The 54496-nt window shown below is 68.5% G+C and carries 57 protein-coding genes and 1 pseudogene (2 of these 58 only partly in view); 19 read left to right on the top strand and 39 right to left on the bottom strand.

Features of this window, described 5'->3' with window-relative positions:
- Positions 1–338 carry the 5' portion of a universal stress protein gene (locus RQG82_RS15820; protein WP_311259947.1) on the bottom strand. Its footprint begins 205 nt before the window's first position, so 338 of the gene's 543 nt are visible here — the first part of the coding sequence; the start codon lies at positions 336–338; its stop codon lies beyond the left edge, outside the window.
- A gap of 149 nt (positions 339–487) precedes the next feature.
- Between RQG82_RS15820 and RQG82_RS15815 the strand changes: the two genes are divergently transcribed.
- A complete protein-coding gene (locus RQG82_RS15815) occupies positions 488–676 on the top strand; it encodes a DUF3073 domain-containing protein (RefSeq protein WP_042537993.1) in 189 nt (62 codons plus the stop codon).
- A gap of 133 nt (positions 677–809) precedes the next feature.
- A complete protein-coding gene (locus RQG82_RS15810) occupies positions 810–1631 on the top strand; it encodes an MOSC domain-containing protein (protein WP_311259946.1) in 822 nt (273 codons plus the stop codon).
- Positions 1632–1697: 66 nt separating this feature from the next.
- On the opposite strand, the gene RQG82_RS15805 is transcribed toward RQG82_RS15810, so the two are convergent.
- From RQG82_RS15805 to purM, 3 genes are read right to left on the bottom strand one after another with little or no spacing between them, the layout of a single operon-like run.
- On the bottom strand, positions 1698–3029 hold the full coding sequence (locus tag RQG82_RS15805; protein WP_311259945.1) for an MFS transporter: 1332 nt from the start codon (positions 3027–3029) through the stop codon (positions 1698–1700).
- Positions 3002–4474 (bottom strand): amidophosphoribosyltransferase, encoded by a 1473-nt coding sequence (purF, locus tag RQG82_RS15800; RefSeq protein ID WP_311259944.1) that lies wholly within the window; start codon positions 4472–4474, stop codon positions 3002–3004. Before purF ends, RQG82_RS15805 begins: the two co-directional genes overlap by 28 nt.
- A gap of 6 nt (positions 4475–4480) precedes the next feature.
- Complete coding sequence (gene purM, locus RQG82_RS15795) at positions 4481–5611, bottom strand: phosphoribosylformylglycinamidine cyclo-ligase (RefSeq protein WP_311259943.1); 1131 nt, start codon at positions 5609–5611, stop codon at positions 4481–4483.
- A 62-nt stretch (positions 5612–5673) separates the two neighbouring features.
- On the opposite strand from purM, the gene RQG82_RS15790 reads away from it, so the two are divergent.
- Positions 5674–6306 (top strand): zinc-binding alcohol dehydrogenase, encoded by a 633-nt coding sequence (locus tag RQG82_RS15790; protein ID WP_311259942.1) that lies wholly within the window; start codon positions 5674–5676, stop codon positions 6304–6306.
- An 18-nt stretch (positions 6307–6324) separates the two neighbouring features.
- On the opposite strand, the gene RQG82_RS15785 is transcribed toward RQG82_RS15790, so the two are convergent.
- Together RQG82_RS15785 and RQG82_RS15780 are read right to left on the bottom strand one after the other, a co-directional pair.
- On the bottom strand, positions 6325–6639 hold the full coding sequence (locus tag RQG82_RS15785) for a potassium transporter Trk (RefSeq protein WP_311259941.1): 315 nt from the start codon (positions 6637–6639) through the stop codon (positions 6325–6327).
- A gap of 105 nt (positions 6640–6744) precedes the next feature.
- Positions 6745–7116, bottom strand: a complete 372-nt coding sequence (locus tag RQG82_RS15780) for a sterol carrier family protein (protein WP_311259940.1) — start codon at positions 7114–7116, stop codon at positions 6745–6747.
- A gap of 173 nt (positions 7117–7289) precedes the next feature.
- On the opposite strand from RQG82_RS15780, the gene RQG82_RS15775 reads away from it, so the two are divergent.
- A complete protein-coding gene (locus RQG82_RS15775; RefSeq protein ID WP_311259939.1) occupies positions 7290–7970 on the top strand; it encodes a CoA pyrophosphatase in 681 nt (226 codons plus the stop codon).
- A gap of 48 nt (positions 7971–8018) precedes the next feature.
- A complete protein-coding gene (gene purD, locus RQG82_RS15770) occupies positions 8019–9296 on the top strand; it encodes a phosphoribosylamine--glycine ligase (protein ID WP_311259938.1) in 1278 nt (425 codons plus the stop codon).
- Positions 9297–9586: 290 nt separating this feature from the next.
- On the opposite strand, the gene RQG82_RS15765 is transcribed toward purD, so the two are convergent.
- The 8 genes from RQG82_RS15765 to RQG82_RS15730 form a co-directional block, all read right to left on the bottom strand.
- Complete coding sequence (locus tag RQG82_RS15765) at positions 9587–10315, bottom strand: amino acid ABC transporter ATP-binding protein (RefSeq protein WP_311259937.1); 729 nt, start codon at positions 10313–10315, stop codon at positions 9587–9589.
- On the bottom strand, positions 10312–11790 hold the full coding sequence (locus tag RQG82_RS15760; protein ID WP_311259936.1) for an amino acid ABC transporter substrate-binding protein/permease: 1479 nt from the start codon (positions 11788–11790) through the stop codon (positions 10312–10314). Before RQG82_RS15760 ends, RQG82_RS15765 begins: the two co-directional genes overlap by 4 nt.
- Positions 11791–11910: 120 nt before the next feature.
- Positions 11911–12441 carry a GNAT family N-acetyltransferase gene (locus RQG82_RS15755; protein ID WP_311259935.1) on the bottom strand — a complete coding sequence of 177 codons (531 nt, stop codon included), beginning with the start codon at positions 12439–12441 and terminating at the stop codon, positions 11911–11913.
- A gap of 40 nt (positions 12442–12481) precedes the next feature.
- Positions 12482–12718 carry a DUF2442 domain-containing protein gene (locus tag RQG82_RS15750; RefSeq protein ID WP_311259934.1) on the bottom strand — a complete coding sequence of 79 codons (237 nt, stop codon included), beginning with the start codon at positions 12716–12718 and terminating at the stop codon, positions 12482–12484.
- Positions 12699–12923, bottom strand: a complete 225-nt coding sequence (locus tag RQG82_RS15745) for a DUF4160 domain-containing protein (protein WP_311259978.1) — start codon at positions 12921–12923, stop codon at positions 12699–12701. Before RQG82_RS15745 ends, RQG82_RS15750 begins: the two co-directional genes overlap by 20 nt.
- Positions 12924–13059: 136 nt before the next feature.
- A complete protein-coding gene (locus tag RQG82_RS15740; RefSeq protein WP_311259933.1) occupies positions 13060–14622 on the bottom strand; it encodes a DHA2 family efflux MFS transporter permease subunit in 1563 nt (520 codons plus the stop codon).
- A complete protein-coding gene (locus tag RQG82_RS15735) occupies positions 14619–15230 on the bottom strand; it encodes a PadR family transcriptional regulator (RefSeq protein WP_311259932.1) in 612 nt (203 codons plus the stop codon). Before RQG82_RS15735 ends, RQG82_RS15740 begins: the two co-directional genes overlap by 4 nt.
- 94 nt (positions 15231–15324) lie before the next feature.
- Positions 15325–15873, bottom strand: a complete 549-nt coding sequence (locus RQG82_RS15730; protein ID WP_311259931.1) for a GNAT family N-acetyltransferase — start codon at positions 15871–15873, stop codon at positions 15325–15327.
- A gap of 58 nt (positions 15874–15931) precedes the next feature.
- Here RQG82_RS15730 and RQG82_RS15725 point away from each other — a divergent pair, with 58 nt between their 5' ends.
- Together RQG82_RS15725 and RQG82_RS15720 are read left to right on the top strand one after the other, a co-directional pair.
- Entirely contained in the window at positions 15932–16810 is an 879-nt protein-coding gene (locus RQG82_RS15725) for a phosphoribosylaminoimidazolesuccinocarboxamide synthase (RefSeq protein WP_311259930.1), read from the top strand.
- A gap of 78 nt (positions 16811–16888) precedes the next feature.
- Positions 16889–18244: a solute carrier family 23 protein gene (locus RQG82_RS15720; RefSeq protein ID WP_311259929.1), complete on the top strand. Its 1356-nt coding sequence runs from the start codon at positions 16889–16891 to the stop codon at positions 18242–18244.
- Positions 18245–18325: 81 nt separating this feature from the next.
- On the opposite strand, the gene RQG82_RS15715 is transcribed toward RQG82_RS15720, so the two are convergent.
- The 5 genes from RQG82_RS15715 to RQG82_RS15695 are packed head-to-tail and all read right to left on the bottom strand — an operon-like array spanning position 18326 to position 24472.
- Positions 18326–20038, bottom strand: coding sequence for a biotin carboxylase N-terminal domain-containing protein (locus tag RQG82_RS15715; RefSeq protein WP_311259928.1), 1713 nt, complete (start codon positions 20036–20038; stop codon positions 18326–18328).
- A complete protein-coding gene (locus RQG82_RS15710) occupies positions 20035–21624 on the bottom strand; it encodes an urea amidolyase family protein (RefSeq protein WP_311259927.1) in 1590 nt (529 codons plus the stop codon). The genes RQG82_RS15715 and RQG82_RS15710 overlap by 4 nt, the downstream gene beginning before the upstream one ends.
- The gene (locus RQG82_RS15705; RefSeq protein ID WP_311259926.1) at positions 21624–22424 is read right to left on the bottom strand and encodes a putative hydro-lyase; all 801 of its coding nucleotides are present in this window, start codon (positions 22422–22424) and stop codon (positions 21624–21626) included. Before RQG82_RS15705 ends, RQG82_RS15710 begins: the two co-directional genes overlap by 1 nt.
- Before the next feature lies 1 nt (position 22425).
- Positions 22426–23190, bottom strand: a complete 765-nt coding sequence (locus tag RQG82_RS15700; RefSeq protein WP_311259925.1) for a 5-oxoprolinase subunit PxpA — start codon at positions 23188–23190, stop codon at positions 22426–22428.
- A gap of 4 nt (positions 23191–23194) precedes the next feature.
- A complete protein-coding gene (locus tag RQG82_RS15695) occupies positions 23195–24472 on the bottom strand; it encodes a divalent metal cation transporter (protein ID WP_311259924.1) in 1278 nt (425 codons plus the stop codon).
- Between the two features lie 173 nt (positions 24473–24645).
- On the opposite strand from RQG82_RS15695, the gene RQG82_RS15690 reads away from it, so the two are divergent.
- Positions 24646–25302, top strand: coding sequence for a GntR family transcriptional regulator (locus RQG82_RS15690; RefSeq protein ID WP_311259923.1), 657 nt, complete (start codon positions 24646–24648; stop codon positions 25300–25302).
- Between the two features lie 34 nt (positions 25303–25336).
- Here the strand turns inward: RQG82_RS15690 and RQG82_RS15685 are convergent, their stop codons facing one another.
- A complete protein-coding gene (locus tag RQG82_RS15685; RefSeq protein WP_311259922.1) occupies positions 25337–26002 on the bottom strand; it encodes a TetR/AcrR family transcriptional regulator in 666 nt (221 codons plus the stop codon).
- 205 nt (positions 26003–26207) lie between these two features.
- Between RQG82_RS15685 and RQG82_RS15680 the strand changes: the two are divergent.
- Positions 26208–26804: pseudogene (locus tag RQG82_RS15680) on the top strand (DUF1266 domain-containing protein); the annotation flags it as partial.
- A 99-nt stretch (positions 26805–26903) separates the two neighbouring features.
- On the opposite strand, the gene RQG82_RS15675 reads toward RQG82_RS15680, so the two are convergent.
- The 5 genes from RQG82_RS15675 to RQG82_RS15655 form a co-directional block, all read right to left on the bottom strand.
- Positions 26904–27899, bottom strand: coding sequence for a LacI family DNA-binding transcriptional regulator (locus tag RQG82_RS15675; RefSeq protein WP_311259921.1), 996 nt, complete (start codon positions 27897–27899; stop codon positions 26904–26906).
- A 56-nt stretch (positions 27900–27955) separates the two neighbouring features.
- On the bottom strand, positions 27956–29386 hold the full coding sequence (locus RQG82_RS15670) for a GH1 family beta-glucosidase (protein WP_311259920.1): 1431 nt from the start codon (positions 29384–29386) through the stop codon (positions 27956–27958).
- 5 nt (positions 29387–29391) lie between these two features.
- Entirely contained in the window at positions 29392–30282 is an 891-nt protein-coding gene (locus RQG82_RS15665) for a carbohydrate ABC transporter permease (protein WP_311259919.1), read from the bottom strand.
- Positions 30279–31385, bottom strand: coding sequence for a sugar ABC transporter permease (locus RQG82_RS15660; RefSeq protein ID WP_311259918.1), 1107 nt, complete (start codon positions 31383–31385; stop codon positions 30279–30281). Before RQG82_RS15660 ends, RQG82_RS15665 begins: the two co-directional genes overlap by 4 nt.
- 111 nt (positions 31386–31496) lie before the next feature.
- Positions 31497–32804, bottom strand: a complete 1308-nt coding sequence (locus RQG82_RS15655) for an ABC transporter substrate-binding protein (RefSeq protein ID WP_311259917.1) — start codon at positions 32802–32804, stop codon at positions 31497–31499.
- 157 nt (positions 32805–32961) lie between these two features.
- Between RQG82_RS15655 and RQG82_RS15650 the strand changes: the two genes are divergently transcribed.
- The 3 genes from RQG82_RS15650 (at position 32962) to purQ (ending at position 34526) form a co-directional block, all read left to right on the top strand.
- Positions 32962–33492, top strand: coding sequence for an adenine phosphoribosyltransferase (locus RQG82_RS15650; protein ID WP_311259916.1), 531 nt, complete (start codon positions 32962–32964; stop codon positions 33490–33492).
- An 81-nt stretch (positions 33493–33573) separates the two neighbouring features.
- Entirely contained in the window at positions 33574–33822 is a 249-nt protein-coding gene (gene purS / locus RQG82_RS15645) for a phosphoribosylformylglycinamidine synthase subunit PurS (RefSeq protein ID WP_311259915.1), read from the top strand.
- The gene (purQ, locus tag RQG82_RS15640) at positions 33819–34526 is read left to right on the top strand and encodes a phosphoribosylformylglycinamidine synthase subunit PurQ (protein WP_056375443.1); all 708 of its coding nucleotides are present in this window, start codon (positions 33819–33821) and stop codon (positions 34524–34526) included. Before purS ends, purQ begins: the two co-directional genes overlap by 4 nt.
- A gap of 306 nt (positions 34527–34832) precedes the next feature.
- On the opposite strand, the gene RQG82_RS15635 is transcribed toward purQ, so the two are convergent.
- Together RQG82_RS15635 and RQG82_RS15630 are read right to left on the bottom strand one after the other, a co-directional pair.
- The gene (locus RQG82_RS15635) at positions 34833–36086 is read right to left on the bottom strand and encodes a hypothetical protein (RefSeq protein WP_311259914.1); all 1254 of its coding nucleotides are present in this window, start codon (positions 36084–36086) and stop codon (positions 34833–34835) included.
- A gap of 159 nt (positions 36087–36245) precedes the next feature.
- Complete coding sequence (locus RQG82_RS15630) at positions 36246–36674, bottom strand: DUF1761 domain-containing protein (RefSeq protein WP_311259913.1); 429 nt, start codon at positions 36672–36674, stop codon at positions 36246–36248.
- Between the two features lie 138 nt (positions 36675–36812).
- Between RQG82_RS15630 and RQG82_RS15625 the strand changes: the two genes are divergently transcribed.
- Positions 36813–38480, top strand: coding sequence for an alpha-amylase family glycosyl hydrolase (locus tag RQG82_RS15625; RefSeq protein WP_311259912.1), 1668 nt, complete (start codon positions 36813–36815; stop codon positions 38478–38480).
- Positions 38481–38548: 68 nt separating this feature from the next.
- Positions 38549–39556 (top strand): LacI family DNA-binding transcriptional regulator, encoded by a 1008-nt coding sequence (locus tag RQG82_RS15620; RefSeq protein WP_311259911.1) that lies wholly within the window; start codon positions 38549–38551, stop codon positions 39554–39556.
- Positions 39557–39590: 34 nt separating this feature from the next.
- On the opposite strand, the gene nhaA is transcribed toward RQG82_RS15620, so the two are convergent.
- From nhaA to RQG82_RS15605, 3 genes are all read right to left on the bottom strand, one after another.
- Positions 39591–40853, bottom strand: a complete 1263-nt coding sequence (gene nhaA, locus RQG82_RS15615) for a Na+/H+ antiporter NhaA (protein ID WP_311259910.1) — start codon at positions 40851–40853, stop codon at positions 39591–39593.
- 64 nt (positions 40854–40917) lie between these two features.
- The gene (locus RQG82_RS15610; RefSeq protein ID WP_164481681.1) at positions 40918–41091 is read right to left on the bottom strand and encodes a hypothetical protein; all 174 of its coding nucleotides are present in this window, start codon (positions 41089–41091) and stop codon (positions 40918–40920) included.
- Between the two features lie 32 nt (positions 41092–41123).
- Positions 41124–41465, bottom strand: coding sequence for a metalloregulator ArsR/SmtB family transcription factor (locus tag RQG82_RS15605; RefSeq protein WP_311259909.1), 342 nt, complete (start codon positions 41463–41465; stop codon positions 41124–41126).
- Positions 41466–41548: 83 nt separating this feature from the next.
- Between RQG82_RS15605 and RQG82_RS15600 the strand changes: the two genes are divergently transcribed.
- The 4 genes from RQG82_RS15600 to RQG82_RS15585 all read left to right on the top strand — a co-directional run bounded on the left by RQG82_RS15600 (position 41549) and on the right by RQG82_RS15585 (position 45513).
- Positions 41549–42886, top strand: a complete 1338-nt coding sequence (locus tag RQG82_RS15600) for an FAD-dependent oxidoreductase (RefSeq protein ID WP_311259908.1) — start codon at positions 41549–41551, stop codon at positions 42884–42886.
- A complete protein-coding gene (locus RQG82_RS15595) occupies positions 42883–43290 on the top strand; it encodes an arsenate reductase ArsC (protein ID WP_311259907.1) in 408 nt (135 codons plus the stop codon). The genes RQG82_RS15600 and RQG82_RS15595 overlap by 4 nt, the downstream gene beginning before the upstream one ends.
- 139 nt (positions 43291–43429) lie before the next feature.
- Positions 43430–44785, top strand: coding sequence for a TrkH family potassium uptake protein (locus RQG82_RS15590; protein WP_311259906.1), 1356 nt, complete (start codon positions 43430–43432; stop codon positions 44783–44785).
- A 32-nt stretch (positions 44786–44817) separates the two neighbouring features.
- A complete protein-coding gene (locus RQG82_RS15585; RefSeq protein WP_311259905.1) occupies positions 44818–45513 on the top strand; it encodes a TrkA family potassium uptake protein in 696 nt (231 codons plus the stop codon).
- 121 nt (positions 45514–45634) lie between these two features.
- On the opposite strand, the gene RQG82_RS15580 is transcribed toward RQG82_RS15585, so the two are convergent.
- Genes RQG82_RS15580 through fdxA form a run of 3 tightly spaced genes read right to left on the bottom strand, consistent with a single transcriptional unit; the run spans position 45635 to position 47130 of the window.
- Positions 45635–46264 carry a superoxide dismutase gene (locus RQG82_RS15580; protein ID WP_311259904.1) on the bottom strand — a complete coding sequence of 210 codons (630 nt, stop codon included), beginning with the start codon at positions 46262–46264 and terminating at the stop codon, positions 45635–45637.
- Positions 46265–46285: 21 nt separating this feature from the next.
- On the bottom strand, positions 46286–46807 hold the full coding sequence (locus RQG82_RS15575) for a flavin reductase family protein (protein WP_311259903.1): 522 nt from the start codon (positions 46805–46807) through the stop codon (positions 46286–46288).
- A complete protein-coding gene (gene fdxA, locus RQG82_RS15570; protein ID WP_311259902.1) occupies positions 46804–47130 on the bottom strand; it encodes a ferredoxin in 327 nt (108 codons plus the stop codon). Before fdxA ends, RQG82_RS15575 begins: the two co-directional genes overlap by 4 nt.
- 79 nt (positions 47131–47209) lie before the next feature.
- Between fdxA and soxR the strand changes: the two genes are divergently transcribed.
- The gene (soxR, locus tag RQG82_RS15565) at positions 47210–47692 is read left to right on the top strand and encodes a redox-sensitive transcriptional activator SoxR (protein WP_311259901.1); all 483 of its coding nucleotides are present in this window, start codon (positions 47210–47212) and stop codon (positions 47690–47692) included.
- A 19-nt stretch (positions 47693–47711) separates the two neighbouring features.
- Here soxR and RQG82_RS15560 read toward each other — a convergent pair whose 3' ends face one another.
- From RQG82_RS15560 to RQG82_RS15535, 6 genes are all read right to left on the bottom strand, one after another.
- Positions 47712–49958 (bottom strand): glycoside hydrolase family 3 N-terminal domain-containing protein, encoded by a 2247-nt coding sequence (locus tag RQG82_RS15560; RefSeq protein ID WP_311259900.1) that lies wholly within the window; start codon positions 49956–49958, stop codon positions 47712–47714.
- The gene (locus tag RQG82_RS15555) at positions 49958–51085 is read right to left on the bottom strand and encodes an ABC transporter permease (RefSeq protein WP_311259899.1); all 1128 of its coding nucleotides are present in this window, start codon (positions 51083–51085) and stop codon (positions 49958–49960) included. Before RQG82_RS15555 ends, RQG82_RS15560 begins: the two co-directional genes overlap by 1 nt.
- A gap of 1 nt (position 51086) precedes the next feature.
- Entirely contained in the window at positions 51087–52175 is a 1089-nt protein-coding gene (locus RQG82_RS15550; RefSeq protein WP_311259898.1) for an ABC transporter permease, read from the bottom strand.
- Positions 52172–52978, bottom strand: coding sequence for an ATP-binding cassette domain-containing protein (locus tag RQG82_RS15545; protein ID WP_311259897.1), 807 nt, complete (start codon positions 52976–52978; stop codon positions 52172–52174). The genes RQG82_RS15550 and RQG82_RS15545 overlap by 4 nt, the downstream gene beginning before the upstream one ends.
- Positions 52975–53799: an ABC transporter ATP-binding protein gene (locus tag RQG82_RS15540; protein WP_140035920.1), complete on the bottom strand. Its 825-nt coding sequence runs from the start codon at positions 53797–53799 to the stop codon at positions 52975–52977. The genes RQG82_RS15545 and RQG82_RS15540 overlap by 4 nt, the downstream gene beginning before the upstream one ends.
- 71 nt (positions 53800–53870) lie before the next feature.
- Positions 53871–54496 carry the 3' end of an ABC transporter substrate-binding protein gene (locus RQG82_RS15535; protein ID WP_311259896.1) on the bottom strand. The gene runs 1042 nt beyond the window's last position, so 626 of the gene's 1668 nt are visible here — the last part of the coding sequence; its start codon lies off the right edge, out of view; the stop codon is at positions 53871–53873.

Here is a 54496-nt window from a genome sequence, read left to right as displayed (position 1 = left end):
GCCGGGTCGCCGACGAGCTGGCGGGCTGTCCACGTCAGGCCGGTTCCGTCGAGGGCCGCAGAGGCCTCGGCCTGCACGGCCTCGAACTCGGCTGCTCCGGCGTTGATGTTGATGTCGATCGGCGCCGAGTGCACGTAGCCGTCGGGATCTTCGTAGGTGACGAAGCGAGTGACGTCGACGTGCGCCACGACGAGGGGCACCCTGAGGAGCCGGGCGAACCGCGCCGCTTCTTCGATCACACGCGTGGGTTGACCCGGCTGCATCCCGACGATCACGGCCTTCTGCAATGTCGCGTTCTGCGCGGCCTCGTCGGTGGGCGTCGAGGTGTTGTCAGTCATGAGGATCGCTCCCTTCACCAGCTGCCAACGGGCCAGTACGGTCTGGCCGCGTGCTATTCTGAATGCTACTCTTACCGGCCCTCAGCCGGTGTCGTGAATGACTCGGGCAGATGATTGCCCGCAGCTTAACTCGTGAGGGGGTCTCAGGCATGGGCCGTGGCCGTCAAAAGGCGAAACACACCAAGATCGCCCGCGAACTGAAGTCATTCAGTCCGTCGGTGAACTACTCGGCGCTCGAGCGCGAACTCGCGCACCCGAGCGACGCTGAAGACGCATACGTCGACAAGTGGGCCGACGAGTATGCGGACGAAGACGAAGACGAACTCGAAAAGGCCTGATCGCCGATTCGTTCGTCGTCGACTCCCCCGTGCGATGCACGGGGGTTTCGTCATGCCCGGAATTCCGGAACCCATCGCCACCCCTGCCCTGTCGGTGACGGACGGACCCCGACCGGCCTGAGAGGATCTCCTCATGGCTCGCGTCGTCTCGCTCTTCCGTCACCCGATCAAGGGCTTCACTCCCGAATCGGTCGATTCGCTGACCGTGCAACCCGACGGCCGGATCGCGGGCGATCGCGTGCTGGCTTTCCGCTTCGCCGATGCGACCGCTCCGGAGCACCGCGACGGACTCGACCACTGGCCGAAGGCGAAGGGCCTCTCGCTGCAGGACTTCCCCGGGCTCGCGGCGCTGCGCACCGACTACGACGATGATCGGCAGCGCGTGCGGATCGAGCACGAGGGAGCAGTGCTCGTCGAGGCGGGGCTCGATGACGCCGGTCGTGTGGAGCTCGCGGATGCCGTGACCGAGTTCGTGCTCGCGAGTGCGGAGGGCCGGCGGATCCGACGCCCGGGCCGACTGCCGCTCGTGCTGGTGGGCGACGGCGTGACATCGAGGTTCCAGGACCGCGCTCGCGGTTACGTCTCGGTACACAGCCGCGGCAGCGTCGACGCGTTGAGCGACGCCCTCGGCTTCGGCATCGATGACCGCCGCTTCCGCTCGAACGTCGTCATCGATGACGTCGCTCCGTGGTCGGAGCTCGGCTGGACGGGCGATTTGAACATCGGTCACGTGGCGTTCCGCGCTGCGGGTCCGATCGTGCGGTGCCTGGCGACACACGCCAACCCCGACACCGGCGTCCGCGACGCGAAGCTGCTCAAGACCCTCACGAGCGACCTCGGACAGGACGAGCCGACGCTCGGCCGACTGCTGCTTCCGCCGCAGGCCCCGGCTGACGGATCGGCGGAATGGGCCGGCGGCACCATCAACGTCGGGGACGAGGTGCGGGCGCACTGAAGTGCGGGCGCACTGAGGGTTCACACGCGCTGAGGTCGCACCGGGCGCTGACCCTCGTGCCGAGAGTCACCAGCGACCGTGCCGGCGCTCCCAGTCCTCTTCGATCGTGCGGCGGCGACCCGCGACCCATCCTGCGGGGATCACGGCGACCAGCACGCCGACGAGGACCCACAGCGGGATCAGCCAGCTGTCGGTCGCGTCGTGCAGCAGACCGATCAGCAGCGGGAACACCGCGGCGACCGCATATCCGATGCTCTGCACGAACCCGCTGAGCGCCACCGCGCTCTCGGGCGTACGCGCGCGGATGCTGAGCAGCACGAGCGCGAGCGGGAAGAGCCCTGGCGCGAAGCCGAAGAACACGACCCAGAGCGGCAGTCCCACCGTCGGGAAGAAGATGAATCCGAGGAGCCCGATGAGTCCGGATGCGATCGAGATGAAGAACACGGGGCGCGTGGCCTGGAACCGAACGATGAGGATCGGCACGAGCAGAGAGCAGGGCAGACCCATCAGACCGAACAGCGAGAGCAGCAGCCCCGCGTTCGCCGGTGTCACGCCGCCCACGTCGATCATGATCGAGGGCAGCCACGCGAACGAGACGTAGGCCAGCGTCGACGATGCCGCGAACACGAGGGCGATGGACCAGGCCATCGGCAGGCGCCACAGTCGGCCGAAGACCCGGGGGTTCGCGGGCGTCGTCGCGATCGGGCCGGTCGCCATGGACGCTGCGTCGTACCCGTCGCGCTCGGCCTCGGTCGACGCGGGGTCGACGCGTGCAGGCGCGGCAGCGACGGCATCCGCTCGACTCGTGACCAGCATCGCCACCCACGGCACCAGCGCGATCGCGGCGAACACACCCCACAGTCCCAGCGACACCCGCCACCCAGCCGAATCGGCGAGCGGCACCGCGACCAGCGGCGGCACGAACGTCGACACGGCCATGGTGGTCGAGTACACGGTCATCATCAGACCGAGTCGATCGGGGAAGTACTTCTTCACCAGCGGCGGCAGCAGCACGTTGCCCGAACCGACACCCGCGAAGACCACGGCGGTCGCCGCGAGAAGCGAGGTCGAGTCGACGGCGAGACCGCGCAGCAGCAGACCTGCGGCGATCAGGGCGATCGCGACCACAGCCACGCGCTCGAGTCCGAACCGGCGCTCGAACAGCGGAGTGAGTAGGCCGAACACGGCGAAGCACACTGGCGGCGCGGCGCCGATCAGACCCACGACGACCGACGACACCGCGAAGTCCTCGGCGACATGGTCGAGCACGGGCGACAGCGACGCCACGGCCGAGCGCAACGAGAAGGCGACCAGCACGATGCCGATCAGCGCGAGGGCACGACCACGCCAGAGCGGCTGCGCACCCGAGGTCACGAGGTCTGCGACCCCTCCACCCACGCGAGGTACTCGTCGGAGACCGTGCCGGTGACATAACGACCGTCGAAGCAGCTCATGTCGAGATCGCTCAGCACGGATCCCTCGGTGATCGCGGCCTTGAGGTCTCCGACCTCCTGGTAGACCAGGTGGTCGCAGCCCAGCACGGCGGCGATCTCGGGGATCGTGCGCCCGTGGGCGATGAGCTCGTGACGCGACGGCATGTTGATGCCGTAGACGTGCGGGTACCGCACGGGCGGCGCTGCGGATGCGAACGTCACCGAGGTGGCACCGGCATCCCGAGCCATCTGGATGATCTCCTTCGACGTGGTGCCGCGCACGATCGAGTCGTCGATCAGCAGCACGTTCTTGCCCTGGAACTCGGTCGACATCGCGTTCAGCTTCTGACGCACGCTCTTCTTGCGCACGGCCTGGCCGGGCATGATGAAGGTGCGGCCGACGTAGCGGTTCTTGTAGAACCCCTCGCGGTACTCGATGCCCAGCTTGCGGGCGACCTCCATGGCCGCGGGCCGAGACGAGTCGGGGATCGGCATGACGACATCGATCTTGTCCATCGGCACGTGCTTGGCGATCGTGTCGGCCAGCTTGTCGCCCATGCGCAGGCGGGACTCGTAGACCGAGACGCCGTTCATGACCGAGTCGGGTCGAGCGAGGTAGACGTACTCGAACGCACACGGCGCGAGCGTCGCGTCCTTCGCGCACTGCCTGCTGTGCAGTTCGCCCTCGTTGGTGATGAAGATCGCCTCGCCTGGTTCGACCTCGCGCACCACCTCGTAGTCGGCGTTCTCGAGCACCAGCGACTCGCTCGTGACCACCCATTCGTCCCGGCCCTCTGCGCCGGGGACGGTCGAGGGACGACGACCGAGGATGAGCGGGCGGATGCCGAACGGGTCGCGGAACGCGAGCAGACCGTAGCCGGCGATGACCGCGATGACGGCATAGGCGCCCTCGATGCGCTCATGAGTGCGCTCGACCGCTTCGAACACCCGGTCTGCGTCGAGGTCGACCGTCGAGGTCGTGTTCTGCAGCTCGCCGGCGAGCACGTTGAGCAGCAGCTCGGTGTCGCTCGAGGAGTTGAGGTGACGGCGGTCGCGCTGGGCCATGTCGGCCGTGAGCTCACGCGTGTTCGTCAGGTTGCCGTTGTGGATGAGGATGATGCCGTACGGCGCGTTCACGTAGAACGGCTGCATCTCCTCTTCGTTCGACGCGGTGCCCTTGGTCGCGTAGCGAACGTGACCGAGTCCGACATTGCCGAGGAGTCCGCGCATGTCGCGGGTGCGGAACGCCTCGCGGACCATCCCCTGCGCCTTGGCGTTGTGCATCACACCGTTGCGCTCGGCGGTCGCGATGCCCGTCGCATCCTGGCCGCGGTGCTGCAGCAGCAGGAGTGCGTCGTAGATGTCCTGATTGACCGGGGCAGAGCCCACCATTCCGACGATGCCGCACATGGACTCTTACTTCGCTCCGTCCGCATAGGCGCCGACCAGGCGCACAGCTCCACCGTCGACGCCCTTGGCGCCCTGTTCGAACTCCCCTGCCGGACGCGCGCCGAAGCCCACGGTTCCGACCTGCCACGCGGGCATGCCGTCTGCCGCGAGCGCCGCGATGGCGGCATCCTTCTTGTCGGCCGCGACGATCGCGAGGAATCCGATGCCGAGGTTCCAGGTGCCCTCGGCGGATTCCAGCGTCGATCCTGCGATGTCGCTGAGCACGCGGAAGACCGGGCTCGGCGACCAGGTGCTGCGGTCGACCTCGGCCCAGCTGCCCTGCGGGAGCACACGGGCGAGGTTCGCCGCGATGCCGCCGCCGGTGACGTGGCTGAGCGAGTGCACTCCGCCCTCGCCTGTTGCGCCGCCGAGCTGCTCGATCAGACGCAGCAGCGGAAGCGTGTAGAGGCGCGTCGGCTCGAGAAGAGCCTCGCCCCAGGTCTTGCCGAAGTCGGCGGCGTTGTCGCCGTAGCCGATTCCGGCGTTCGTGACGATGTGGCGCACGAGCGAGTAGCCGTTGGAGTGCAGCCCGCTCGACTCGACGGCGAGCACGACGTCGCCGTCCTGCACGCGGTCGGCACCGAGGATGCCGTCGGCCTCGACGACTCCGGTCGCGGCTCCTGCCACGTCGTAGTCGCGCGGGCCGAGGAGACCCGGGTGCTCTGCGGTCTCGCCGCCGATGAGCGCGGTGCCGGTGGCGGTGCACGCCTCGGCGATGCCGCGCACGATGTCGGCGATGCGCTGCGGGAAGACCTTGCCGCAGGCGATGTAGTCGGTCATGAAGAGCGGCTTGGCGCCCACCACGACGATGTCGTCGACGACCATGCCGACCAGGTCTTGGCCGATCGTGTCGTGCTTGTCGATGGCCTGCGCGATGGCGACCTTCGTGCCGACGCCGTCTGTGCTGGTCGCGAGCAGCGGGCGACGGAAGTCGCGCAGCGCGCTCGCGTCGAACAGTCCGGCGAATCCGCCGACACCGCCGAGCACTTCAGGGCCGTGCGTAGCGCGCACGGAAGACTTCATCAGCTCGACGGCGAGATCGCCTGCAGCGGTATCGACGCCGGCTTCGGAATAGGGATTGGTGGGGGAGGCAGCCACGGTCCCAGCCTACCGCCCGGAGCGACCACCTCTCCCCGCTCTCCATCTCCTACGATGGGGCCATGGCCGACAAGCCGCAGTGGTTGATCCGCGAAGACGCGAGCGTTCCGGTGATCGTCGCGCTCGCGCTGCGCCAATCCCTCGGCATCCGGGCACCCGAAGACCTTCCGAGCCTGCGCGATCTGCCCGTCAGAGCACCGGATGCCGTCGAGGTGACGCCGGAGCTCGAGAAGCAGTGGCGCGACTTCTGGGACATGACGGTCGAACCCCGAGCACACCCCTCCGGCGTGCCGCTCGAGCTCATCGAGGGCTTCGACACCCTCGTGGCACTGCCGGCGACCGGGGCCGAGCAGCTCGCCGCGGCGATCGCGCCGCATGCGGAGTCGGCGATGCACTTCGCCCGAGTCGCGCACGATCGCTACGTCGCGTCGATCCGCAGCTCGATGGCGAGCCGGTCGGGCAACGGCAACATCGGCGGCGAGGCGTACCGGGCCTATGCGAGCGCGATCGCCGAGTTCGAGCGCGAGATCGGGCGGCGCGCGCATTCGTTCGAACTCAACGTGCAGGTGCTGCCGTTCTCGCAACGGGGGATCTGGTGGATCGGCGCTCTCACGGTCGCGGTGACCGACGGGCTGCGCCGCGACGTGGTGTCTTTCGACGCGGCGATCCGGCCGATCATCGCAGAACTGGCCTGACGCGGCCCGCCGACCGGGTCAGTCGTTCTCGATGATCGTCTCGTGCTCGACCGTGACGACGTGATCGTGGCGGCGGGCGACGCGCTCGAGGATCAGTGCGACGATGCTCGCGAGTGCGAAGCCGATCGGCACGGTCCACAGCAGCAGGAATCCGAACACCTGTCCTGGCGGGTAGACGACGCCTGCCGCCTCGGAGGGTTCGAAGCTGCCCATCATCGTCAGGATGCCGGCGGCGATGATGCCGAGCACGACGCCGATGCCCATGAACACACCGAAGCGCGGCACGCGGCGGACGGTCGCCTCGACCGTCTGGGAGGAATCGTGGGAGGACATGCATCCATTCTCCCACCGTTGCCTGTGGGTCGCTCCCCCGTCTGCAGAGCATCTCGGCACCACCGCGGTTCAGCCCGTCTCCTGCGTCTTCGGCGGGTCCTGGCGTCAGGGACGCAGCGGCAGGACGTCGGTGAGATCCGCGCGGGTGCCTGAGGCACTGACCCTGCCCGAGCCCGCAGCATCCGACCAGTGCTCCGTGCCCGTCGCGACGGCGATCCACGTCGCGGGGTCCATCTCGACGACGTTCGGCGGGGTGCCGCGTGTATGCCGAGGACCCTGGATCACCTGCACGGCGCCGAACGGCGGCACCCGCACCTCGACGCTGTTGCCCGGAGCCTTCTCGTCGAGCAGCTGCAGCAGATAGCGCACGGCAGTGGCGAGCGGGGTGCGCTGCGGCTTCTCGCCCGCGGCATCCGCTCTCCTGACCTCATCGAGCGCCGCACGGCCGTCGATGATGTCGATCTTCCTGGAGGGCATGGGAACAGGGTACGCCGAGCCGGTTCGCGACCGCGGGCGTGTGCGCTTCGTGAGGAGGTTCGCGCGTGCGAAGGCCGAATCGCACCGGCGCGGCCTTCAGAAGCGCGAGTTGCCTTGGCTGGCGCACGAAGGCATCTGCCCTCGGTGCCCCGCGCAGGCATAGGCTCGAGGCGATGAGCCAGAATCCCGATACCCTGCACGGCGCGAGAGCCGAGCTGCTCGCCGCGGCGCAGCGCAGTGAGGGCTGGACGAGGCCCCTGCCTCCGGTCGACGGCAACGCGCATCCGGCATCCGTGCTCGTGCTGTTCGGCAAGCTCGACAGCATCCCGGCTCAGACCGACGCCGCGACCATGGCCGCCGACCTCGACGTGCTGCTGCAGCGACGAGCGGCCACGCTGTCGTCGCACCCCGGGCAGGTGTCGTTCCCCGGCGGCCGGGCCGAGGATGCCGATGCGGATGCGGTCGCCACCGCCCTGCGCGAGGCCGAGGAGGAGACCGGTCTCGACCCCGCGGGCGTCGAGATCCTCGCCACTCTTGCCGAGATCCCGCTCGCCGCGAGCAACCACATGGTCACCCCCGTGCTCGGCTGGTGGCGTTCGCCGTCGCGTGTGGCGGCCGTGGATCACGCCGAGACGGTCGATGTGTTCCGGGTGCCCGTGGCGCAGCTGCTCGACCCGACCACCCGGTTCACGTCAACGATCCACCGCATGAGTCGCACGTGGAAAGGGCCTGCGTTCGATGTCGACGGCACGATCGTGTGGGGCTTCACGGCGATGGTGCTCGATGCGCTGTTCGACGCCGCCGGCTGGACCGTGCCCTGGGACCCGTCGGAGGAGCGCCCGGTCGAACTCTGACCCGCAACCCGGCCGAAACCCGAACGCCCGCCTCGGTAGTCTGGACAGGTGAAGATTCTCGTCCTCGGTTCCGGTGCCCGTGAGCACGCGATCATCCTCGCTCTGCGAGCAGAGACCGCGGAGCACGAGATCTTCGTCGCCCCCGGCAACGCCGGAATCGCGCAGGATGCGACGCCGGTCATCCTCGACATGCTCGACGGCGCCGCGGTGACCACGTTCGCCAACGAGCACGCCGTCGACCTCGTGGTCGTCGGCCCCGAGGCACCGCTGGTCGCCGGTGTCGCCGATGTGCTGCGCGCGCACGGCATCCCCGTGTTCGGACCTGGCAAGGCCGCGGCGCAGCTCGAGGGATCGAAGTCGTTCGCGAAGCGGATCATGGATGCCGCAGGCGTGCCCACCGGTCGCGCCGTGCGCGCCACCACGACTGCCGAGGTCGAAGCCGCGTTCGATGACCTCGGAGCCCCCCATGTGGTGAAGGCAGACGGACTCGCGGCAGGCAAGGGCGTCATCGTGACGTCCGAACGCGCCGAGGCTCTCGCGCACGCCGAGCACTATCTTCCCTCCGGCCCCGTGCTCATCGAGGAGTTCCTCTCGGGCCCTGAGGTCTCGCTGTTCTTCCTGAGCGACGGCGACACCGTGCGCGCGCTCAGCCCGGCGCAGGACTTCAAGCGTGCGCTCGACGGAGATGAAGGCCCCAACACCGGTGGCATGGGTGCGTACTCGCCGCTGCCGTGGCTCGCCGATCAGTTCGGCAGCGAGCAGGCCTTCGTCGAAGAGGTCACGCGAGATGTCGCACTGCCCGTGATCCGTCAGCTCGACGAGGAGGGCACCCCGTTCATCGGCCTGCTCTACGCCGGCCTCATCCTGACTCCCGCCGGTGTGCGCGTGATCGAGTTCAACGCCCGCTTCGGCGACCCCGAGACCCAGATCGTGCTGCCTCGCCTCGTGACGCCGCTCTCTGAGCTGCTGTTCGCCGCGGCATCCGGCACCCTCGAAGACCAGCCCGAGCCGGTGTTCAGCGACGACGTCGCCATCACGGTCGTCCTCGCGAGCGAGGGCTACCCCGAGGCCCCGCAGACCGGTCGTCCGATCGAGGGCCTCGCCGATGCAGCAGCCGTCGAGGGTGTGCGCCTCGTGCACGCAGCGACCGCCAGCCCCGATGCGCCCGGAGGCTCGCTGATCGCGACCGGCGGTCGTGTGCTGAACGTCGTCGCCGTGGCATCCGACTTCCGCACCGCCCGCGACCGGGCGTACGAGGCCATCGGCCGCATCACTCTCGAGGGCTCGCAGTTCCGCACCGACATCGCCGCCCGCGTCGCGGAGTAGTCCCCCCTCCTGCTGCCGAGCGCTCGCACACCGCCCTTCGCCCGGGAGCACCACTTCGGCCGTGGGCACAGCTTCGGCCGTGGGCACAGCTTCGGACGCCGCGCGCGGCACGCCGCTGCATCCGCCTCTCACCCGGCGAGCCCGATCCGATCTCCGAAGTTGTGCCCGGCGGGGCCGCCCGATCTCCGAAGTTGTGCCCGGCGGGCCGCGGGGAACCGGCGGCGAGCCCGGTGCACGACGAAGGCCCCCACCCTGAGAACGGGAGAGGGCCTTCGAGACTCGCGGCGAGTTCAGAGCACCTTCGAGAGGAAGTCCTTCAGGCGCTCGTTCTTCGGGGCGCCGAACAGCTCTGCGGGCGGCGCCTCTTCGACGACGACGCCGGCGTCCATGAAGACCGTGCGTCCGGAGACCTCGCGGGCGAAGCCCATCTCGTGCGTCACGAGCACCATGGTCATGCCGCCGGAAGCGAGGTCACGGATCACCTGCAGCACCTCGCCGACCATCTCGGGATCGAGGGCACTGGTCGCCTCATCGAACAGCATGATCTCGGGGTCCATCGCGAGCGCGCGGGCGATCGCCACGCGCTGCTTCTGACCTCCCGAGAGGGATGCCGGCTTGGCGTCGGCCTTCTCGGCCAGGCCCACGCGATCGAGCAGCGCCAGTGCGCGCTCCTTCGCCTCGGCCTTCGTCATCTTGCCGAGCTCGATCGGCGCCAGCGTGATGTTCTCGAGCACGGTCATGTGCGGGAACAGGTTGAAGTGCTGGAACACCATGCCGATGCGCTGGCGCACCTCGTCGAGCTTGACGCTCTTGTCGGTGAGGTCGACGCCGTCGACGATGACGTGACCTGAGGTCGGCTCCTCGAGCTTGTTGAGGCAGCGCAGCAGGGTGGACTTTCCCGATCCCGAGGGACCGATGACCGCCACGACCTCGCCGTCCTCGACGGTCAGGTCGATGCCCTTGAGCACGTGGTTGTCGCCGAACGACTTGTGCAGGTCTCTGACCTCGATCTTGCTCATGCGTTGAACTTCCTCTCCAGGCGGTTCGCGAGCAGCGTCAGAAGCGTGATCACGACGAAGTAGATGATGGCGACGATGGTCAGCACCTGCGCCGACAGGTACGTCGAGGCGATGATCTGGCGCGATACGAACGTGAGCTCGGCGAGCCCGATGACGCTGATCAGCGACGTGTCCTTGAGCGTGATGATGCCCTGGTTCACGAACGACGGGATCATGATGCGGAAGGCCTGCGGCAGCACGACCTTCTGCATGGTCTTCCAGTGCCCGAGTCCGAGCGAGCGCGACGCCTCCGCCTGACCGGGGTCGACCGCCTGGATGCCACCGCGGATGATCTCGGTCATGTACGCACCCGTGTTCAGCGAGAGCGTGATCGCTCCGGCGACGAACGGGTTGAACGTGAGTCCGGGGAACAGCTGCGGGATGGCGAAGAACACGAAGAACGCCTGCACGAGGATCGGCGTGCCGCGGAAGACGTAGACGTAGGCGGTGGCCACCCAGCGGAACGGCGCGAAGGCCGAGACCCGGCCGAAGCCGAAGATGAGCCCGAGGATGAACGCCGCCACGATCGCGACCAGCGTCGCGAGGATCGTCAGCCAGAGGCCCTCCATCAGCGCGGGCCAGTACTTCACGGCCACCGAGAAGATGTCGGTAGCCTGTGTGGTCTCCTCGCCCCCGGCGAGGTAGCTGTCGACGATCTCGTCGTACTCGCCCGAAGCCTTGAGGTTCTCGAGACCCGCGTTGAACATCTCGACGAGTTCGGGGTTCTGGCCCTTGTTGACCGCGAAGCCATACTCGCCGCCCAGCTCCGGCTCGCCGATCAGGCGGAAGCCCGATCCTTGCTGGATCCCGTAGGCGAGAACCGGGAAGTCCTCGAAGTAACCGACGGCCTGGCCGGCCTTGACGGCATCGACCATGTCGGTCGTGTCCTGGTACGGCGTGATGCGGAAGCCGTACTCGTCCTGGTTCTCCTCGGCGAACGTCTGCCCCTGGGTGCCGGTCTTGACCGCCACCGCCTCGCCGTCGAGGTCGTCGAGCGACTGGATGTCGCTCTCTTCGCGCACGCCGAGCTGGATGCCGCTGGTGAAGTACGGCTCGCTGAAGTCGAACGTCTTCTCGCGCTCTTCCGTGATCGACATGCCGGCCATGACGGCGTCGACCTGGTTCGCCTGCAGCGCCTGAACAGCGGCGTCGAACCCGAGCTGACGGATCTCGACCTTGAAACCCTGGTCTTCGGCGATGGCGCGCAGCAGGTCCATGTCGATGCCGACGAGGTCACCCTCGGGAGAGGTGAACTCGAACGGCGCGAACGTCGTGTCGGTGCCGATGACGTAGGTCTCGGAATCGTCGGCCGCAGAGGCCGCGGATGCTCCGCCGAGCAGCGCACCGGCCGCGATGAACGCCGTCAGCGCCATCGCCCCGACGGTGCGTCCGAACGCGCGCAGGCGCGCGGAAGCAGGAGAGGGATTTCGGATCACGACGGGTGCTCCTCGGATCGGATGGGCGACAGGATGCTGTCACCGTGATGGTCGTCGACCATCAACCCTAACCGGCGTCGGCGTGTCGCCGTGTCCCGAGGGCGTCCCGCACGCTCGCTGTCAGAGCGTGATCCAGTATCGGCGGAGCATCGCGTGCCCCCGCGCGGACTGGTCGCTCACGTCCTGCAGGACGCCCCCGGCACCCTCGATCGTGCGGAACGATCCGACGTTGTCGTCGTCGCACGTGACCAGCACCCGGTCGAGTCCGATCTCGCGGGCCCGCTCGAGTCCGAGACGCAGCGCCGCAGAGGCATAGCCCTGGCGTCGCCGCGACTCACGCACCGCGTAGCCGATGTGGCCGCCCGCCTCGCGGAGCCATTCGTTGAGCTCGTGCCGGAAGGACAGGAACCCGACGACCTCGCCATCGTCGACGATCCAGTACAGGTCGTTGTGCACGGCGTCTTCGGGCAGTGCGGCCGTGGTGTCGGCGAGCAGCGTCGACTTCTCGATCAGAGCATCGAGCGTCGCGTGGTCCGGGGTGACCGGCGCCTGCAGACCCGACCCGTCGACGTGTCCATCACCGAACTCGGCGACGGCGGCCGCCCAGGAGTCGAAAAGGTCGGTGGTGGGCCTCGTCAGCTCGATCGTCATGCCCGATGACATCACATCGGCGTTCCCGGCCGCAAACCGGTCAGCTGCCACGCAGCAGCGCTGCGATCGAGACGTCCTCGTCGAGCGCCGGCCAGTGAATGCCTTCACCTGCACCGATGAGTCGCCACTCGCGGCGCTCTTCTTCGGTGGCGCCTGCGAGCTTGGGGAACGACGTCAGCGGCACACTGATCGTGCGGCCGTCGTCGATACGCACATGGAGCTCGCCCGCGGCGATCGTGACATCGACCGCCACAGCGTCATCGATCGAAGTACTCATGCCACGCCTCCAGGATCCGGACCTCGTCCCTTTCGATCACACGCTCGAGACGCCGGGACTCCCGTTCACCGAACGCTGATCTCGTCGCCAACTTTACGGGCGAAAGCCAGAACTTGGCAGTCATTCCGGAATGCTCCACGTGCACGTGCGGCGGCTCCGATCCCTCGTTGCTGTAGAAGAAGAAGCGGTACCCGTGAACCCGCATGACCGTCGGCACCGGGCGACGCTATCCAGCCACGGCACCTCAGCGAATCCTGGTCACCGCGGTTCCCTGGCCGATGTGGAGAGCCGGGCATTCCGCACGCATTGCGCAGAAGACCCGGCTCGCAGTCAGGGGCGGGTCACGCCGCGGGAGCGGGTGCCTCCGCCGGTGCGGACGCCGCGGCATCCGTCTTGTCGTAGCGTCCGAGGAACAGCGAGGCGACGAGGGCGACGACCATCACGCACGCTGGCAACAGGATCGCCTGCGACATGCCCGCGGCGAACCCCTCGGCCACCTCGGGCGGCAGCGAACCGCCGCTGATACCGGAGGGAGCGTCGGCGAGGCCGGGCAGGTTCGCCTCCAGGCGCGACTGCATGAATGCGGCGATGGATGCCGAGCCGATGACCGATCCGATGGTCCGGGTCGTGTTGTAGATGCCCGCACCGGCGCCCGCCTGGCGCGGCGGCAGCTTGCGGGTCGCGGTGGTCGCGAGCGGACCCCACATGCCGGCGTTGCCGATGCCCATGAGCGCCGACGGCAGCAGGAACATCCAGATCTCGGTGCCCATGTTGATCAGCGCTGAGTACCAGACGAGGGCGACGACGACGCAGAGCAGACCGGGGATCAGGATGATGCGCGGGTCGACGCGGTCGAGCAGCTTGCCCGCGAACGGCGCGAGCACCCCCGACAGCACCGCCATCGGGATCAGCAGCAGCGCGGCCTGGGTCGGCGCGAGCCCTCGTGCGGTCTGCAGGAAGAACATCATCGGCAGCGACATGCTCGTCACCGTGAATCCGACCGCGGCGATGGCGACGTTCGCTCCTGAGAAGTTGCGGTCGCGGAAGAGGGCGAGCGGCACCAGAGCCTCACTGCGCGTGCGCGCCTGCTGCACGATGAACAGCGCGAGGATCACGAGGCCGGTGATGATCAGGCTCCACACTGAGATCGGCCCCCAGATGACGCCCCAGTCGAACTTCTCGCCCTCCTGCAGGCCGAAGACGATGAGGAACAGCGCCACGGCGCTCAGGATCACACCGAGGATGTCGAAGCGATGAGGACTGGTCTGCAGCTTGGGCACGAGACGCCAGGCGAGCACGAACGCGACGATGCCGACGGGGATGTTCACGAAGAAGATCCACTCCCAGCCGAAGCCGTCGACGAGCAGGCCGCCGACGAGAGTGGCGACACCGGCGGTCGCGCCCCACAGCCCCATAGCCGCGCCGCGGCGCTCGGGCGGGAACGTGCGGGTGATCACGGCCATCGTCTGCGGCGTCATGAAGGCTGCGCCCAGACCCTGCACGGCGCGCGCCGCGATGAGCATCTCGAGCGAGCCCGAGAGCCCGCACCAGAGCGACGCGAGCGTGAAGATCGCGAGGCCGATGAGGTAGATGTTCTTGGGTCCGAAGCGGTCGCCGAGGCGTCCGGTGATCAGCAGCGGCACCGCGTAGGCGAGCAGATAGGCGCTGGTCACCCACACGACGTTGTCGAGGTTGTTGGTGGTCGGATCGAGCGCCGCCTTGATCGCCGGGTTGGCCACCGAGACGATCGTGGTGTCGACGAGGATCATGAAGAAGCCGATGACGAGCGCCCAGAGCGCGGGCCACGGGCTGGCCGGGCGGTGCCCGGCGGCGAACGTGCCGGTCGACGGACCGGAGGACGAGGATGCCGCGGGTGGGCGCCCCGTCGAGGGGGAATCGGTCATTGCTGTGCAGCCTTTCGCTGTGCGAGATAGCGGTCTGAATGTTCGAAAGCGGTGGGGCCCCAGGGGAACGACTCCGCGTCGAGTCGGTCGAGCAGAGAGTCGATCCAGCGCAGCTCGGCGTCGAGCAGCACCTCCTGGCGCTCGAACTCGACGAGCACCTGCTCGGGCACGCCCGTGAGCCGAGCGCCGATCAGTCCGTCACGGTGCGTCCCGTGCGCGTCGTCGAGGGCTGCGCGCCTGGTGCGCAGACAGTCGATCGCGTCCGCGCGTTCGAGGTTGTGCGCTTCGGCGAGCGCGATGCGGAACTCTGCCGGGTGCTCGATGGTCGACAGCTCGTGGCGCAGCCAGGTGAGAAGGGCGTCTGCTCCGGCATCCGTGAGCGTGTAGGTGGTGCGTTCGGGTCGGTTGCCCTCGCGATCGCTGCCGACCTCGTCGATGAGTCCTGCCCGCTGCAGTCGGCCGACCGTGTGATAGAGCGTGCCGTTCGTGATCGTCAGCAGGCGCTCATCACGGCGCACCCGCATGAGGCGCACCATCTCATAGGGGTGCATATCGCCCTCGCGCAGGAGCGCCAGGATCATCACGCCCATCGGGGTCAGCCGTTGCATGGTCCCCCTTCACGGATGGTTCAGCTCAAATAGTCCATGTGGACTATACGCTTGCTGTCCGACATCGGCAAGACGGCCACCGCCGGGATCACGCCTACTGCAGGGCGGCCTCGAGCTGAGCAGGAGCGAGCGCTCGATCGGCGTACACGAGCCTGATGACCGAGGGGTCGGGATTGCCCGCGTCTGGCGCCCGATGCACGAGATCGAGGCCCAGCTTCTCGGCGACGCGAGCGGAGGCGCGGTTGTGCTCGACGAGGTAGGCGATCACCGGGCGGTCGGGCGCGATCATCCTCGCCGCCTCGACTCCCGCCCGCGCCAGCTCGGTCGCCAGACCTCGACCGTGATGATCCCCCGCGATGCGGTAGCCGATGTTCCACACCTCTCCGCCGAGCAGCGTGCACCCGCCGTTGCCGACGACCTCGTCGGTGTCTCGCAGACGGGCGACCCACGATCCGAGACCGGCCTGCGCCCAGCTGCGCTCCCACCGCTGCATCATCTCGACGCTCTGCGCCGGATCGGTGTGCCGGAGGCTCGGATAGTGCGTCCACACCCGCGGATCGCTCTGGATCGCGAACACCGCGTCGAGATCAGAGGGAACGGCCCGCGAGAGCCGCAGTCGGTCGGTGAAGGTGTCGTCGGTCACGGATCCAGGCTAGGCATCCCCGCCGACACTCGAGGCGGGGAACCGGGATAATGGGCGGGTGAGCACACCTTCGGACAGCAACGCGCAGACCATCCCCGGCTGGCGCCACATCTATTCGGGCAAGGTCCGCGACCTGTATGCCTCGGATGACGCCGCCGACACCCGCATCCTCGTGGTCGCCTCCGACCGGGTGAGCGCCTTCGACTTCGTGCTGTCACCGGGCATCCCGCAGAAGGGTGCGCTGCTCACGCGTCTCAGCCGCTGGTGGTTCAGCGAGCTCAGCGATGTTCCGAACCACCTCGCCGAGGGCGAGATCCCCGCGAGCGTCGCAGACCGCGCCATGCTCGCGCAGTCTCTCGAGATGCTGCCGGTCGAGTGCGTCGTGCGCGGTTACATCACGGGCTCCGGCTGGGCCGAGTACACCGAGAGCGGCACCGTGTGCGGCATCCCGCTGCCCGCGGGCCTGGAGAACGGCGACCGGCTTCCCGAGCCCCTGTTCACCCCTGCGTACAAGGCGCCGATGGGCGAGCACGACGAGAACATCACCTTCGAGCAGACCGTCGAGCTCGTGGGCGCCGAGCGAGCGACCGAGCTGCGCGACGTCTCGCTCTCGCTCTACACGCGGGCCGCTGCGATCGCCGAGGAGAAGGGGCTGATCCTCGCCGACACCAAGTTCGAGTTCGGGACCGATGCCGACGGCGTGCTGCACCTGGCCGACGAGGTGCTCACGAGCGACTCGTCGCGGTACTGGGATGCCGAGGCCTGGCGCACCGGTTCGACCCCGAGCGAGCGCATGGCGAGCTTCGACAAGCAGATCGTGCGCGACTGGCTGGCCTCGAACTGGGACAAGCAGGGCGAGCCGCCCGTGCTGCCAGCGGACATCGTCGAGCGCACCGCCGCGCGCTATCGCGAGCTGATCGAGCGCCTCGGGGCCTGACCCCTGCATCCAGGGAACACTCAGGAATCGGTAGTGTTGCTCCAGCACTCCCACTCCCCCCGATCCTGAGGAGCCCGAATGCCCCTGTGGAAGACCCACGGAAACGGCCGCACGGTCGAACCCGGCGCCGTCGTCAAGCCCGAAGAGCGTCTGAACTGGCCGGCCACGATCGCGATCGGCGCCCAGCACGTCGTCGCGATGTTCGGCGCCACGTTCCTCGTGCCGACGTTGACCGGCTTCCCCGTGTCGACGACTCTGCTGTTCAGCGGCCTCGGCACCCTGATCTTCCTGCTGATCACCAAGAACCAGCTGCCCAGCTACCTCGGTTCGTCGTTCGCGTTCATCGCGCCGATCACCGCAGCGGTCGCCGCCGGGGGCACCGGATCCGCCCTGGCGGGCGTCGTCGCGGTCGGCATCCTGCTCACCGTCGTGGGCCTGGTCGTGCAGTTCGCCGGCCTGCGCTGGGTCGACGCGCTGATGCCTCCGGTGGTCGCCGGCGCCATCGTCGCACTCATCGGCTTCAACCTCGCCCCCACCGCGTGGAACAACTTCCAGCTCGACCCCGTGACCGCGACCATCACGCTCGTCGCGATCATCCTGTTCGCGGTGCTGTTCCGCGGCTTCCTCGGACGCATCTCGATCTTCCTCGGCGTCGCGGTCGGCTTCATCTACGCCGCCTTCACCGGGTCGTTCGAGGTGCCGAACGCGCTGCGCGGAGGCAAGACGTCCGCAGAGCTCATCGCCGACGCACCGTGGGTGGGTCTGCCCGAGTTCCAGCTCCCCGACTTCGTCGCACCAGGCACCTGGTCGACCATCGCGATGTTCCTTCCGGTCGTGCTGGTGCTGGTCGCCGAGAACGTCGGGCACGTGCGCGGCGTCGCGAGCATGACCGAAGACCCGGCGATCAACAAGCACACCGGTCGAGCGCTCATCGCCGACGGTGTCGCCACGACGATCGCCGGTGGTTTCGGCGGGTCGGGCACCACGACGTACGGCGAGAACATCGGCGTCATGGCCGCGACCCGCGTCTACTCGACCGCCGTCTACTGGGTCGCGGGTCTCTTCGCGATCCTGCTGGCGTTCTCGCCCAAGGTCGGCGAGGTCTTCAACTCGATCCCGGCCGGCGTGCTCGGCGGTGCGACCACCGCGCTCTACGGCCTCATCGGCATCATCGGCATCAAGATCTGGGTCGACAGCAGGGTCGACTTCTCGCGCCCGGTGAACCAGTACACCGCCGCCGTCTCGCTCGTGATCGGCATCGCCGGATTCTCGATGCAGCTCGGCGACTTCGCGTTCGGCGGCATCGTGCTCGGCACGGTCGCCGCACTGCTGATCTATCACGTGGGCAACGCGATCGCCCGCGCTCGCAAGACCGGCGCCGACGACCCGCGCCCCCTCGAGGCCGTGGGGCCGCTGGGCGGAGACCCCGCGTAACCACACACCACGCACGACCACGAAGATCCCGGATGCTGCAGCTGCGGCGTCCGGGATCGTCGCGTCAGGGCGCGGTCGCGCTCAGGCGATGACGGCGAGGACTCCATCCGGCGCGATCGCCGCTGAGAGCTCGGCCCGGTGCGACAGGACGCCGGCGCGATGGGCGGCGACCGTGGTCTCCATCTTCATCGCGTCGAGCACGGCGACCGGATCGCCCTCCGCAACGTGCGCACCGTCATCGGCGAGCCAGCGCACGAGCGTGCCGGGCGCCGGCGAGCGCAGTTCGGTCGGATCGGATGCGGAGAGCGCGGTCCCGGCATCCGCCATCCCGCCGAGCCCGGCGAGCAGGGCGAGCGGCAGTCCGAGCACGACACGGCGTCCGTCGATCTCGACGGGGAAGCGCTGGAGTGCGGCATCCGGGGCGGGGGCGGGCCGCAGCTGCGGCTCGAGCCTCGGCAGCAACGTGCTCTCGATCCACTGGGTGTGCACCGCGAAGGTCTCGGTGGCGAAGGCGTCGTCGTCGAGCGCGAGCAGGTCGAACGGGATGACCGTCGCCGGGCCCTCGACCACGAGTTCGCGCAGCGCCCGTCGCGCCCGCACGAGTGCCGCGTCACGATTGTCTGCGTGCACGATGAGCTTCGCGATCATCGAGTCGAAGGCCGGCTGAACGACGTCGCCCGCGTCGATGCCGCTGTCCCAGCGCACGCCGGGGCCGCCGGGTATCCGCAGCGACGCGACGCGGCCGGGGCTCGGCAGGAAGCCGCGACCGGGGTCTTCCGCATTGATGCGGAACTCGAAGGCGTGCCCTGTCGGTGTCGGGGTCTCGGTGAACGAGATGCCCTCACCGAAGGCGATGCGGAACTGCTCGCGCACGAGATCCGTGCCGGTGACCTCCTCGGTGACCGGATGTTCCACCTGCAGTCGGGTGTTCACCTCGAGGAAGGAGATCGTGCCGTCGGCCGCGAGGAGGAACTCCACGGTTCCCGCACCCCGGTAGTGCACCTCGCCGCAGATCGCGCGGGCAGCATCATGGAACCGCGTGCGCTGGTCGTCCGTCAGGCCCGGCGCCGGAGCTTCCTCGATGAGCTTCTGATTGCGGCGCTGCATCGAGCAGTCGCGGTCGCCGACGACCACGATGCCGCCGTGTCCGTCACCGAGCACCTGCACCTCGATATGACGCGGACTCTCGAGGAAGCGCTCGACGAAGCACTCCCCGCGCCCGAAGGCAGCGATGGCCTCGCGGGTCGCCGCATCGAAGGCATCCGCCACCTCCGACAGCTCTCGCACCACCTTCAGCCCTCGCCCGCCGCCGCCGAATGCAGCCTTGATGGCGATCGGAAGCCCGTGCTGCTCGGCGAAGGAGACGGCCTCTTCAGGGCCGGCCAGAGGCTGGTCGGTGCCGGCCGCCAACGGCGCTCCGACGCGCTGCGCGATCCGACGCGCGGTCATCTTGTCGCCCAGCGCGTCGATGCTGTCGGGCGAGGGGCCGATCCAGATGAGGCCGGCGCCTTCGACGGCTCGGGAGAACTCCGCGCTCTCCGAGAGGAAGCCGTAGCCGGGGTGCACCGCATCGGCACCGCTCTTCTGCGCCGCCGCGATCAGCGCGTCGATGGAGAGGTACGTGGTGGCGGCGGTGTCTCCGCCGAGGCCCAGGGCCTCATCGGCGAGTCGCACGTGCAGGGCATCGGCGTCCTGGTCGGCGTAGACCGCGATCGACGTGTACCCGGCTTCGGCGCAGGCGCGGATCACGCGCACGGCGATCTCTCCGCGATTCGCGATCAGCACCTTGGTCATGAGGTCTCCTTGACGATGAAACGGACGCGTGCGCCGGGCGGCAGCTGCCCGGCGAGGTCGAGGCTGCGATCGGTGAGAGCAGCGATGATCGGATATCCGCCGGTGAGCGGGTGATCGGGCAGGAACAGCACGGGCTGACCGTCCGGGGGAACCTGGATCGCCCCGGTGACCGCGCCCTCGCTGGGCAGCTCGCCGCCGATCGACCGCTCCAGGGGCATGGTGCCCTCGAGTCTGATGCCCACTCGATCCGAGCGCGGGGTCACTGTCCACTCCTGATCGGCGAGGGTGGCGAGCGCCGCCGCCGTGAACCAGTCGTCGCGCGGACCGAGAGTGATCTCGAGCTCGGCGAGCTCACCGGGTGCCGGGAGCGTGCGCGGCACCGCATCCGGCTCGACGGGATGCGGGGCTCGATCCCCCACACTGAGCACGTCGCCCGCGGCCAGCGCAGCCGGTCCGAGCCCGGCGAGGGTGTCGCTCGCGCGGCTGTCCAGCGCCGGTTCCGCGGCCACACCGCCACGGACGGCGATGACATAGCGCAGCCCGCTGGTGGGGTGCCCGAGAGTGAGCTCGTCACCGTCGACCGTGGCGAAGGGCACCCCGTGCGCGATGTGACGTGCCGCACCGTCGACGTCGATCAGCTGAAGGGAGCCGACAGCACCCGTGACCGCCGCGGCCCCGGCACCTCGGAAACGCAGCACCGCACCCCCGACGCTCTCGAGCACGGCGGCGCCGGTCGCATTGCCCACCGCGCGGTTCGCCTCGCGCATCGCGCGACGATCGGCGGCACCGGAGGCCGAGACGCCGAGCGCCGCGAAACCGGGGCGACCGGCATCCTGCACGAGCAGCTGCAGCGACGGACGCACGACCTCGATCGCTGCGGAAATCGGAAGACCCGGGTCCGGCGCTCCTGCGTCGGCGTGTCGGTCGACGACAGGCAGGGGGTCGGCCGCTTCATCTGCGTTCTCCGACATCACGACCTGCTCGCGCACGCTCTCGAACCGCACGGTCGTGCCCGGCGACAGCAGCGCAGGCGGGTCGCGGTCGATGTCCCACATCAGGGCATCCGTGCGCCCGATGAGCTGCCACCCACCGGGACTCTCGCGCGGGTAGACGCCGGTGAACTGTCCGGCGAGCGCCACCGACCCGGCGGGCACGCGGGTGCGAGGTGACGAGCGGCGGGGCACGTCGAAGAGCGGATCGCTGCTCACCACATACCCGAAACCGGGAGCGAAGCCCGAGAAGGCGACCTTCCAGTCGGCGGCGAGATGACGGTTGACGAGCTCTGCCGCCGAGACGCCCAGCAGGGAGGCCGCCTCGTCGAGGTCTTCGCCGTCGTACCGCACCGGCACCGTGACCTCTCCGGTGGCGGGCAGATGGGCAGTGTCGATCTCGGTCGCCGCGAGCGCGTCAGCGAGGTCGGCGGCCGAGATGACGAGCGGATCGAAGCGCACGAGCACGGTGCGAGCGCCCGGGATGCGCTCGACGACGCCGAGCACTCCGTCCCAGGCGAGGTTCAGGCGCATCGCCTCGTCGAGGTCGGCCGCCTCGACGAGAAGCGCATGATCGGATGCGGTGAGGATTCGCATCAGACGAGGTGCTCCGCATCCGGCACGTCGGTGATGAACATGTAGCCCGGCGCGTGCGTGATGGCGAACGGGGGCTTCGATGCCATGATCGCGGCCTGCGGGGTGACGCCGCACGCCCAGAAGACCGGCACTTCTTCGTCTCGCAACTCGGGGGCGTCTCCGAAGTCGGGCCGGGCCAGGTCGACGACTCCGAGGGATGCCGGATCGCCGATGTGCACCGGAGCACCGTGCACGGCGGGGGTTCGGCCGGAGATCTGCACGGCATCCGCCACCCGATCCGCCGCGATCGGCCGCATCGACACGACCATCTCACCGCTCAGGCGACCCGCCGGTGCGCAGGGCACGGCGGTGCGGTACATCGGCACGTTGCGGCCGAGCTCCTGATGACGGATCGGGATGCCCGCCTGCACGAGTCCGGATTCGAACGTGAAGCTGCATCCGATGAGGAAAGAGACGAGGTCCGGATGCTCCGCCCAGGCTGCCGTCGCGTCGGTGACCTCTTCGGCCAGTTCGCCGTCGCGCCAGATGCGGTACCGACCGATGTCGGTGCGGATGTCGCTGCCCGGCGCCAGTCGAGATTCGGTCTCGCCCTGCTCCATGACCTCGAGCACCGGGCACGGCTTCGGATTGCGCTGTGCGAAGAGCAGGGTCTCGAAGGCCCAGTCCGCGGGTACGGAGATGAGGTTCGCCTGTGTCAGTCCGACCGCGATCCCGCTGGTCGGCTCGGAGAGCCCGGCCCGGATGGCGGCACGGGACGCACGCGCATCGGCGAGCTGGCCGGCGGTCGCGAGAACTGTCATGTCAGACGCCCGCGAACGGCGCGATCGTGATGCCCGCGTCCTGCAGCATCCGCTTGGTCTCCGCCGCCATGGCCACCGACCCGGGACTGTCTCCGTGCACGCAGATCGACTGCGCACTGACGGGGACGTCGGTGCCGTCGACCGCGCGGATCACTCCCTCGCCGGCGAGACGCACCATGCGCTCGGCGACCACGACCGGATCGTGCAGCACAGACCCCGGTTCGGTGCGCGAGACGAGCTGACCGTCGGGCTGATACGCCCGATCGGCGAAGGCCTCTGCCGCGGTCCGGAGCCCGGCGCGCTCGGCGACGTCGAGCACGACGCCACCGGCCAGGCCCAGCAGCACGAGGCGGGGATCGATCGCGCGGATTGCCGCCACCACGTCCTTCGACTGCCGCTCGTCGCGGGCGATCGTGTTGTACAGCGCTCCGTGCGGTTTGACGTAGGCGACCTTTCCGCCGACCGCGGCGGCGAGACCGATCAGCGCTCCGAGCTGGTACTCGACGTGGGCCTGCAGCGTGGCCGAGTCGATGTCGACCTTGGTGCGTCCGAAGTTCTCGTAGTCGCGGTAGCCGGGGTGCGCGCCGATCACGACGCCTCCGGCCACCGCGCTCGCGAGGGTCTCACGGATGCCCTCGGGGCTGCCCGCGTGGAAGCCGCACGCCACGTTCGCGCTCGTCACGAGTCGGAGCATGCTCTCGTCGTCGCTGACGATCCGGTCGGCGACGTTCTCACCGAGGTCGGAGTTCAGGTCGATCGATGCCATGAGGTCACGCTCCGGTTCCGAGGAAGGCGAAGATCGGGCCGACCGAGACGATGCCCATGTACCAGGTGAGCATCGTCACGACCGTGCCCGCGATGAGCAGCCACATCGGGTACTTCTTCGAGCCGAGCAGATCACGACGGAACCAGCCGATGTACATGAACACCGTGAGGCCGATCGGAAGGATGAGGCCGTTGAAACCTCCGACGAAGACGAGGATCGCGGCCGGTGCCGTGCCGATCGACAGGTAGACGATCAGCGACACGACGATGAAGGCGACCGTGGCCAGCTGCAGCGGCCAGCCGCCCCTGAGCTTCTTCGTGAAGGTGGAGAGGAAGGTCGCCGACGTGTACGCCGCGCCGATCACCGAGCTGATGGCCGCGGCCCAGAAGATCGCACCGAAGATGCGCAGTCCCGCGTCGCCGAGCACGGCGCCGAAGGCCTGTCCTGCGGGGTTCGCGGCCTGGCTCGACAGGTCGAGCGAGACGCCTGAGGCGACAACGCCGAGGATCGCGAGGAACAGCACGTAGCGCATGACGCCGGTGACGAGGATGCCGTTCGCCGCGGCGCGCATCACCGGGCCGGCCTGCTCGGGGCCGGTGTGACCGGAGTCGAGGTAGCGGTGGGCACCCGAGTAGGTGATGTATCCGCCGACGGTTCCGCCGACGATCGTGGTGATGGTGGCGAAGTTGAGCTCGTCAGGCACAAAGGTCTGCCGCAGGGCCTCGCCGATCGGCGGCTGGGCGATCACGGCGACGATCACGGTCATCACGATCATGCCCACGCCGAGCGCGATCAGCACGACGTCCATCACCGGGCCCGCCTTCTTGACGAGGAAGATGATGATCGCGAGTGCCGCTGTGAGCGCGCCGCCGAGCTTCGGATCGATGCCGAGCAGGGCGTTCAGGCCCAGTCCACCACCCGCGATGTTGCCGATGTTGAACGCCAGACCGCCGATGACGACGAGCACGGCGATCAGGTGGCCCGAGAAGGGGATGGCACTGTTCGCGAGTTCGCCGGCGCGCTTGCCCGAGGAGGTGATCATGCGCCACACGTTCAGCTGCACCGCGATGTCGACGAGGATCGAGACGAGGATCGCGAACGCGAAGGCTGCCCCCATCGTCGCGGTGAACGTGGCAGTCTGCGTGATGAATCCTGGGCCGATGGCACTGGTGGCCATCAGGAAGATCGCGCCGACGACGGCGCTGCGCCCTGCACGTCTCTTGGCTCCGGCGAGCCGGACTTCGTCTTCGGAAGACAGCGATGCTGTGTTGTTCTCTGACATGCGGGGGTTTTCCCATCGTCGTTGGTGGGTCTCGATCGAGACCCAGTGTAGAACGGATCGAGCATTATTGTTCAACAACTTTGTTTCAGCTGTGCTACGACCGAGTTGCGTTCGCATGTTGCTGAGGCCGCCTGATCGAACGATCGGCCGCGTGCGCCGCCTACGATGAAGGCATGAACCAGCAGGGCATGCTCGCCGATGCGCTCCGTCAGCAGATCATCGACGGCGCGTTCGCCCCCGGTTCACGGTTGTCCGAGTCGGCCATCGCCGAGCACTTCGGCGTAGCGCGGAACACGCTGCGCGAGGCGTTCCGCGCCCTCTCCGAACAGGGGCTGCTCGAGCACGTGCCACACCGGGGCGTCTCCGTCGCGTCGCCCACGATCGCCGACGTCATCGACATCTACCGAGCACGCCGCGTCATCGAATGCACCGCGCTCCTGCACTCCGAGCCAGAGCACCCCTCGGTGCAGCGGATGCAGCAGGCGGTGCTCGCCGCAGAGGCTGCCGCTCAGGATGCAGTGCTCGACGACGCCGAGGCCTGGCGCGAGGTGGGCAGCGCCAACATGGCATTCCACGTCGCACTCGTCGATCTCGCCGACAGCCCCCGCCTGGCCCGCACCTATCGCGACCTGGCGGCAGAGCTCAGGCTGGCGTTCCTGAAGATCGATGATCCTCGATCGCTCCACGAGCCGTTCGTGCGCAAGAATCGCGCCGTGCTCGACACCTTTCTCACGCGCGGTGCGCAAGAAGGCGCCGCCGAACTCGAGCGCTATCTCGTGCAGTCGGAGCGCGTCGTGCTCGGCGCGTTCGCCCGCATGCAGCTGGGGTGACCCCGACCGTCGCCGATCGCGTTCGGCGACGCGGTCACTGCTCTGCGCGCAGTGCGCCGGACGCTCTGGTCCTCGTGTCGGGGTCGCGGGGGGCGAGCTGCAGGGGAAGCGGCGTCTGCGGTTCGGGCAGTCCGTAGAGCCGGTGCACCCAGCGGCGAGCGTCCTCGAGCGGATAGGTGTCGCCGTAGACGGCGTACTTCATGAAGATGCCCTCGAGGGTGCTGCGCAGCATGATCTCCTCGAGTGCCGGGTCTGCGGCGCCGCGTTCTCGGAACATCGCGCGCACGATGTCCTCCGACGCCCTCGCCTGCTCGGCATGCCGCTCTTCAGACTCCGCATACAGGCGGTGCGTCGTCGGCTGCTGCTGCATCGCGAAGACCGCTCGCTGCACCGAAAGGGCGTAGCCCGTGGCGGTGAGAGCGCCGTCGATGATGCCGGCCAGGCGCTCATCGGCTGTGCCGTCGACCTGCGGGATGCCGAACAGCGCCTCGAACCAGCGATCGAACACAGCGGAGATCAGCTGTTCCTTGCCCCCGAAGTGGTAGTTCACGAGGCCCTGCGCGACTCCGGCGCGCTGCGTGATCTGGGCGATGCTCGCACCCGAGACGCCCCGCTCAGCGAACAGACTGACGGCTGCCTGCAGGATCACCTCTCGCGCGCGTTCCCGCGCGGCCCGGTTGTGCTCGTCTGAACGTGCCATTCGTGTCCCGCTCCCCAGCATCGGACGACTTCGGTTTCCCCCCGGAGGCTATATATTAGCGACTGAACAGCTGTTCAAGCTATGAGCGACGCCCCCCCCCCCCGCCTCAGGAGTGTGATGAGCACCACAGGATGGTTCATGCGAACCGAGAGGTTCGTGCCGTCCGAGCTGTTCTCCGCCACCGACACCGAGGCGCCGATGGCTCGACATGATCGACCACCTGACCACGGTGCGACGACGGCGTCATGCCTGGATGCTCCACCTCGCCGTCCGCAACGACCTCGACACAGCCCTCGGGCGGGTGCCGACGACGAAGGAATGGCTCGCCGCGATCGCCGCCGAGGGCGGAGACGAGCACGACGCGCGACCTTTCGCCACCGGCATCGAGCACATCGAGCAGGAGGTGCGCAGGCGAGTCGGCAAGGAGGTCGTGACGCCCGACCTCTACGTCCGGACCCTCGACGGGTACGCACTCGGCCAGGCCGTGGCCATGGCGACCTGGGGTGTGGCGCTCGGTCACGCCGACGTCGCCGAGGCCCGTCGCATCATCCACCGGATCAACGCCGACGCCCGGCCGTCGTTCGTGTCGTGGGCCGATTTCGGCCTGAGCTACATCGCCGGACGCGTCATGCACTGGAGCGACGGCAACCTCAACGAGGAGTCGTTCGAGAAGTACGGCGATTCGTGGACCGTCTTCGCGAGCGCATCGACCGCGAAGCGCAACGGCCCGTGGGCGACGATGCCGTGGCCTGCAGTCGTCGATCAGCGGTCACGACGTCGGCACCAGTACCGGATCACCTGAACGCCCGAAGACCCGCGGATGCGGACCAACCTGGAGGGGCGTCAGGTCCGCATCCGCGTTCGCGCCCCCGCCGCTGCAGACGCCGGATCGCAGCGGCGGTCACGACGAGGCGCGCACCACCAGCTCGGTCGGCAGGATCGTCGTGTGCGCGGGGTCGCGACCGGCGAGGCGCGAGAGCAGCACACCGGCCATCGCCTCCCCCTGCGAGTACATGGGCTGTCGCATCGTGGTCAGCTGCGGGTCGGTGCTCAGTGCGACGGATGAATCGTCGAATCCGACGAGCGCGACGTCTTCGGGAACCCGGATGCCGGCGGAGCGCAGCGCGGTGAGGGCGCCGCGTGCCATGAGGTCGCTCGCGACGAAGATCGCGTCGGGGCGACCGGCCTCGAGGATGCGACGCGCGGCATCCGCTCCGCTCACCTCGCTGTAGTCGCCCGCCTCTTCGGCGAACGGGGAGAGCCCGGCATCGGCCAGTGCGCCGCGGAAGCCCTGCACGCGGTCGACCGAGGAGACCATCGTGATGGGCCCTGAGATCGTCGCGATGCGTGTGCGACCGGTGTCGATCAGATGCTGGGTGGCCGTTCGGGCTCCGGCGACGTTGTCGACGTCGACCACGTAGTCGCCCTCGCGGATCCGCACCGGTCGCCCACCCCAGACCACGGGCACGGCATCGGCGACCCGGTCGATGAAGGCGTCGCTGGTGTGGTGAGACACGATGAGCGCGCCGTCGACGCCGCCGTTGCGCACGAAGCTGGTCATCTTGTCGCCGGGGTCGTCGCTCGCGATGAGCAGGTTGAGCAAGTAGTCCGAGCCGCGGAGTGCGCCGGTGATTCCCGCGACGATCGACGCGAAGAACGGGTCGCCGAAGAAGCGCGTGGTGTCTTCGGGAACGATCAGCGCGATCGCGTGCGTCTGCCTCGACGCGAGCGAGCGAGCCGCGCGGTTGGGCACGTAGCTGAGCTCGTCGATGGCGCGCTTCACCGACTCGAGAGCCTCAGGACTCACCGCCGTCGAGCCGTTGACGACCCGCGACACCGTCGATCTCGACACCCCTGCGGCCGATGCCACCTCTTCGATGGTCGCTCGTGACGACACGGCTCTCCCCTCTGTCCGGCTGCGACGCCGGATGCTCTCGACTGTCGCCGCCGACGTCAGAGAGCGCGGGCGGCGATGATGCGAGCGTACTCCCGACCGGAGTCCTTCAGACTCCGCTCCTGGGTGTCGTAGTCGACGCGCACGATGCCGAAGCGCTTGTCGTAGCCCCATGCCCACTCGAAGTTGTCGAACATCGACCAGTAGAAGTAGCCGCGCACGTCGACCCCTGCATCCGCCGCGTCGAGCACCGCCGCGAGGTGCAGCCGCAGGAACTCGGTGCGGTCGGCGTCGTGCACGCGGGTCTCACCGTCTTCGACCACGGCGACGTCGTCGTACGCTGCGCCGTTCTCGGTCATGTAGAGTACGGTGCCCGCGGGCTGGGCGTACTCGGTCCACACGCGCTGCAGCAGGCGGGTCAGCCCCTCGGGCTGCACCTCCCAGTTCTGCGCGGTGCGCGGCAGGCCGCGCTCGACCGGATGGATGCCGGCGCTCGACGGGTAGGGGCTGCGGGCGGCCCGAGCGGTGGCGGGCGCGTCGAGCACCGGCGCCTTCTCGGGCGCCGTGCCCGACAGGAAGTCTCCGTGGTAGTAGTTCACGCCCTGCGTGTCGATGCGCTGCGCGATGGTGTCGAGATCGCCGTCGTGCACGGCATCCTCGAAGCGGGCCACGGCCTCGGCATCCACCGCACGGATGTCCTCGACGATGTCGGCCGGGTACTCGGCGCGGTAGATCGGGTCGAGGAACCAGCGGTTGAACTGCCCGTCGACGCGTCGAGCAGCATCCACGTCGGCGGGGTCCGTAGGGTCAGCGGGGTCTGCGACGGTGTGGTTCAGGGTGATGCCGAGGTTGAGGCTCGCATCCCGACCTCGCAGCTCGCGCACCGTCTCGCCGTGGGCGAGCAGCAGGTGGTGGGCCGAGAGCAGACCCTCGGCGACGCTCGTGTGCCCGGGGGCGTGCTCGCCGCCGGTGTAGGAGAGGAAAGACGAGCACCAGGGCTCGTTCAGCGTCGTCCACACGTTCACGCGGTCGCCCAGCGCGTCGTGCATCGTGCCCGCGTATTCGAGGAAGCGACCGACCGTGTCGCGGTTGGTCCAGCCGCCGGTCTCCTGCAGCGCCTGCGGCATGTCCCAGTGATACAGCGTCAGCCACGGCAGGATGTCGTTCTCGAGCAGCTCGTCGACGAGGCGCTCGTAGAAGTCGACCCCCTTCGCGTTGACCGCACCGCCGTCAGGACGCACCCGCGACCACGAGGTCGAGAAGCGGTAGGTCTGCAGGCCGAGGTCTTTCATGAGCGCGACGTCCTGCGGATACCGGTGATAGTGGTCGCACGCCACGTCGCCGTTGTCCCCGCCGATGACCGCACCCGGCTCGCGGCTGAAGGCATCCCAGATCGACGCGGTGCGCCCGTCTTCGAAAGCGGCCCCCTCGATCTGGTACGCCGCTGTCGCGGCGCCGAACAGGAAGTTCTCGGGGAAGGCACGGGTCATAGGGGTCATCCTTTCACCGCGCCGGCCATGATGCCACTGACCAGCTGGCGCCCGGCCACGACGAACAGGACGAGCAGCGGAAGGGTCGCGAGCACCGCGCCGGCGAGCACGATCGAGTAGTCGATGTAGTAGCCGGACTGCAGCTGGCTGAGTGCTGTCTGCAGCGTCGGGTTCTGCGGGGAGAGCACGATCAGGGGCCACAGGTAGTCGGTCCACGCGGTCATGAAGGTGAAGAGTCCGAGGATCGCCATGGCCGGACGAGCAGCCGGGATCCCGACCGTGAGGAACGTGCGGAACTGGTTCGCGCCGTCCATTCGGGCCGCCTCGATCAGCTCGTCGGGGATGACGTCGACGAGGTACTGCCGCATGAAGAAGACGCCGAAGGCGGTGACCAGGGTCGGCACGATGACCGCGCCGATCGATCCGGTCCAGCCGAGTTCGCGCATCAGCATGAAGAGCGGGATGATGCCGAGCTGCGTCGGGATCGCCATGGTCGCGATCACGAAGATCATCAGACCGTCGCGCCCCTTGAAGCGCAGCTTGGCGAAGGCATAGCCCGCGAGCGTCGAGAACGTCACGACCGAGAGCGTGATGATGCCGGAGATGAGGAACGAGTTGCCCAGCGCCAGCCAGAACGGGATCGCATCGAACACCTTGGCGGCATTCGCGAAGAAGTTGCCTCCCGGGATCAGCGGCAGGGTCTCGCCGCGTGTCGAGTTGGTGCCGCTCGCCACGACGACCGACCACCACAGCGGGTAGACGCTGCCGATGATGAATGCGGCGAGCAGGCCGTAGGTGAGGAAGCCGGGGCGGCTGCCGATTCCGGCGTTGCCTCCGACGACGCCTCGGCGCCTGCGGATCTTCTCGGGGACGCTCAGCGCCTGGGTGGCGGTCATCGCGCGTTCTCCTCGGTCGTGGTCGCGATCGTCGTGCCGGCGGCGACGGCCGTCGCGGCAGCGGTCGTGGCGGTCCGTGCGCGGCGGCGCGCTGCACGGTTCTTGGGCGCATCCCCGGTGGAGATCCTCCTCGAGATGAGGAAGTTGATGACTCCGATGCCGACGATGAGCAGGAAGAGCAGGATCGCGACGGCGGATGCTTCACCGAGGTCTCGACGGAAGAAGGCGAGCTCCCAGAGGAACAGCACCGTGGTCTGGAACTGCCGGTCGCTGCCGCCGATGCCGCCCGCGGTCGAGACATCGAACAGACGGGGCTCGGCGAAGATCTGCAGACCGCCGATCGTGGCCGTGATGATCACGAAGATCAGCGTCGGACGGATCGTGGGGATCGTGATCGAGAAGAAGCGACGGGCGGCCCCTGCGCCGTCGAGTGCGGCCGACTCGTAGAGGTCGCGCGGCACGGCCTGCATCGCGGCGAGCAGGATCAGCGCGTTGTAGCCGGTCCAGCGGAAGTTCACCATCACCGCGATCGCCAGGTGCGACAGCGCGGTGTCGTGCTTCCACTGCTGGTCGGCGATGCCGATCAGGTTCAGCAGGTTGTTGGCGAGCCCGTCGGCCTCGTTGAAGATGCTCGAGAAGATGATGGCGACGGCGACGGGCGTGACCACGAACGGGATGAGGATGCTCATGCGCCAGAAGGTGGGGGCACGAAGGCCGCGGTCGAGCAGGTAGGCGATCACCAGGGCCACCGCGAGCTGCGGGATGGCGGAGAGCAGGAAGATGCTCAGGGTGTTGAAGATCGAGTTCCAGAACATCGCGTCGCCGAGGATCTCGACGAAGTTCGCGGCGCCGATGAACTCGCCCTGCCCCTTGAGCAGGTCCCACTCGTGCACGGCCACCCACACCGTGTAGATCAGCGGGAACAGTCCGACCAGCCCGAACAGCAGGAAGAACGGCGAGATGTAGAAGTACGGGGAGGCGTTCTGGTCGAACCGCGAGAGGCGGTGCCGCCAGGGACGCCGGCCAGCGGCATCCGTCTTCGGGGTCTTCCCGTTCTTCGACGACGCGGTGGTCGTCTCCGAGCGCTCATGGGTGAGGGTCATGACTCTTCCTTGGTCCTGGTCCGGGCGTCCGAGGTGCTCCGGTCGCAGTTAGTGCCGCCCTCATCGAGGCGGGGCGGCACGAACCGCGACCGGAGCGGATGCGGGAGTGGGTCAGTCGACCAGCTCGTTCAGGAGCTTGACTGCGGCATCCCAGGCGCCCTGGGTGTCGGTCTCGCCACGGTCGAGGCCGCTGAGAGCCGGACCGAAGACGTTCTCCTGGATCACCGAGTCATCGGCGCCCTTGAACTGCGCGACGACCCCCTTCGCACGCTCGGCGAGGATGGCGCCGGTGGGTGCGTCGTTGAAGAACGCGTTCGGGGTCGCCTCTGCAGAGAGCGTCTCCTGGGCCTCGACGGTGGAGGGGAAGTTGCCCGCGGCGGCGGACTGCTTGACCTGCTGCTCGGGCTGCGTCAGCCAGTCGGCCAGGTCGGCCGCGGCTTCCTTGTGCTCGGAGCTCTCGGGGATCGACAGGAAGGCGCCGCCCCAGTTGGCTGCTCCGCCGGGGAACACGTCGGCGAAGTCCCAGCCGGTCGCAGCGTCGCCGCCTCCGGCCTCGACCTGACCCTGCACGACTCCGAGCATCCAGCCGGGGCAGACGAACGTGGCGAAGGTGCCGTCGACGAACGACTTGCCGCCGTTCCAGTCCCACGCGGTCTGAGCGGCGGACTGGCCGCCCTCGGTCGCGGTGCCGAGCAGTTCGAAGCGCTCCTTGAGCTCGGCGTTGTCCTCGACGTTCAGCTCGCCGTCGGCGGTGTAGTAGCCCTCGTCGAGCTGGTTGACCATGGCGTTCCAGACGAAGCCCGAGTGGTCGTACCAGGCCTTGCCGGTCTTCGCGGTGTACTCGGCGCCGACCGCGAAGTAGTTCTCCCAGTCGCCGTTCAGCAGCTCGGCCACCGACTCGCGGTCGCTGGGCAGGCCCGCAGCCTCGAAGGCAGCGCCGTTGTAGCAGATGCCGCTCGGGCCGATGTCGGTGCCGTAGCCGATCACACGGCCCTCGGCATCCGTCGCCTGTCCGTACTTCCAGTCGACCCAGTCGGCCTTGCGGTCTTCGATGCCGTAGTCGCGCAGGTCGACGAACGTGTCGGACACGTCCATGATCGCGCCGAGCCAGCCCTCTTCGATCGCGACGACGTCGCTGAGGCCAGAGCCTGCCGCGATCTTCGTGAACGCGTCGGTGCGGGCGTTGCCGCCGGTGTCGATGTTGGTCGCCTCGATGGTGACGTTCGGGTTCGCCTTCTCGTACTCGTCATAGAGGTCGTCGTATCCGAAGGTGCCGAAGGTGGTGACGGTCAGCGTGACCTTCTCGTCACCGGTGGCGCTGTCTCCCGAGTCGGCAGAGGCGCAGCCGGCGAGGGCCAGGGCAGAGACGGATGCGACGGCTGCTGCCGTCAGGATCCGCTTGCGGGCACGTGTGTTCACAGTTCACTCCTTTGTGGTGGGTCGTGCAGTGGTGGTGCTGGTGGTGCGTCGGGGGTGATGCGTGGACCTCCATGGGAGCGCTCCCACGCATTGATGAGAGACTATATGGGAGCGCTCCCACGAATGTCAACCCCTCACGGTGACGTAGCCTTGTCCGGTGCCCGACACCGAACTCTCCCCCGCTCTCGTCCGCGCCGAATCGCTGATCCGCAGCATCCCGGACTACCCGGAGGCGGGCATCGTCTTCCGTGACATCACGCCGCTGCTCGCCGACGCCGAAGCCCTTCAGGCCACCACCGACGCGATCATCGCCCCGTTCGCGGGGCAGTTCGACGTGGTCGCGGGCATCGAGGCTCGAGGGTTCATCCTCGCCGGAGCGGCCGCGATCGCCGCAGGCGTGGGCCTCATCCCGATCCGCAAGGCGGGCAAGCTGCCGCGCCCCGCGGCATCCGTCGACTACTCGCTCGAATACGGCACTGCGACGATCGAAATGCACGACGACCTGCCCGCAGGGTCGCGCGTGCTGCTCATCGACGACGTGCTTGCCACGGGTGGCACGCTCGCCGCCGGACGCGAGCTCGTCGAGCGCCTCGGCAGCCACGTCATCGGCATCTCGGTGCTGTTCGAGATCGACGGCCTGGGCGGCCGCGAGGCCATCGGCGACCTGCACACCGTCTTCCACGCCTGAGCTGCGCGCACTCGCGTAAGGCTCCTTCCGCGAGCCGGTAGACTGAGCACGCCCGTCCGCCCGCGACTTCCGGAGCCGTTCATGCCCACCATCGTCGTCGACGTCATGCCCAAGCCCGAACTGCTCGACCCGCAGGGGAAGGCCGTGTCCGGCGCATTCTCCCGTCTGGGCGTCGAGGGCTTCACCGATGTCCGCATCGGCAAGCGCTTCGAGCTCACCGTCGAGGGCGAGGTCACCGACGAGGTTCTCGCCGAGGCCCGTCGCATCGCCGACGAGGTGCTCTCCAACTCCGTGATCGAAGACGTCGTGGGCATCGAGGTCGCCGAGTGACCACGCGCATCGGCGTCATCACCTTCCCCGGCTCGCTCGACGACCGCGACGCGCAGCGCGCGGTCCGCATCGCCGGCGCCGAGCCCGTCGCCCTCTGGCACGGATCGCACGACCTCGAAGGCGTGGACGCTCTCGTCCTGCCCGGTGGCTTCAGCTACGGCGACTACCTGCGCGCCGGTGCGATCGCCGCGCTCTCGCCCATCATGAGCGAGGTCAAGGATGCAGCAGCCAAGGGCATGCCGATCCTCGGCATCTGCAACGGCTTCCAGATGCTCGTCGAGGCGCACCTGCTGCCCGGCGGCCTGATCCGCAACGACCACCAGCACTTCGTGCGTCGCGACCAGAAGCTCATCGTCGAGAACTCCGACACGGCGTGGACGAACCGCTTCCGCACCGGCCAGGAGATCACGATCCCGCTGAAGAACGCCGACGGCGGTTACATCGCCGACGAAGAGACGCTCGACCGTCTCGAGGGCGAGGGCCTCGTCGCCTTCCGGTATGCGGGCGTCAACCCCAACGGATCGCTGCGCGACATCGCCGGACTCACCAACGAGGCGGGCAACGTCGTGGGGCTCATGCCGCACCCCGAGCACGCCACCGAGGCCGGCTTCGGCCCCGACACCTCGGCCGCCATGCGCTCGGGACTCGACGGACTCGACTTCTTCACGAGCGCGGTCGCCGCGGTCGCCCGCGTCGCGGCGTAAGCAGCACCCGCAGTCGAAGGGCGCGCCGGCGCGCCAGGGGCCCGGTCGACGCGGCATCCGCGCTCCTGGCCGGGGTCGATTCCGCACCCCCGCACCCAGCCGGGGTCAATTCCGCACCCCCGCACCCAGCCGGGGTCAATTTCGCACCCCCGCACCCAGCCGGGGTCAATTCCGCACCCCTGCACCCAGCCGGGGTCAATTCCGCACCCGAAACGTCCGAATCGGATGCCTTTTTGACCCCGCACCAGTCCGAGGGCGCGTCTTGACCACGCAACCGAGGCCGGCAGAAGTCGGCGCCCTCTCCGCTCAGTCGGCGGGAAGCCTGAACGGGTTGTCGCCGGCCGCCGCGAGCAGGTACCACGCCGTCGCGCCGGTGTGCAGGCTGGCGTAGTAGAGGTCGCCGAAACCCGAGTCGAGACCATCGGTCGACGTCGCGACGATGCCCTTGCCGTCGCCGTTGGGCGCATCGCGCTGACCGAGTCGGATGCTGTCGAGCAGCGCCTCCGCGCGGTCGGCGTCGCCCGCTCCGTCCCGCAGCTTCAAGGCCAATGCCAGGTGTCCGCTGCCCTCGAACCACACCTTCGACACGTCGGCGTCGCTGATCGACGGCCCCTGATACTGGCCGTCGGTCGCGATCAGGTTGTCGAGCGTCCAATCCAGGGAGACGTCGTAGCGCGAGTCGCGGGTGGCGAGCGAGGTCCACGTCTGCGAGTCCAGCGGCACGGGGCGAGTGTTCACCGTGCTCCCGTCGAGCAGGGTGCCGGTGTCGACGTGGCCGTCGGCGCTCTGCATCGCCGCCACGAAGGTCGAGGCGACGGCAGCGCGGTCGGCCCACACCGAATCACCGGTGAGCTGTGCGAGCTGCGTGAAGAAGCCGGCGATGTCGCTGTTGTGCTCGGTGGACTTCCATTCCAGCGACGAGCCGTTCTCGAGCTGACCCCCGGTGTAGCCGAAGGGGGCTCGCGCCATGTCGGCGGTGTTCGTCTGGATCCACTCGGCGATCCGCACGGCCCCGTCGAGGTACTTCGATTCGCCGGTCGCGTGGAAGAGCCGCGTGAGCGCCATGCCCGCCCATGCCTGGTTGCCCGTGAACGTGCCAGGGCCGGTGATCTCCACCCGCCCCTGCCGGATGCCGTGGGGTTCGTACGATGTGCGCACGCGTCCGTCGCCGATCGGGTCGTTCGCCTGCACGAAGAGCAGGGTGTCGCCGATGGTCTGTGCCCGACGGATGTCGTCCGGCAGTCCGCGGGCCGTGTACGCGATCACCACGAGTGCGTCGTCGTAGACGAACGAGGGCGTGAAGTCCCATGTCGGCAGGTCGGTGAAGAAGCCGCCCTCGTAGCTGCGAGGGAGGCAGTGCCCGGCGCCATCGCAGAACTCGTCGACACGGGCGTCGAGGAACTCGTAGGCCAGAGCGACCGACAGGCTGGGGTCCGGCTCGGTCGTCGGGTCTGCGGGGCCATCGCCCGAGGCTGCGGTCGTCGCGCCCGCGACCAGCGCTGCGGCGACGAGCGCGGCGGCGATCATCCACGGAGCCGATCGGCGCGGCGAACCCGACATCAAGACCCCCTCGGTGTGAACCGCGGTTCGAGTGCACGACCCGCAGGCGACCAGGAGGTCACATGCAAAATGCTGGCATACCAGGAAGTCCTGGCGGAAGGGGCGAAGGTCTAGTCTTTCGCCTCAACCGGCGTGTCGGCCCCGCTGCTCCGCGGCGAACTAGCCGAGCGCCGGAGGCCAGACCCCGATGATCACGGCCATGACCACGATCGTGACGAGCTCGTGCGCGATGTTCATGGTGGTCAGCGAGGTCGGGCGCCCCTCGAACGCATCGTGCGTGATGAACCGGGCGGCGGTGAAACCGGCCCACAGCAGCACGCCGGTGACGACAGCGGCCCAGAAGAACGATCCGTCGTAGAAGTGCCAGGCGATGGCAGATGCTCCGGCCAGCACCCAGGCCGTCGCGAAGCTCACGAACACGGTGGTGACGATCGCCATCGTCGCGCTCGAACCCGGGCGGTCCATGTCGACGTTCGCGAGTTTCGACCAGCGCGTGCCGAACACCTTCGGCGAATACCAGATCGTGCCGACGATCATGCTCGAGGCGGTCGCGAGCAGAACGGCCCAGTAGTTGATCTCGGGAACCATGACAGCCTCCAGTCGTCGGATGCCCGAAGCCTACTCCCGGGCTGCAAGTCGCTGTGGAGCGACGTGAAATTTCGCATGCCCGAAACGATTCGATCGTTATGGTGGCAGACCTGCAAGCGTTTGCACTAATCTGGGGCCATGGCACAGCTTGAGCAGATCGCAGCCCCCGGTTCCGAGTGGTGGCGCAGTGCGGTCATCTACCAGATCTACCCTCGTTCGTTCGCCGACGCCTCTGGTGACGGCATCGGCGACCTGCCCGGCATCACCAGCCGGCTCGACTCGCTGAAGGAGCTCGGCGTCGACGCGATCTGGCTGAGCCCGTTCATGACGAGCCCACAGCGCGACGCGGGATACGACGTGGCCGACTACCGCGACGTCGACCCGCTCTTCGGCACGCTCGACGACTTCGACACCATGCTCGACGCGGCGCACGCCCGCGACATCCGCGTCGTCGTCGACCTGGTTCCGAACCACTCGTCGGCTCAGCACGCCTGGTTCCAGGAGGCGCTGAAGGCGGCCCCGGGCAGCCCCGAGCGCGCGCGGTACATCTTCCGCGACGGCAAGGGCGAGAACGGCGAGCTGCCCCCCAACAACTGGGAGTCCGTCTTCGGCGGCGGCATGTGGGAGCGCATCACCGAGGCCGACGGCACGCCGGGCCAGTGGTATCTGCACATCTTCGACCCGACGCAGCCCGACTTCGACTGGAACAACGAAGAGGTGCGCGAGGAGTTCCGCTCGATCCTCCGCTTCTGGCTCGACCGCGGCGTCGACGGCTTCCGCGTCGACGTGGCCCACGGCATGATCAAGGCCGAGGGCTTGCCCGACTACACCCCGCCGGCCGACGCCGACTCGATGGGCGGCGGCGAGGCGAACGTGCCGTACTGGGGTCAGGACGGCGTGCACGACATCTACCGCGACTGGCACAAGGTGCTCGCCGAGTACGACGGCGATCGCGCGCTGTGCGGTGAGGCCTGGATGCCGACGCTCAAGCAGACCGCTCTGTGGGTCCGCCCCGACGAGATGCACCAGACGTTCAACTTCCCGTACCTCATGACCGAGTGGGACGCGAAGGCTCTCGGAGCCGTGATCCGCGAATCCCTCGACGCGTTCGGCGCCGTCGGTGCTCCCAGCACCTGGGTGCTGTCGAACCACGATGTCGTGCGTCACGCCTCACGTCTCGCGCTCACCGCCGAGAACCCGCAGGGTGAGGGCATCGGCCCGAATACCCCGCACAAGCCCGACACGGCGATCGGACTCGCCCGCGCCCGCGCGGCGACGACCGTGATGCTCGCTCTGCCCGGGTCTGCATACCTGTATCAGGGCGAGGAACTCGGCCTGCCGGAGGCGATGGAGATCCCCGACGCGTTCCGCCAGGACCCGACGTGGTTCCGCACGAACGGCGAGCGCTACGGACGAGACGGATGCCGCGTGCCGCTGCCGTGGGAGGCGGATGCTCCGGCATTCGGCTTCAACGAGACCGGCGCGTCGTGGCTGCCGCAGCCGGCCGACTGGGCCGCGTACTCGCGCGATGTCGAAGAGGTCGACCCCGCGTCGACGCTCGCTCTCTACAAGCGCCTGCTCGCCGGACGCCGGGAGTACGGCTTCGGCAGCGGATCGCTGGTGTGGGAGGACGCCGGAGCGGATGCGGTGGCGTTCCGCCGCGGCGACGTGCACGTGCTCGCGAACCTGGGCACCGAGCCTCTCCCCCTGCCGGCCGACGCCTTCGTGATCCTGCAGAGCCAGCTGTTCGACGGCGGCGCCGTGCCTGTCGACACGGCCGTCTGGTACACCACGACCGCGGCGTAAGCCGAACACGGTGGGGCCGCGGCATCCGACGGGGATGCCGCGGCCCCACCGGCTCAGAGAGGAATCCCATGGCGAGCATCGATGAGGTCGCCCGGCTCGCCGGCGTCTCGACCGCGACGGTCTCGCGCGCTCTGAGCGGCCGGGGACACGTGTCGGAGTCGGCCCGCCAGCGCGTGCAGGAGGCGGCGTCGGCGCTCGGCTACGTGGTGTCGTCTCGAGCCTCGAGTCTGGCGTCTGGTCGCACCCGCAACATCGGCGTGGTGGTGCCCTTTCTCGATCGCTGGTTCTTCAGCACGGTGCTGTCGGGGGTGTCGTCGGCGTTGATGCGCGAGGGGTACGACATCACTCTCTACAACATCACCGCCGACAAGGATGTGCGCCGCCACGTGTTCGACACGTTCCTGCGCCGGCAGCGGGTCGATGCCGTGATCGCGGTGTCGATCGAGCTCGACGCCGACGAGACGCAGCACCTGCTCGACCTCGGCCTGCCGGTGATCGCGATCGGCGGCCCGAATCCGAAGCTCGACACCCTCACGGTCGATGACGTCGCCGTCGCGCAGCTCGCCACCGAGCACCTGATCGGTCTCGGGCACCACGACATCGCCCACATCGGCGCGAACCCCGAGTTCGACATCGACTTCCACATTCCGACGAACCGTCGCCTGGGCTTCGAGAAGGCACTCGCGAAGGCCGGAATCCCCCTGAACCCCGCCTTCCTCGAACCCGCCGACTTCACCGTCGAGGGCGGATACCGTGCGGCGAAGCAGCTGCTCGGGCGCCCGGGCCCCCGGCCCACCGCCGTGTTCGCGGCATCCGATGAGATGGCCATCGGTGCGATCCTCGCCGCCCGCGACCTCGGCTTCGCCGTGCCGGACGACCTCTCGATCGTCGGCATCGACGGCCATGAGCTCGGCGAGTTCTTCCGGCTGAGCACGGTCGACCAGTTCCCGCTCGGCCAGGGTGAGCGCGCGGCGGATGCCGTGCTCGCCAGGCTCGCCGACGGAGAGGCCGCGGGCGTCCCCGCAGCACTCCCCTATGAGCTCAACGTCCGGGGGACGACCGCGCGCCTGGTCTGATCGCCCTGATGCCGCCCCGGGTGCGCTCTCGTCGTCATCCGCGTCGCGCCGCGGCGTTCCGCCGCGCGAGGATGCTGCCGCCGATGACCGCGGCGATGAGCGACCCGAGCAGCACGCCGATCTTGACGTGCTCGTCGGCGACCGAACTCGACCCGTAGGCGAGCTCGCCGACGAGCAGCGAGACGGTGAATCCGATTCCCGCGAGGAAGGCCATGCCGGTCAGGTCGGGCCAGCGCAGCGTCTCGTCGAGACGCAGCGCCGGCACGCGACTGAGCAGGAAGGTGGTCGCGAGGATCCCGATCGGCTTGCCCGCGACGAGTCCGACGATGATCCCGATCGCGATCGAGTCGGTGAGCGCCGACCGCAGTCCCTCGAGCCCGCCGATCGTGACTCCGGCCGCGAAGAACGCGAAGACCGGCACGGCGAACAGTGTCGCCACGACGCCCCACCGATCGGCGAAGTGCGGTGCGAGGCCGTCGTACACCGACTCACCCTCGGCATCCACTCCCCGGGGCACCCGGGCGCGCTCGGTCGGCACGACGGGCACGACGAAGCCCAGCAGCACACCGGCGACGGTCGCGTGGATTCCCGCGGCGTGGATGCATACCCAGACCGCGATGGCGAGGGGCAGAAGGATCCACCATGCGCGCACGCCCTTCTGCACGAGGAACGCGAATCCGGCGAGAGGGAGCAGGGCGAGAGTCAGCCACGGGATGCTGATCGAGTCGGTGTAGAACGTCGCGATGATCGTGATCGCGATGAGGTCGTCGATGATCGCGAGCGTCAGCAGGAAGACTCGAAGCGCGGGCGGCAAGAACCTGCCGACCACGGCGATCACGGCAACGGCGAAGGCGATGTCCGTCGCGGTCGGGATGGCCCAGCCGCGCAGGGCATCACCGTCGCCGGCGTTGATCACGGCGAAGATGACCGCCGGCACGATCACTCCGCCGACGGCTGCGGCGATCGGCAGCGCGGCCTGGCGTGGGTCGCGCAGGCGACCGGTGACGAACTCCTCCTTCAGCTCGAGACCGACGACGAAGAAGAAGATCGCCAGCAGGCCGTCGGCCGCCCAGGCGCCGACGCTGAGATCGAGGTGCAAGGCGGGGATGCCGAAGGTGAAGTCGCGCACGGACTCGTACCAGGACGCAGCCGGGGTGTTGGCGAGGATCAGCGCGGCGACGGTCGCGGCGAGGAGCAGCGAGCCGCCGAGGACGTCGCTGCGGGCGTTGTTGCGGATGCCACGCCACAGCTCGTGCGGAGCCAGACGGAGACGGGGACGGGGGGAAGAAGTGGACACGAAGAGACCTCACGCGAGAGAAGGGGTGAACGGCGCGGAAGACCGCACCCCATCGAGGCGCGGTCTAGTCGCGTGGCGGCGGGCAGCCCGCGATCTCACCGTGCGAGAGTGTGCCCCAGACGCTGGTCCACCCGTTCGTGCCGGGGTGCATGACGACGCGCATCGACTTTCTCATCGGGGTCGCCGAACGCAGCTCATGCGGAGCACGCGTCGAGCCGGCGATCGAGAGAAGGGCCACAGAACAAGCCTATCGGGGCGCGCCTGAGCGAGTCAGACGCGCCGCAAAGCTTCTCCGGCCGCGTCGAGGGCGCCGTCGGCGAGGGAGAAGTACGCCCACTTGCCGCGCTGCTCGCGAGTGACGAGACCGGCGTCGGCCAGGAGCTTCATGTGGTGCGAGACGGTGCCCTGCGACAGGCCCACCGGGTCGGTGAGATCACAGATGCAGGCCTCACCCCCCTCTGCCGACGAGATGAGCGACAGCAGGCGGATGCGCGTCGGGTCTCCCAGCGCTTTGAACAGATGCGCGATGCGCTCGGCCTCGGCGACCGGCAGCGCGAGCGCAGTGCCAGGGGCGCAGCAGGCCGTCTGCTCGATGGTCACCGGAAGCGTCATGCGACCATCCTCTCACGTATTGACATTCTTCGATACGTGCGCGACGCTTCTCATATTGATGCTTTTCAATCTGAGGAGATGCGATGCCTGAACTGCCCGTCGTCGTGATCGGAGCGGGGCCGCAGGGCCTCGCCGCAGCGGCACACCTGGTCGAACGCGGCGAAGACGTCGTGGTCGTCGAACGCGGCACCGCGGCGGCGAGCGCCGTCTCGGAGTGGGGGCACGTGCGCCTGTTCTCGGCATGGCCCGAGCTGACCGACGCCGCCGCGCGTCGCCTGCTCGAGCCGACGGGGTGGAGCACTCCCGCATCGGGGTTCCCCACCGGGGCGCAGTGGGTGAGCGACTATCTGGCGCCGCTCGCGGATGCCCTGGGAGAGCGCGTGAGATACCGGACGACGGTCACGGGCGTCGCTCGCCAGGGGCGCGACAAGGTCGTCGACGCAGGGCGCAAGAGCCAGCCGTTCGTCGTGCACACCGTCGACACCGACGGGATCGAGTCCCGCATCCTCGCCCGGGCCGTCGTCGATGCGAGCGGCACGTGGGGCCTGCCCAATCCGGCGGGCGCCGACGGCTTTCCCGCAGTCGGCGAGCGGGCGGCATCCGACCTCATCTCGTACCGCATCCCCGACGACGTGTCCGAGCTCGCCGGCTCGCATGTCGTCGTCGTGGGAGCGGGGCACTCCGCGACGCACACAGTGCTGCGCCTGAGCGAGCTGGCACGCCGATCGCCGGGAACCCGCGTGACCTGGCTGCTGCGCCGCGGCAGCGCCGCGAACGTCTTCGGCGGTGGCAGCGGAGACGAACTGCCGGAGCGCGCCGCGCTGGGCTCTCGCGCACGCAAGGTCATCGACGAGGGCGTGGTCGAGCTGGTCACGGGATTCCGGGTCGCGGAGATGCGGCCCGCGGGCAGCGGGCTGACCGTCATCGCCGAAGACGGTCGGGAGGTCTCCGACGTCGGGCAGGTGTTCGCGCTCACCGGCTTCCGGCCCGACACCGGCATCCTGCGAGAGCTGCGCATCGATCTCGACCCCGCCCTTGAGGCCCTCGCCGGCATCGCCGCGGAGATCGACCCGAACATCCACTCGTGCGGCTCGGTCTCGGCGACCGGCGCCCGAGAGCTCGCGCAACCCGAGCTCGGGCTCTTCATCGTCGGCGCGAAATCGTATGGCCGCGCGCCGACCTTCCTCGCACTGACGGGGTACGAGCAGGTGCGGAGCATCGCCGCACACCTGGCCGGAGATCACGAGGCCGCAGCACGCAAAGAACTCACCCTCCCGGACACCGGCGTCTGCGGCGGATCCGGCGACTTCGGCGAGGCGGATGCCGCAAGCTGCTGCGCGGCCCCGACCGTGCTCCGGATCGGCACGATCCCGTCGACGCCCCCTGAACCCGAGCGCTCGCTTACTCTGGAGACATCATGACGACCACCACCAAGCCCTCCGTCCTGTTCGTGTGCGTGCACAACGCCGGACGCTCGCAGATGGCCGCCGGCTTCCTGCGCGAGTTCGCCGGAGACCGCATCGAGGTGCGATCCGCCGGTTCCATGCCTGCCGACCAGATCAACCCGGTCGCGGTCGCGGCGATGGGCGAGCTCGGCATCGACATCACCGCCGAGGCGCCCAAAGTGCTGACGACCGAGGCCGTGCAGGCATCCGATGTCGTCATCACGATGGGCTGCGGCGACGCGTGCCCGTTCTTCCCCGGCAAGCGCTACGAGGACTGGAAGCTCGACGACCCGGCCGGCCAGGGCATCGAATCCGTGCGTCCGATCCGCGACGACATCCGCCGCCGCATCGAGGAACTCGCGGGCGAGCTGCTCGCCTGACCCCGCGGCTCGACCGCCACCGGTACGGGTGGCTGGAGATTCCCCGGCGGGCTGAGGCATGCCGCGGTATCCGCCAGCCCACCGGGAATCGATCAGCCGAGCGTTCCGCCGTTGCACCGATCGGCGGTAGTGTCCATCCGTGACCCTGCTCCGTCGCGCCGCCGGTCGGCGTCGCAGTCTCGCCCCCGCCCAGGTGATCGCCTTCGGGTTCGGAGGGGTCATCGTCCTCGGCACGCTGCTGCTCATGCTGCCGATCTCGTCGAGCGACGGCACCTGGACTCCGCCCATCGACGCGCTGTTCACCGCGACCTCCGCCGTCTGCGTGACGGGTCTGATCGTGGTCGACACCGCGGTCTTCTGGAGCCCCTTCGGCAAGGTCGTCATCCTGGCGCTGATCCAGCTGGGCGGCCTGGGCATCATGCTGTTCGCCGCCCTCGTCGGCCTCGTGCTCGCTCGAAGACTCTCGGTGCGATCCCGGATCCTCGCCGGCACCGAGACGAAGTCTTCCGGTGGCGGCAGCATGAAGCGCATCGCCACCGGCATCCTCGTCACCACCCTCGTGATCGAGGTGATCGTGGCGCTCGTCCTGTTCGTACGCTTCCTCACCGGCTATGGCTACGACCCCGCACGTGCGGCGTGGCATGCGGTGTTCCATGCCGTCTCCGCGTTCAACAACGCGGGGTTCGCCCTCTACACAGACAGCCTGATGGGCTTCGTCGGCGACCCCTGGGTGTGCCTGCCCATCTGCGCCGCGATCATCCTCGGCGGCCTCGGCTTTCCGGTGCTGCGGCAGCTGCGACGGGAGTTCCGCCGGCCACTGCACTGGACGATGAACACCCGCATCGTGCTGTCGGCGACGATCGCCCTGCTCGTGATCGGCACCGCGTACGTGCTGCTGTTCGAGTGGGACAACCCCGGAACGCTCGGCGCGCTCTCGCCCGGCGACCGGATCCTCGCCGGGTTCTTCCACTCGGTGCAGGCGCGCACGGCCGGCTTCAACTCCGTCGACATCACTCAGATGAACGATGAGACCTGGCTCGGAACCGACGTGCTGATGTTCATCGGTGGCGGGCCCGCCGGCACGGCCGGCGGCATCAAGGTCACCACCTTCGCCGTGCTGTTCTTCATCATGTGGACGGAGCTGCGCGGCGGCACGGCGGTGAACATCTTCGGCAAGCGGCTGTCACGCGCCGTGCACCGCGAGGCGATCACCGTCGTCATCGTCGCGATCGGTGCCGTCATGGCCGGAGTGATCGCGATCCTGGCCATGACCGACTACGACCTCGACCGCGTGCTGTTCGAGGTGGTGTCGGCCTTCGGCACCGTCGGCATGTCGGCGGGGATCACGGCGGATCTGCCGCCGTCCGCCCAACTGATCCTCGTCGCGCTCATGTTCCTGGGCAGGCTCGGCCCCCTGACGCTCGGTTCCGCCCTCGCCTTCCGAGACAGACCCACCGCCTACGATCTCCCTAAAGAGCGCCCCGCGATCGGCTGATCGACGCACTCACCACGTATGAAAGGACCCGCGTGTCCAGGTTTCTCTCCTTCAGGCAGGATGCCCGGCGAATCGCCGAGGCCGACTCCGTGGCCGTCATCGGCCTGGGCCGGTTCGGCACCTCACTCGCCCTCGAGCTGATGGCATCCGGCACCGAGGTGCTCGGAATCGACGCCGACGAAGATCTGGTGCAATCGCTCAACGGTCAGCTGACGCAGGTGGTGCGCGCGGATTCGACGCGCATCGACGTGCTCGAGCAGCTGGCGATCGGCGAGTTCGACCGGGTGGTCGTCGCGATCGGCAGCGACATCACCGCATCGATCCTCACAGCCTCACTGCTGCTGACCATGAAGGTGCCGGTGATCTGGGCGAAAGCCGTCGATGAACGACACGGAGCCGTGCTCGAACAGCTCGGCGTGCACCGCGTGATCTATCCCGAGAAGGACATGGGACGCCGCGTCGCACACCTCGTGCGCGGTGCGGCAGCCGACTATCTCGAGATCGATCGAGGGTATGCCGTGGTGAAGACGGTCGCGCCCGCGCACCTGCAGGGCATCACCCTGACCGACGGCGCGGTGCGCTCGACCTACGGAGTCACGATCGCGGCGTACCGCGCGACGAACGGCGAGTGGCGCAATGCCGAGGCGACCACGGTGCTGGGCGACGGCGACATCGTGCTCGTGGTCGGGCCGACGCGCGAGGTCGAGAAGTTCGCGCAGCTGCGCTGACGGGCGACGTGCCGGTACGGATGGCTGGGAATCGCCCGGTGGGCTGAAGGATGCCGTGGCATCCGCCAGCCCATCGGGGATCGATCAGCCGAATGGGCGGCCGAGGGGCTGTTCGGGAGGGTCAGCGGGCGACGATGAGCCCTGCGGTCTTCTCCTGCACTGCCTGGAACCGACGCTGCACGTCGGACCAGTTGACGAGCTCCCAGAACGCCTTGACGTAGTCGGCGCGCACGTTGAGGTAGTCGAGGTAATACGCGTGCTCCCAGACGTCGAGCTGCAGCAGCGGGGTCACGCCGAGGGGCGCATTGCCCTGCTGGTCGAACAGCTGGAAGATGACCGGACGCGCTCCGACGCTGTCCCACGCGAGCACGGCCCAACCAGAGCCCTGCACACCGAGCGCGGTCGCCGTGAAGTGGGCGCGGAACGCGTCGATCGAGCCGAACGCGTCGGTCAGTGCCGCCTCCAGCTCGCCCTCGGGGTTGCCGCCGCCGTCGGGCGACAGGTTCTCCCAGAACACCGAGTGGTTGATGTGGCCGCCGAGGTTGAACGCGAGGTCCTTCTCGAGCTTGTTGACTGCGGTGAAGTCACCCGATTCGCGCGCGGCGCCCAGCTGCTCGAGCGCGGTGTTGGCACCGGTCACGTAGGCCTGGTGGTGCTTCGAGTGGTGGAGCTCCATGATCTTGCCCGAGATGTGCGGGGCGAGCGCCGAGTAGTCGTACGGCAGCTCGGGGAGGGTGTACGGAGTGGTCATGATGTTCCTTTCGGTGGGGCTTCAGCTCTGGTCGTGGGGCAGCGTGTGGAATCGGCGGTCGAGGTAGACGAGCGGTCGGCCCGGCCGCCCGAGCAGCACCTCGTCGATCTCGGCGATCACGACGGTCGAGGAGCCGACGGCGACCGTCGACATCGTGTGACCGCGCATCGCGGCGCGCGCCTCGGCGAGGTAAGGCTCGCCGGTCGGAAGGGTGCTCCACCCCTGTTCGGGGGTGAAGCGGTCGGCGCCGCTCACCGCGAAGCTCTGCGCGAGCGCGGAGTGCTCGTCGTCGATCAGATGCACCACGAACGACTCGGCGTTGAGGATCGACCCCGCACTGCCGGTCGCTCTCGTGACTGAGAACACGATCGCGGCGGGGTCGACCGCGACGGACGCGACGCTGGATGCTGTGAGCCCGACCGGGCCGTCGGGGGTCATCGCGGTGATGATGGCGACACCGGCCGGGTGCGCGCGGAACGCGGCCTTGAGTCCTTCACCGACCGCGGAGGGGACCGGCGCTGCGGGGTGCTGCTGACTGCTCATTCAGGTGCCTCCTGGGGCGGAAGGGCTGCGATGGTCGGGTGGTCGCGCTCGATGATGCCGAGCTTCGCGGCGCCACCGGGTGAACCCATCTCGTCGAAGAACTCGACGTTGGCCTTGTAGTAGTCCTGCCATTCTTCCGGCAGGTCGTCTTCGTAGTAGATCGCCTCGACGGGGCAGACGGGTTCGCACGCACCGCAGTCGACGCATTCGTCGGGGTGGATGTACAGCGAGCGCTCGCCTTCATAGATGCAGTCAACCGGGCATTCGTCGATGCACGCACGATCCTTGACATCGACGCAGGGAAGGGCGATCACGTAGGTCATAGGGTGGCGGTCTCCGTTCGGGTCACGGTTGCAACCGTATGACCTCAAGTACACTTGAGGTCAAATCGAGGAGGTCGCGATGAGCGCAGACACCGACACCGACCGCGGCGTCCACGGTCCCGACGAGCCGCTGACGATCGGCGAGATGAGCAGGCGAACCGGGGTCGCCCCCTCAGCCCTGCACTTCTACGAGAGCCTCGGCCTCATCGCCTCGACCCGCACGGCGGGCAACCAGCGCCGCTACGCCCGCCACATGCTGCGACGGGTCTCGCTCATCACGGTGGCGAAACGCCTCGGCATCCCGCTCGCCGACGTGCAGCACGCGTTCGCCGACGTTCCGCTCACCCAGACGCCGAGCCACGAGGACTGGCAGCGCGCGTCACGACGCTGGAAGCGCGAGCTCGAGAAGCGCCGCGAGGGCATCGAGCGTCTCGAGCGCGAGCTGACCGGATGCATCGGCTGCGGCTGCCTGTCGATGAAGGCGTGCGGTCTGCTCAACCCGGGCGACACCCTCAGCAGCCAGGGCGCGGGCCCGCAGCGCCTCCGCGACGAGGACGCCTGAGCGCCCTCGTCGCAGAAGATCACGCGACGGTGAACGCCGCGCTCAGCAGCACCTCGTCACGCGAGCTGGGGCCGACGAGCAGCTCGAACGCGCCGGATTCGACGCGACGGATGCCGGCGGCATCGACGATCGAGCACTCCGCGACAGCGAGCTCGAGGCGCACTCGTGCCGACTCCCCCGGCGCCAGATCGACCTGACGGTAGGCCTTGAGCTCCCTGTCGGCCCAGCTCACACTCGTGATGGAGTCGCGCACATAGACCTGCACCGTCTCGCGCACCGGACGCGCACCGGTGTTCGTCACCGTCACCTCAGCGGCGATCGTATCGTCGAAACCCAGCGTCGTCGACGCGAGCGAGAGCTCGCCGTACGAGACCGTCGAGTACGACAGCCCTTCGCCGAACGCCCACGCCGGGGCCTGGGTGAGGTCGGCGTAGCGGTCGCCGTGCTGGCCGCGGATCTGGTTGTAGTACGTGGGCTGCTGGCCGACGTGACGCGCGAACGAGATCGGCAGTCGCCCTGACGGCTCGACCGTGCCCGAGATGATCTCGGCGATCGCGCGACCGCCCTGCATGCCCGGGTTCGCGGCCCAGATGACGGCCGCGGCCTGCGACACGGATGCCGGCAGCACGAGCGGCTTCGAGGCGAGCAGCACGACCACCACGGGCGTGCCCGTCGCGATCACAGCGTCGAGCAGGGCGTTCTGCCCGCCGATCAGCTCGAGTGTCGCGGTCGAGCGGCCCTCACCCACGAGTTCGATGCGGTCGCCCACGACGGCGACCACGACGTCGGATGCTGCCGCCGCAGCCACAGCCTCCGCGATCAGCGTCTCGTCGGGTGCACTCGGCACCACGACCGAGGGCCGCGGCTGTCCGTCGGGGAACTTCGCGCCCCGAGGGTCTTGCTCGAGGGTGAGGATGTCGGCGCCGCGCGCATGCGCGACCGACCACCCCTCGACGCCCGCGAGGCCGTCGAGCACGGTGGTGATCATCTCGCGCGGCTGTCCGTCGAGCCACCCGGCCTGACCCGAGCCACCGGCCCAGTCGCCGAGCTGCGTCTGGGCGTCGTCGGCGAGCGGCCCGACCACGGCGACCTTCAGGGGCGCTGTGGCGTCGAGCGGCAGAGTCCCGTCGTTCTCGAGAAGCACGATCGAGCGGCGGGCGGTGTCGAGGTTGAGGGCGGCGTGCTCGGCACTGCCGACCACGGCATCCAGGTCGTCCTGCGGCAGCCGCGGGTCTTCGAACAGCCCGAGCTCGAACTTCAGGGTGAGGATGCGCGCGACGGCGTCGTCGAAGGCGTCCTCGGCGAGGAGCCCGTTCGACACCGCCTCGAGTGCGCCCTCGAAGAAGCCCGGGGTGTTCATGACCATGTCGTTGCCGGCGCTGACGGCAGCGGCCGAGGCGTGCGCGTAGTCGGGCTGCACGTGCTGCTCCCACACCATGCGGCCGACGTTGTCCCAGTCGGTGATGAGGGTGCCGGTGTAGCCCCACTCGCCGCGCAGCACGTCGCTGAGCAGCCAGTCGTTGACCGTGATCGGCACGCCGTCGGTGGTCTGGTAGCCGAGCATGAACGTGCGGCATCCTTCGCGGGCCACCCGCTCGAACGGCGGCAGGAACCACGACCGCAGCTTGCGCCGCGAGATGTCGGCCTCGCTCGCGTCGCGCCCGCCCTGCGTCTCGGAGTAGCCGGCGAAGTGCTTGGCCGTCGCGAGGATCGCAGTCGGGTCGTCGAGGCCGTCGCCCTGATACCCGCGCACCATCGCCGAGGCGAGCTCGCCGATCAGGAACGGGTCTTCACCGAACGTCTCGTCGATGCGACCCCAGCGCAGATCGCGCGCGATGCACAGCACCGGCGAGAAGGTCCAGTGGATGCCGGTCGCCGCGACCTCGACCGCGGTGGCCCTCGCGACCTTCTCGACCAGCTCGGCATCCCACGTCGCCGCCATGCCGAGCTGCGTCGGATAGATGGTCGCGCCGGGCCAGAACGAGTGGCCGTGGATGCAGTCCTCGGCGACGAGCAGCGGGATGCGCAGCCGGGTCTGCGAGGTCAGCTCGTTCGCCCGGATGATGCGCTCGGGCGAGGTGTGCAGGATCGAGCCGACATGCTTGCCGAGCACGTGGTCGTCGAGGTCGTCGCGGGCGTCGAGCTGCAGCATCTGCCCGATCTTCTCCTCGGCCGTCATGCGGTCGAGGAGGTCGGCGACGCGCGCCGCGATCGGCAGTTCGGGGTCGAGGTAGGGCAGGGATTCGGTCAGGGTCTGAGAGGTCATCACTTCGAGTTCTGTGTCTTCGTGTTCTGTGTCTTCGTATGGTTCGTCATATCGGTCTCGGCGCTCTGCACGGTACCCGAGTCGGTCGTCTGCACGCTGCGCACCGCCGTCACGGGGTCGTTCACGTCGAGCCCCTTCTTCTTCATCGCGCGGGCCCGCTCGCCCGCCGACCGCAGCCTCGGGTTGACGTACTCGTCGATGCCGAAGTTGATGAGCGACAGGGCGACGCCGATGATCGCGATGCAGAGCCCTGCGGGCACGTACCACCACCACAGCCGCGGGAACGCGCCGTTCTGCTGCGCCCAGAACAGGATCGTGCCCCAGTTGAGGTTGCTCACCGGGATCACGCCGATGAAGGCGAGGGTGGTGAGTCCGAGGATGGCCGCCGTGACGGTGCCGACGAAGCTCGACGCGATCAGCGCCATGAGGTTCGGCAGCATCTCGACCGTGATGATGCGGTGCAGCGGTTCGCCGTTGGCGCGCGCGGCCTGGATGAAGTCGCGGTTGCGCAGCGACATGGTCTGCGCCCGCAGCACGCGCGCACCCCATGCCCAGCCCGTGAGCCCGAGCACCGCGGCGATCACGATGAGCGGCGGATTCTCGAACTGCGACGCCACGATGATGATCAGCGGGATGCCGGGGATCACCAGGAACACGTTCGTGAGGGCCGAGAGCGACTCGCTCTTCCAGCCGCGCACGTATCCGGCGATGACGCCGATCGTGATGGCGATGATCGTCGCGATGATGGCCGAGAGGAAGCCGACCACGACGACGCCGCGCGTGCCGAAGATGAGCTGGCTGAGCACGTCTTCACCCATGTGGGTGGTGCCGAGCCAATGGTCGAGCGAGGGCGGCTGCCGCAGCGCCGTGCGGTCCTTCTGCGTGGGGCCGTAGGGCGCGAGCAGCGGCGCGAAGATCGCGATCAGCACGAACACCCCGAGGATGATCAGGCCGGCGATCGACTTGGGGTTGCGGAACATCGCGAACGAGTGCGCGAGCTGCGACCAGAACGTCTTGCGGCCGGGCGCGCCGTCGCCCGCGGTGCGGAACGTCGCGGTCTCCGGCATCCCGGTGGGGATCGTGCTGCCGTCGGGTGCCGTGGTGTCGGTCGAGGTGGGAACGCTCATGTCAGGCCTCCGTCTGGCGCGTGCGCGGGTCGAGGTATGCGTAGACGATGTCCGCCAGGATGTTGGCGACCAGCACCGACAGCGTGATCACCAGGAACACGCCCTGCATGAGCGCGAAGTCCTTCGCATTGGTGGCGTCGAGCAGCAGCTTGCCGACGCCCGGGTAGCTGAAGACCATCTCCATGACGATCGTGCCACCGACGATGAAACCGATCGAGAGCGCGAAGCTCTGGATCTGCGGCAGCACCGCGTTGCGCGCGGCGTACGCCCACAGAACGCGCTTGTTCGGCATGCCCTTCGCCTGCGCGACCGTGATGTAGTCCTCGTCGAGCACCGTGAGCATCATGTTGCGCATGCCCAGCATCCATCCGCCGAGCGACGCGATGATGATCGTGAGCGCCGGCAGGGTGCCGTGCATGATCACCTGACCGATGAAGTCGAGACTCCACTCAGGCGACTGGCCCTTGTCGTAGGCGTGCGACGACGGGAACCACTTGAGCGTCGACGAGAAGATCGCGATGGCGATCAGACCCAGCCAGAAGTACGGGATCGTGTTGAAGAACGTCGTGATCGGGATGAGCGCGTCGAGCTTGCTGCCGCGCTTCCAGCCGACGATCGCGCCGCCGACCGTGCCGAGCGCGAACGAGATGATCGTCGCGATTCCGACCAGGCCGAGGGTCCACGGAAGAGCGGATGCCAGCACCTCGGTCACCGGCCGCAGACCGTGCAGCGTCGAGATGCCGAGATCGCCGCGGAACAGCATCGCCCAGTAGTCGATGTACTGCTGCCACATCGACTTGTCAGTGTCGATGCCGAGCAGGATGCGCAGCGAGTCGGCGGCCTCGGGGCTGACGTTGCGGTTGCGGGCGAGGTACGAGCTGACCGCATCGCCCTTCATGAACCGCGGCAGGAAGAAGTTGATCGTGATGGCCGCCCACAGGGTGAACAGGTAGAACCCGGCGCGTCCGGCGAAGAAACGCCAGGGCACGAGAGCTCGTCCCTTCTGCGCGGTGGTCGCGGTCGTGCCGACCTCGAGGGCGTCGCGCTGTTCGTCGTCGATCTGACCCAGATCAGGGGATGCGGTGGTCACTGTGCACCTCCGTGCGAGCCGGGCGTCGCGAAGTGCTTGTCGGGGTCGGGAGACGCCGCCCGCAGCTCGCGCGTGTAGGGGTCCTGCGGGTTGAGGATGACGTCGTCTGCGTCGCCGTACTCGACGACGCGACCCTGGTTGAGCACCATGATCTTGTCGCTGAAGTGCCGCGCGGTCGCGAGGTCGTGGGTGATGTAGAGCACGCCGAGTCCCTCTTCCCGCTGCAGCTCGGCGAGCAGGTTCAGCACCCCGAGGCGGATCGACACGTCGAGCATCGACACGGGCTCGTCGGCGACGAGCAGAGACGGGCGGGATGCGAGCGCGCGGGCGATGGCGACGCGCTGACGCTGACCACCGGAGAGCTCGTGCGGACGCCGGTCGATCACGGCATCCGCGTCGAGGCGCACGCGCTCGAGCAGCCGGCGCACCTCGGCCTCGGTCTCTTTCTTGGGCACCACGTCGTCGAGCCGGATGGGGCGCTCGAGGTGGTATCTGATCGAGTGATACGGGTTGAGCGAGGCGAACGGATCCTGGAAGACCATGCGCAGCTGCTGGCGGTACTTCCGCAGACCCTTGCCCCGGCGGGGAATGGGCTTGCCGTCGAGCCGCACCTCGCCCGATGTGGGCGTCTCGAGCTGGGTGAGGATCTTCGCGATGGTCGACTTGCCGCTGCCCGACTGGCCGACGAGACCGATGGTCTGGCCGGAGTTCAGGGTGAAGCTGACTCTGTCGAGCGCCTTGAGCTGACCGGCTCCTCTGACGTTGTAGACCTTGGTGACATCGGCGAACTCGAGAGTCGTCATCGGGTCAGCACTCCTCTCGCACCGGTGAGACGGGGGAACGAAGACAGCAGGGTCTTCGTGTAGTCGTTCTGCGGGTTCGTCCAGATCTGCTCGGCGGAGGCGAGCTCGACGATCTCGCCCTCGCGCATGATCGCGATGCGGTCGCTGATCTCGAGCAGCAGTGGCAGATCGTGGGTGATGAAGATCACCGAGAAGCCGAACTCGTGACGCAGCTGCGAGATCTGCTTGAGGATCTCGCGCTGCACCAGCACGTCGAGAGCCGTGGTCGGCTCGTCCATCACCATCAGCTGCGGACGCAGGGCCAGGGCCATCGCGATCATGACGCGCTGACGCATGCCGCCCGAAAGCTCGTGCGGGAACGAACGTGTGCGCTGACGGCCGACCTTGACGATCTCGAGCAGCTCCTCGGCCTCGGCCCTGCGCTGCTTGCGATTCATGCCGGGGCGGTGGATCTCGAACACGTCCTCGAGCTGCGAGCCGATCGTCGCGACCGGGTTGAGTGCGTTCATCGCACCCTGGAACACCATCGACACCTTGTCCCAGCGGAACTTCTGCATCGCATCGACGTCGAGGGCGTTGATGTCGACATCGACACCCGATGCATCGTGGAAGGTCACACTGCCGCCCGCGATCACGGCGGGGGCGCGCAGCAGACGCTGCACGCCGTACGCGAGGGTGGTCTTGCCGCATCCGCTCTCGCCGGCGAGACCGAGGATCTCTCCTCGCTGCAGTTCGAGCGTCACGTTCTTCACCGCCTCGACGGGCGGATCGACGTCGTACACGACAGAGAAGTCGCGCACGGTGAGCAGGGGTTCTGACATGAGGGGTCCTTCGTCGGTCGGGAGGTCGGTGGGAGGGGCGGATGCCGTGACATCCGCCCCTCCGTGACTGCTTACTCGGCCGGCTTCAGCTTCGTGAGGATCTGCACGATGTTCTGCTGAGTCGGGTCGCCCGAGGCATACGGGTCCTCCTCCGAAGGCCACCCGACGTAGTTGCGGGTGTTGTACTCGCCGAGCAGCGGGTGCGCGCCGAGCGGGATCGCCGGGACCTGCTCGACGAAGATCTGCTCGAGCGTCGTGATCGCCGCGGTGCGCTCGTCATCGGACGACGCGTTGGCGTAGGTGTTCAGCGCCTCGGTCGCCACCGGGTCGTCGAAGCGTCCGAAGTTGAATCCGGCGATGCCCTCGGGCGAGATCCAGCGCGGGTCCATGGTCGACGTGTAGAGGCCGTAGGCCGTGCCGCTGTCTTCGAGCCAGTGGATGATGGCCGAGAACGAGCCGTCGTCGCGGGGTCCTGCCCAGCCGCCCCAATCGGGCATGTCGATCTTGACCTCGGCGCCGATCGCCTCGGTGATGTCTTCGGCGATGAGCTCCTGCGCCGTGTTCCAGTCGCTCCAGCCCGAGGGCACCGAGAGCGTGAACGAGACGGGCGTGCCGTCGGGGTCGATCAGCGCGTCGTCCTTCCAGGTGTATCCGGCTGCTTCGAGCAGGTCGCGAGCCTTCTCGGCGTCGACCGAGT

This window comes from Microbacterium sp. WCS2018Hpa-9 (assembly GCF_031843745.1).
Lineage (GTDB): Bacteria > Actinomycetota > Actinomycetes > Actinomycetales > Microbacteriaceae > Microbacterium.
Note: the sequence above shows the minus strand (reverse complement) of the source record. Positions and strands in the feature narration are given on the sequence as shown.

What these genes read in the sequence shown, in the direction of transcription:
- RQG82_RS15775 (WP_311259939.1), top strand. Translation starts at nt 7,290, where the DNA reads ATGAGCCAGAATCCCGATACCCTGCACGGCGCGAGAGCCGAGCTGCTC.
- RQG82_RS15625 (WP_311259912.1), top strand. Translation starts at nt 36,813, where the DNA reads ATGGCACAGCTTGAGCAGATCGCAGCCCCCGGTTCCGAGTGGTGGCGC.
- RQG82_RS15660 (WP_311259918.1), bottom strand. Translation starts at nt 31,385, where the DNA reads ATGACCCTCACCCATGAGCGCTCGGAGACGACCACCGCGTCGTCGAAG.
- RQG82_RS15755 (WP_311259935.1), bottom strand. Translation starts at nt 12,441, where the DNA reads ATGACGATCGAGCTGACGAGGCCCACCACCGACCTTTTCGACTCCTGG.
- purF (WP_311259944.1), bottom strand. Translation starts at nt 4,474, where the DNA reads ATGTGCGGCATCGTCGGAATGGTGGGCTCTGCCCCGGTCAATCAGGAC.
- RQG82_RS15575 (WP_311259903.1), bottom strand. Translation starts at nt 46,807, where the DNA reads ATGAGCAGTCAGCAGCACCCCGCAGCGCCGGTCCCCTCCGCGGTCGGT.
- RQG82_RS15750 (WP_311259934.1), bottom strand. Translation starts at nt 12,718, where the DNA reads ATGAGTACTTCGATCGATGACGCTGTGGCGGTCGATGTCACGATCGCC.
- RQG82_RS15620 (WP_311259911.1), top strand. Translation starts at nt 38,549, where the DNA reads ATGGCGAGCATCGATGAGGTCGCCCGGCTCGCCGGCGTCTCGACCGCG.
- RQG82_RS15780 (WP_311259940.1), bottom strand. Translation starts at nt 7,116, where the DNA reads ATGCCCTCCAGGAAGATCGACATCATCGACGGCCGTGCGGCGCTCGAT.
- RQG82_RS15595 (WP_311259907.1), top strand. Translation starts at nt 42,883, where the DNA reads ATGACGACCACCACCAAGCCCTCCGTCCTGTTCGTGTGCGTGCACAAC.
- RQG82_RS15790 (WP_311259942.1), top strand. Translation starts at nt 5,674, where the DNA reads ATGGCCGACAAGCCGCAGTGGTTGATCCGCGAAGACGCGAGCGTTCCG.
- RQG82_RS15765 (WP_311259937.1), bottom strand. Translation starts at nt 10,315, where the DNA reads ATGAGCAAGATCGAGGTCAGAGACCTGCACAAGTCGTTCGGCGACAAC.
- RQG82_RS15695 (WP_311259924.1), bottom strand. Translation starts at nt 24,472, where the DNA reads ATGTCAGAGAACAACACAGCATCGCTGTCTTCCGAAGACGAAGTCCGG.
- RQG82_RS15605 (WP_311259909.1), bottom strand. Translation starts at nt 41,465, where the DNA reads ATGACGCTTCCGGTGACCATCGAGCAGACGGCCTGCTGCGCCCCTGGC.
- RQG82_RS15635 (WP_311259914.1), bottom strand. Translation starts at nt 36,086, where the DNA reads ATGTCGGGTTCGCCGCGCCGATCGGCTCCGTGGATGATCGCCGCCGCG.
- RQG82_RS15545 (WP_311259897.1), bottom strand. Translation starts at nt 52,978, where the DNA reads ATGACGACTCTCGAGTTCGCCGATGTCACCAAGGTCTACAACGTCAGA.
- RQG82_RS15555 (WP_311259899.1), bottom strand. Translation starts at nt 51,085, where the DNA reads ATGAGCGTTCCCACCTCGACCGACACCACGGCACCCGACGGCAGCACG.
- RQG82_RS15815 (WP_042537993.1), top strand. Translation starts at nt 488, where the DNA reads ATGGGCCGTGGCCGTCAAAAGGCGAAACACACCAAGATCGCCCGCGAA.
- RQG82_RS15670 (WP_311259920.1), bottom strand. Translation starts at nt 29,386, where the DNA reads ATGACCCGTGCCTTCCCCGAGAACTTCCTGTTCGGCGCCGCGACAGCG.
- RQG82_RS15745 (WP_311259978.1), bottom strand. Translation starts at nt 12,923, where the DNA reads ATGCGGGTTCACGGGTACCGCTTCTTCTTCTACAGCAACGAGGGATCG.
- RQG82_RS15580 (WP_311259904.1), bottom strand. Translation starts at nt 46,264, where the DNA reads ATGACCACTCCGTACACCCTCCCCGAGCTGCCGTACGACTACTCGGCG.
- RQG82_RS15700 (WP_311259925.1), bottom strand. Translation starts at nt 23,190, where the DNA reads ATGGCATCGATCGACCTGAACTCCGACCTCGGTGAGAACGTCGCCGAC.
- RQG82_RS15715 (WP_311259928.1), bottom strand. Translation starts at nt 20,038, where the DNA reads ATGACCAAGGTGCTGATCGCGAATCGCGGAGAGATCGCCGTGCGCGTG.
- RQG82_RS15810 (WP_311259946.1), top strand. Translation starts at nt 810, where the DNA reads ATGGCTCGCGTCGTCTCGCTCTTCCGTCACCCGATCAAGGGCTTCACT.
- RQG82_RS15665 (WP_311259919.1), bottom strand. Translation starts at nt 30,282, where the DNA reads ATGACCGCCACCCAGGCGCTGAGCGTCCCCGAGAAGATCCGCAGGCGC.
- RQG82_RS15740 (WP_311259933.1), bottom strand. Translation starts at nt 14,622, where the DNA reads ATGACCGATTCCCCCTCGACGGGGCGCCCACCCGCGGCATCCTCGTCC.
- RQG82_RS15710 (WP_311259927.1), bottom strand. Translation starts at nt 21,624, where the DNA reads ATGCGAATCCTCACCGCATCCGATCATGCGCTTCTCGTCGAGGCGGCC.
- RQG82_RS15600 (WP_311259908.1), top strand. Translation starts at nt 41,549, where the DNA reads ATGCCTGAACTGCCCGTCGTCGTGATCGGAGCGGGGCCGCAGGGCCTC.
- RQG82_RS15690 (WP_311259923.1), top strand. Translation starts at nt 24,646, where the DNA reads ATGAACCAGCAGGGCATGCTCGCCGATGCGCTCCGTCAGCAGATCATC.
- RQG82_RS15685 (WP_311259922.1), bottom strand. Translation starts at nt 26,002, where the DNA reads ATGGCACGTTCAGACGAGCACAACCGGGCCGCGCGGGAACGCGCGCGA.
- RQG82_RS15705 (WP_311259926.1), bottom strand. Translation starts at nt 22,424, where the DNA reads ATGACAGTTCTCGCGACCGCCGGCCAGCTCGCCGATGCGCGTGCGTCC.
- soxR (WP_311259901.1), top strand. Translation starts at nt 47,210, where the DNA reads ATGAGCGCAGACACCGACACCGACCGCGGCGTCCACGGTCCCGACGAG.
- fdxA (WP_311259902.1), bottom strand. Translation starts at nt 47,130, where the DNA reads ATGACCTACGTGATCGCCCTTCCCTGCGTCGATGTCAAGGATCGTGCG.
- RQG82_RS15560 (WP_311259900.1), bottom strand. Translation starts at nt 49,958, where the DNA reads ATGACCTCTCAGACCCTGACCGAATCCCTGCCCTACCTCGACCCCGAA.
- RQG82_RS15735 (WP_311259932.1), bottom strand. Translation starts at nt 15,230, where the DNA reads ATGCAACGGCTGACCCCGATGGGCGTGATGATCCTGGCGCTCCTGCGC.
- RQG82_RS15630 (WP_311259913.1), bottom strand. Translation starts at nt 36,674, where the DNA reads ATGGTTCCCGAGATCAACTACTGGGCCGTTCTGCTCGCGACCGCCTCG.
- RQG82_RS15785 (WP_311259941.1), bottom strand. Translation starts at nt 6,639, where the DNA reads ATGTCCTCCCACGATTCCTCCCAGACGGTCGAGGCGACCGTCCGCCGC.
- RQG82_RS15720 (WP_311259929.1), top strand. Translation starts at nt 16,889, where the DNA reads ATGCCCCTGTGGAAGACCCACGGAAACGGCCGCACGGTCGAACCCGGC.
- RQG82_RS15540 (WP_140035920.1), bottom strand. Translation starts at nt 53,799, where the DNA reads ATGTCAGAACCCCTGCTCACCGTGCGCGACTTCTCTGTCGTGTACGAC.
- purS (WP_311259915.1), top strand. Translation starts at nt 33,574, where the DNA reads ATGCCCACCATCGTCGTCGACGTCATGCCCAAGCCCGAACTGCTCGAC.